Here is a 54,330-nt window from a genome sequence, read left to right as displayed (position 1 = left end):
TGAACCGCCCCGGGTTTGCCGGAGGCTCCAACTCCTGAGAGGATGGAGCCATGACAAGCAAGACGACGAACAAATTTTCGCCTGAGGTCCGGGACCGTGCGGTTCGGATGGTTCTGGATCACGCCGGCGAGCACCCTTCGCGCTGGGCGGCAGTGACATCGATTGCGGCCAAGATCGGCTGCACACCGCAGACGCTTCATGACTGGGTCAAGAAGGCCGAGATCGACAGCGGGCAGCGGACCGGCGTTCCGACTGAGATGGCCGAGAAGCTGAAGGCCCTGGAACGGGAAAACCGTGAGCTTCGGCAGGCCAACGAGATCCTGCGCAAGGCGAGCGCTTATTTTGCGATGGCGGAGCTCGACCGCCGGTCCAAGCCATGATCGCCTTCATTGACGATCATCGTGGGGCGCATGGGGTCGAGCCGATCTGCAAGGTCTTGCCGATCGCCCCCTCGACCTACCACGCCCACGTGGCCAAACGGCGCGATCCGGCCAAGCGGTCGGCGCGCGCCAGGCAGGACGCCGCGCTGAAGATCGAGGTTCGGCGCGTCTTCAATCAGAACTTCTCCGTCTACGGCGTGCGCAAGGTCTGGCGCCAGCTCAAGCGCGAAGGCTTCGATGTTGCCCGTTGCACGGTGTCGCGGCTGATGCGGGACATGGGTTTGCAAGGGGTCATCCGCGGCAAATCCGTCAAGACCACGATCAGCGACAAGGCGGCGCCATGCCCGCTGGATCACGTCAACCGCCAGTTCAAGGCGCCACGGCCGAACGTCCTTTGGCTCTCCGACTTCACCTATGTCGCAACCTGGACCGGCTTCGTCTACGTCGCCTTCGTCATCGATGCCTATGCTCGAAGGATCGTGGGCTGGCGGGCTTCGCGCACAGCGCATGCAGGCTTCGTGCTCGATGCGCTGGAGCAGGCCCTACATGATCGACGGCCGGTCCATCGTGGCGGGCTCGTGCACCACAGCGACAGGGGCAGCCAATACGTATCGATAAAATACACCGAACGCCTGGCTGAAGCCGGCGTCGAGCCTTCTGTCGGCAGTGTCGGAGATTCCTACGACAACGCTCTCGCCGAAACCATCAACGGTCTCTACAAGGCCGAGGTGATCCATCGGCGCGGACCATGGCGCAGCTTCGAGGCCGTCGAGTTCGCCACCCTCGAATGGGTCGATTGGTTCAACAACCGACGGCTCCTGGAGCCCATCGGAAACATCCCGCCGGCCGAAGCCGAGCAACGCTACTACGCCATGCTGGAACAATCGGCCATGGCGGCATAACTTAAACCAAATGGCCTCCGGCAAACCGGGGGCGGTTCACCCGCCCCGGATGGGGTACGGCCTACGACCCGCATCTAGCAAGATGGCGGCGCCTGCCCCGCGGACTCAAAAAAAACGATATGCGGCAAATTGCTCTAACCTGACGTCTCAATGTCATCAAAGCATTGGAACGCGCGTGCGACGCCTCCCGCACCTTCAACAGGAATGGGAGTTAACTTTTATGTTTCGTAAAGTAGTCGCACTTTCCATAGCAGGATTTTTGGCCCACGCGGCCCCTGCGGCAGCGGACGTGATCAGCAATCCGGCCAACACTTACAGCTTCGGCTCGTTGTCAGGATCATTGACAGGCGGCCAGCAAACGCAGTTTGTGGGAGAGACATTTGCCGCCCCTCTCACCGGCTCTCTGACGGACTTCAAATTCACGCTCAACAGTTCGAACCTCGCTTCGCTGTACGCGGCGGTCTACGCGTGGGATGGCTCCAAACCGACTGCGCTGCTTTGGCAAAGTCCCGTGGTGGCGGGGACTGCCGGCGTTCTCGTCTTCTCGCCGGTGGGCGCCAACGTCACGCAAGGCCAGACCTATGTTGCGTTTCTCAGCACTTACGGCATCGCAAACAATAGCGGCTCGGCTACTGTTGGATCGTGCTTGAACTTCGGGGGTTGCACCGCCAACTCCATTCCCCATCTCGGTACTTTGGTGTGGAGCAATATCTATCCCGACTCGGTGCCCCTTCCCGGGCTAGGTCAGACACAGACGCCTTGGAATACGGCCCTCAATGATTTTTCTGATCTGACTTTCTCGGCGACGTTCACCAGCGCGGTCCCCGAGCCCTCGACCTGGGCGATGTTCATCCTGGGCTTCGCTGGTGTTGGCCTCCTCGCCTATCGCACTAAGCAGCTGAGCGCGGTGAGCGCGTCTTAATTTTCCACCGAACGTCCCATGATGTGCAGGAGACCGCCTTCCAGGCGATCTCTCTGCATAGGGGCTGCGCTACATTTGAATATGCCAGGCAATATTTACTGATATTTAACAAATTCATTGACCCAACTTCGAATCCGGGTTTATTCGGAACTAAGGTAATAAGACCTGCTTTGCATTTTTGAGAGCTGGAGGTTTCATGAAGGTTTTTCGGATTTGGGGATTGGCAGCGACGCTTGCGCTTGGCCTGAGCGCGACGAGCGCCGACGCTGCAACCTTCACCGGCATGACGACGGGTTGCTTTGGATCCGGCTGCACGGCAAAGGATCACACGCTTTCGTTCAAAGGCACCAATTTTGATGTCGATGCGGATACCCCGACGGATCTCGGCACCTTCACCTTGAAGAATACCGGCCTCTTTAACCCTCACGCCTTTCTGGGGGACGCCTTCAACTTGACAGTCTCGCTGAGCTCCCCGATCACCACGGGTGTGGACTTTTCGGCGACCGTATCAGGCTTCATCACCGCGATCGGTGGCCTCGTTTACATTGATTTCCAGCCCCAGAGCCTGAGCTTCGGGGGAAATCAGTATACGCTGACCCTTCAGGACGTTCTGCTCGGGACGACCGTTTTTGACCCGAAAGACGTCGACCCCCTGCGGGGCACGTTTGCAATCAACTCCGCCGTCCCCGAGCCCTCGACTTGGGCTATGATGATGCTGGGTTTCGCTGGTCTCGGCTTTCTGGCCTACCGTCGCAAGCAGGCGCCTGCCGTCACCGCGCGCGCTTAGCACGACATCATCACGTTGCGTCAAGAGCTGCACCTCCGGTGCGGCCCTTCTCTATGCCAGATCGAACTTGGTCGTAGGTCGCTGGTGTATCGACCGAGGCACGTGTCTGACCGTGGACGTCACACCTGCAAGGAGGCGTTTGCGCTTGATGCCGCCTCGCTGCGGCGAAATCAAACGCGCGGCGCCGCTCCAAAGTCAGCGGGACGCGGCGCGCTAGTAATTGTGCAGCTACATGACAGGGTGGGCAAGCTTTGCCGCCTGTCCTGGCAGCCAAAACTATCGGGACGCGGCAGCGACCTTAGTTTCGCAACGCCGGCGAACGATTACTCGTTCTCCATCCCCTCGAAACAGCGAAGCACAAGGCGACAAGCCCAATCGCGGTGTTGAGCAGGAGACTTCCGGAAGCCGTATAGCAGTTGAGGCACGTGCCGACGATATCCATCGCAACCTCCGTGGCGCCGATCGCGGCGCAATACATCCAATGCCAAACGAGAAAGGCCGCCATGCTGGCGGCCTTCCATGCAATCTTGTTCTAGGCGGCAATCAAGCCAGACGGAACGAAGTGCCGCCAGCCTTGCTGCTCTTGCGATAGCCGAGGAAGCCGAGGCCGAGGAAGCCCAGGATCATCATGGCCCAAGTGGTCGGCTCGGGGACCGCAGTCACAGTGAAGTTCGCGACTTCGAAGGCATTGGTGTTGCCAGACGCGAAAATGGCGCTGGTGATGTATTCCCCACCGCTCGCCGCGAACTGAACATACTGAGCGAAGTTCTGATCACCGTTAACCGGGTTAACGTTCGCGGAAGCCGCTGTATAGTTGTAGGTACCCAGGTTGGTATTGATCGTCAGGGCATTGTAGCTATCGGGCGATCCCCACAGAAAGCTCAAATAGCTGAGCGGATTGATAAAGGTCAGCGTTGCATTGCCATTGTTGCTGGGGCCAGCAGCGAGAAAATTGCCTACAGTGCCCGGCGCCGGCATTGCCGCGAACCCGGGATGTGTCGTGTTATAGACAGCGCCTCCCGACTGGGTCGCAACGCCGGTAATACCGCTGTTATCAAGGTTGAGAGCCAAGATTGGCAAGCTTCCGTTGTTTCCGACCGACTGCACGAGGGCGGCGTTTGCAGCGGACGGAAGAGAAGCAAAGAGCGCTAGCGCGGCGACGCTAGCTCCTAGACTAGAGATTTTGTTCAATTTGACCTCCTCAAAATTACACGACGGCAATGGTCTTTTAACTCTGAATAAAAGGACGAGTCAATGAGAAAGGCATTTTAAATAAATTAAATTTGCAGTTGGCGGGCGTACACTTGCAGTATTCTATAGAGGTGCGGGCAGGGCAAACGACGAGCTGGTTCCGATCAGGAGCGGCTCAAGGTTAAGAACTCCCTTAGGCAGTCAGTCGCGAATTGCGAGCCCGACCGGCCAGAAAGCCGACGCCCAAGAAGCCCAGGATCATCATGGCCCAGGTCGAGGGCTCGGGCACGGCGGCGACCGATACATTGTCCAGCAAGTTGCCGACATTCGCGTTGCCGCCGGACAGATCCGTAAACATCAGCTTGCCGCCGCTGGTGGTAAACCAGAACGAATAAGTGTTCAGCGGATCAGCCGGATCGAGAGTGATCGATTGCGACGAACCACCCAAGGAGAATGAGATCGTCGTGGTGTGCTGGGCCGGATCGACGTCGCCGACACCGCCCTGACTACCCGCCAGCTGAAAGGTCAGGACGTAGGTACCGGCCGCGAAATCCATCTTGGTGGTCAGCTGTCCCGGCTGCCCGGTCGAACCGTTGAGATCGACATAGTTTCCGTTGCCGACAGGCAGCAAGGCATACGGTCCGCCATCACCGATAACGTCGACCGAGCCTGAGGTCACCGTCCAATTGGCGAACACCGTCTGGTTGAGAGACTGCGTTGTCGTGGCGTTGAAATTGTCTTCAAAAACCACTGTCGCCGCCTGAGACGCCTGCGAGCAAGCAAGCGCGGAAAAAACGAGGCAACCAAACAACATCCGGTTCACGAGACATCTCCATTATCGAATTGGCAACAATGACGGGGGAGGCACAACAAGGCGTATAAAGGTAGCCAGCATGGATCTAAGCACTGACCTAGCGATCAATCAACGATCTTGGTGCCGGCACTAGCGTCAAGCACCTCGTCCAACTTTAGCTGGAAGCTTCGGTAAGCTCGCAGCGGATCTCGGGAGACCGACGAAGCGTCCGTCCGAAAACCCCAAGGCCAAGGAAACCAAGGAGCATCATGGCCCAGGTTGAAGGCTCTGGTACCGCACCAACGGCTGCGAAATTGAGAGTCCCCGGTACCCCTGGGCAATAGAGATTGTCCGGGCATTCCAAGCCAGCCTCAGAAGCTGGAGTGTTTGGACCGTCAGGCAACCACAGGGTCAGGAATGGCCCAGGATTGTAGTAGAGACCGCCGTAATTGCCTGAGCCGAACGAGAACAATACGCCATTGAACGTGAATGCTCCCGAGAGGAACAAGTTATCGTAAGAGAAGTACCGATAATCATCGGTCGCATCCGGATAGAAGTTGTTCACGGCCAAACTGTAATCCGCCGGCACGAGACCGGTAATCGCTTGAGTTACGCCCCCCGAAGCAACATTGCCGGTGATCGCCTGCAACTGACCATTCGAGGAATCGTAAGTGAAGTTGCCCGTGACGCCATAGGTCGAGCCAGAGTGCGAGCCGCTAAAAGTGAAGCTTTGCGTCAGAAGCGCCGCGCGCGCTTGCGTCACCGAAAGAACGGCGCCAGCCATCGCAATTCCGAGAAGTATTCTGATTTTCACTGTTTCGCCCCTCGTCGAAGTTGATACGGAATCACTGCGCCCCCGGCACGACGCAACTATCGCGAAAGCAACCTCTCGCGAGTCAAACTTCACTGCTATCGGGGGCACGAAATCGAACGCAACTGATTCGTTGCCGAGCATCATATCAGAATCGAAGTGGTTGCGCGCTCCTCCGCAACCGCCAATCAGCTACCTCGCCAAGCGATCAGCCCGTCAAGATGCAGATCTAAGCCTGTTCATGCTCGCGCATACTGTCGCAGCGAACCGATTCTGGCTGTCGTCGGTGGTCTCCGAGACCTGCACCTTGACCAGCTCGGCCAAGGTTGTTGCAACGGACGCCGCCTCGGCACTCATCGCTCCCATCGGATCCGAGTTGCAGTTGGCGACATCGTCAGCGGCATTGAGAGCCGCAAGCAGCACGCACGTGATCGACTCAGGCGTTTGAATGGACATGTCCCTCTCCGGTGCCAGCGTATCCACCTAGCACCGAGTTCCCTGAGTCTTGAAGCAGAAGCAGCGCTTCTTTTCAAATTTCGGTCTTGAGTGACTTCTCTGCCGCAGAGAGAGATCTCAATTTGGCGGGCAACGCATGTCCGGCGAGGGCCTCACGCGGCGTGGGCGCCGCTCGCAGGGCGAACGACGCTTGCAGACATGAGAAGGAACAGGAATCGCGCGCCGAATCACCGTACTCGTCACGGGCGGACTATGATCGGTCGGACGCTACCGAGCTGCCGCGAAGTGCTGCCGGCGACGAAAAGCCAGCACTCCCATACCGAGGAAGCCAGCGATCATCATCAACCAAGTCGAAGGCTCAGGTACCGCCGCCAGAAACTCGACCTCGCTCAACATGATCCAAGGTTCGAGCTTCGGGTCCCATGCATTCTCCAGGAAACCACTCAGAGGATCATTGAACTCATTGGTGTTCGGATCCCGATATTGTTGCTCGTAGTCATAGCCATCCTGCAACAAAGGGCCACGGAACAGCTGAAGCGCAAAAAGCTCACTCGACGAGATCGCCTGGTTCAAGGTGATCGTGATCAATGCCGTGCTCGAGCTATACGGATTGTCTCCGGTGTATGGTGAGATGACTTGGGTGTATTGAGAGGGGTCGAGCAGCATCGAGCCGATGGTGAGCGCTACGTTTCCGGGAGCTCCGACCAGGCCTCCAGAGCCATCCGCAGCGACGTACAGATTGATCTGACTGACCATCGAGCCGCTCGCCAGATGGAAGACGATCGTCGGATCCTGGTACTTCCATCCTACGTATTGGCTGGCTTGGCCGTTGAGGGAGCCGTAGTATGGCGACGCGGCCGTGGTCCAGCCGTTCGAAATCGTCCCGTCCGATCCACTGACCAGCGAAAAATTGTCAGTCGCTTTGACGCCGTCCGTCAACTTTCCGGTGCCGCCGGTCAGGATGTTGGTTGCGTTGGAATTGTTCGGGACCGAGTTGGGAGAACCGTTCAGGCCGGCGTTGGCAGCGGGAGTGGACTGCCCGGTCTTGGTGTAAGTGAAGTCGAAATAGTTCTGGCCGCCTGTCGGGGTCGTGTACTGGGCAGCGCCATTTCCGTTTGGCATGTCATAGCTCGTCACGGTCACGAGACCGGCCGAAGCTGCCGATGAGGCAAAAGCCGAGACGAGAAAAGCGGCGATTGAAAACGGGCGGCGTAGCATTCAAAACTCTCCGGCATCCGGGCCCCTCGAACAGGGCTCTTAAATCCATCATTAGCCTGTTTCCAACGGGCTTGTCGTTAATTTACACGACCTCAAGCATAATTTTTCCTAAAAGTCCGCATGGTAAAGTTAAGGGCTCGCCGTCCGAGCTCGCGCATTTCCGCATGCCCTTAGTTCTTCCCAGCACGATTTTGGTTCAAAGGATTGGGGACGGGGTGGAATTCATTCGAGTAGCCATCCGCGGATACGCCTTTAAACATCAGAAAACCGCGTGGGGTCACGATGATATCCCCGGGACGGAGAAGACCGTCGCTCTTGGCGATTTCGACAGCCAGCGCCTGACTCTCTTCAACGCTCGGCGGCGGACGTGTGATTCGATTGGATGCCTGGGAAAAACCTTCGGTGCTGGGGAATAAGCAGCCGACCGACAGGCAAAAGGCCACCACCATTCGTGCCAGCCATCGGCAAGCAAACCCTCCCCGGATCTCCAACGGTGAGCAGCTCATACCGGCGAGCCTACGTCGCGCTCCTCAGAGAAGGCAAAAGAAAGGCCGCCATCCGGCGGCCTTTCCAATCAGTCTTCTGACAGAAAGCTATCAAGCGATGCGCAGCGATGAACCTGCGCGACGACGATAGGCCAGGAAACCGAGACCGAGGAAGCCGAGCGTCATCATCGCCCAGGTCGCGGGCTCTGGAACAGCAGTAATCACACCCGTGATATTCGAGGAGTAAGACGAACCGTCGCTAGCCAACACACCGCCGTAAGAGAAAGTGTAGTTATAAGAACCATTGGCGTAAGCGAAGGGCCCAAAGCTCAGGGTGGAGCCGTTGAAGAAACCCGAAACGGAATGAATGCCGTCGTTGAAGCTCCAGCCACCGAACGAGAAATCGAAGGGGAGCGATACGTCAAAGGAGGTCGGTGTACCAGCTTCGACAGTTACGCTTCCGCCACTGAGAACAACCGCTGCCTGCGCAGGTGCAGCCACCAAGAAAAGACCGAGTACTGCAGCCAAGACAAGCTTAAGGGAAGACATTCCAACCTCCAAGAATTTAATACTTATTCATCACTCGTGGAACCATGATTTGTCAACCATGATTTTGCGTTGCACACGCCCGATTGTGCACGACACAATGAAACCGGCCAGCCTCGAAGTGCGGACGGCGCCCCATTGGTTAATCCCTTGTCATACCCATGAGAATAATCACCGCCGCAGAATAGTTAAATCGCGACCGTGCCGTCGACCATCGCTGATCTAGTCTGGCCGACCTCGGTCCGTGCGCACCCATTCTGACCGATTGCGCCGCACAAGAAGGCGCAAACGATGGAAGACTTGGCCGATAGCGGAGGGAATCTGCACAGCTGGCAGGACGTCGCGACCGAACCTGAACCAAGCCAACGCAAGCGCCCCGATCAACAGAGAGAGATTTAGCAGGGCCAAACCCGCTGGAAGCAGCGGCCCCACCAAAAACCAGTAAGCACTTCCAAGAATCGCGCCACCTACAGCCACGGTGAGGAGTAGCGACAAAGGTGGTACCAGCAGATCGAGGGCAAGAATCAGAAGGTCAGGGTCGCGCTTGGTGATTGAGGCTGCTAACAGCCGTGGGACGTAGTCCAGGATCATAGCCAAATGTCCGTCGATCCAACGCTTCCGCTGACTTTCAAGGCCTCGCTCTGTCGCCGCGAACTCACTGGTCACTCGGGCCTCCGGGAGGAAGCGGGCGGGCATGCCGGTCAACGCGAGGTCCAATCCCAGCTTTAGATCCTCGACGATGTTACCGCTCGCCAAAGGTGCGGATTTGATCACCTCCCAGGGAAACATCATCCCCGAGCCCATCAATTGGACGGGTCTACCAAAGTAGCGGAGCCCAAGCGGCCGGACCCAATTTTTCAGGCGCCATGCAAACTCCGCAACGCGCCGGTCGACTTGAAATCCCGCGGCACTCGTCATGAGATAAAGCGCCTGAACGGGCCCTTTCCCTTCAACGCAACAGTTGAGTGCCTTTTCGAGGAAGTCCGCCTCCAGTCGACAATCGGCATCCAGGAATAGAACAAACGCGGGTGGATCATCCTCCAGATGCGCTATCGCCCAGGCCATGGCGTAGCCCTTGCCCCTTCGGCCAGGCTGGTCGCGCGGCAGCACTTGAGCACCGTGCTCGACAGAGACCTTCGCTGTGTCATCGGTGCAGTTGTCGGCCACGACGATCAGGCGATCGCACCCTCTCAGCTGGGGAATGACATCCTCAATCGTCGGAACAATGCCGCGGCTCTCATTGTGAGCCGGCACCACCACCGCGACCGGTCCCCCCCTGGCGCGGCGTTCTCGCTGAGCCTCGTCGCGAGTTCGCAGCGCCCCCAACACTTCGACGAGGAGGACCAGCGTGGGGATCAACGTCAAAACGGCTAAGGCAACAAGAAATACTGTCATCCATTGATTTCCACGGAGCCAAGGATACTGATGGCTCTGCCAATTCTGAGGTCAAGACATAACAAGCCCCGAACAACCGGCTGACGCCAGCCCAAAAGTACAAATCAGCCTGCGCGCCAGTCAAATTCCGATGCACAGCTCGAAGACAACCTAAGATCGATCAATGAAAATTGCCTATCTGGTCAATCGGTACCCGGCGGTCAGCCACAGCTTCATCCGCAGGGAGATTCTTGCACTCGAGCGTCAAGGACATGAAGTCTTGCGCATCTCAATTCGAGGCGGAAACGAAGAACAACTCAGCCCCGAAGATCAGATCGAGGCGCAGCATACACATTTCGTCCTCCAGCGCGGCAGCACGGCGCTCCTTACCGCATTTTGTCGTGTGTTCCTCACTCGCCCCGTTCACATGATGAAGGCCTTTGCCCTCGTGTGGAAGGTCGGACGACGGTCAGAACGTCCTCTTCCTGTCCATGTTGTTTATCTGGTCGAGGCGTGCCTGATCTATCTTTTACTGCGGGCTGAGGACGCCGAACACCTTCACGCCCATTTTGGAACCAACTCTGCCGAGGTCGCCATGTTGGCGCACGTGTTGGGAGGACCAGCATGGAGCTTCACGGCGCACGGTCCGGAAGAGTTCGACAAGGCCGGCTTCATTGGTCTTGCCGAGAAGATAAGGCGCGCGAGCTTCGTTGTTGCCATCAGCTCCTTCGGGCGAAGCCAACTCTTCCGTCAAGTCAGCTACGATCAATGGAAGAAGATCCGGGTTGTGCGATGCGGTCTGGAGCCCGCGTTTTACGAGCACGATACCACGAGGCGCCCTGCCGAAATCGCCCGGCTTGTTTGCGTTGGAAGGCTTTCCGAGCAGAAGGGACAATTGTTGCTGCTGCAGGCCGCGAAGCAATTGATCGACGACGGCATCAAGTTCGAACTCGTTCTCGCCGGCGACGGCGAGATGAGAGGTGAGATCGAGCGCGCCATCGCGCAATTTCGATTGCAGCCATGGGTCAGGATCACGGGTTGGATCACAAGCGACGAGGTGCGAGAACAGATCCTGGGCTCACGAGCGCTGATCCTGCCAAGCTTCGCGGAGGGGCTCCCCGTCGTCCTCATGGAGGCCATGGCATTGCGACGGCCGGTGATCAGCACCTTCGTCGCAGGCATTCCCGAACTGGTTGAGCCCGGCAGGCATGGCTGGCTCGTTCCCGCAGGAGAAGTGGACTGCCTCGCAGCCGCCATACGAGAGTGCCTTCAGTGCTCCGACGCACAAATCGAGAGTATGGGGGAAAACGCGCGCGCAAAGGTCACCCGACTCCACGCCATCGATCTTGAGGCGCAGCATCTGGCCAAGCTGTTCCTGGCCACCTCGAAGAAAGAAGTTTCAACCGAGGCTCGGTCCAAACCATCAGAGCGGTCGTCCTGACACCTCGAGAAACTCGACTGCTCCTCCGGGGCTCTCGTCGGCGAACACGCCCACGACAAGACGCCCTGTCTTCCAGGCCATGGTATCCAGGTTTGTCTTGTCTCTGGACGTGATGGGGCCGCTTTGATTCGCATGATGTCCGTGGACGACGTGGCGACCGCGATGCCTTGACTCGGAACCTTTCGGGTATCGCTTCCATAGAAGCGTACGCTCGTTCTGCTGATCGAGCGGAAGCCTTGGATCGACTCCTGCATGGACAAACACCCGCTTCTTATCGGCAAAGAAGGATGGACGACTTGCGATCCATTCAAGATGATGGGGCGGAATGACACCTTGAAGCGAGCCGGGGGAAGTACCTAGGCCATAGGATAACAGCGTTTCCTTGCCGCCATTCTCCAACCACCACTCTGCTTCGACGAGATTATTGCAGGCCTCCCACATCATTGCCTCGTGATTCCCCTTCAGGGCAACCAGTTGCAGATTTGGAAACCGCCATTGCATAAGGAACTCGATCACGCCGCGACTATCGGGTCCCCTGTCAACATAGTCTCCGAGCGTCACGACGCGCGCCCTTTGGCTACCCGCGTGCCCGGCAATTCGAGACGTTGCTAACTCGAGCAAATCGAGCCGGCCGTGGAGGTCCGGGATTGCGTAAGTCTGACTCATGGCCGGGTCGCAGGCCGCGAGCGGCGTGGACTGTGGGAGGCTGCGCCTGGCCAGACGCGGCTCCGAAGCTTCGGCGTTGGACTCAGGTGCCCCTCCGAACGCCGGGCCGAACCTCGCGCGAAGTCTGTTGCGTACGGGTCACGCTGCGGCCGATTTGCGTCGGAACCTCATAGCGATACTGCCAATGCCCCCGAGAAGACCATCAAAGGCAAACAACAGCAGAAGCGCCAAAACGAACAGGCTAATCCCGGTCAGATCGTGAACAATCCCCTCGATGAGATCAGGGCCGCCATAATACGCCATCAGGACCAGCGCAAAAACGCGGAAGAAATTGGCGAGAATGGTAATTGGAATGATCGCCAGAAGAAGAAGAAAGCTGCGCAGCTTATCCTTCCAGCGAAAGGCATAGACATAGAACACGCCGATGGCAGACAAGGCGAAGATCGAGTTCATGCCCGAGCAAGCATCCTTGACCAGGAGCTGATACGACCCGATCATGATCATGACTCCATTCTGCGCGATCGGGAAACCGACCGCGTAGAGAACTCGGGTGACCGTGTCGGAGATGAACACCTTCAGCGGAACGGTCATTGCATCGACCAACCAGTCGGGCATCGGCACGGCAAAGACCAAGAATGTCAGCGGGAACGCCAAGGCCCTCAACGTCGGCCAGCCGGCGCAAATCAGGATTGATCCGACGATAACGGGCAGGATCGAGCCCATCTCGACCGTGAGCAGACCCTGCTGCAGGCGCGACAAATACAACAACACCAATCCGACAGTCAGAATGGCCCACCCCATGACCGGTGCCGGGGCGATCTTCGCGCGCATCAGGCGCTCCCGAGCCTGCCAGACCAGCCACAACGTCGCAGCGATAATGAGAGGGCCGTGTCCCTCTTGCTCAGTCTGCCATGGGCCATTGATCAGGCCACGAATGGTGGGGATGTAGGCGCCAAGTATGGCGACTCCCATCAGGACCGGCCCCAAAACGGATGCAGACAAACCGGTTCCAAGCGTCCTGCGGATATGGATATCAGTCATGAATTGCGTGCTCTATGATTAAATATCAACTCCACTGGCCTTAAACTATCATCCCCTGCCGGGACCAACAATCAACTATCTCCTGATCACTAGTGCGGCAAATCCTATCCCCGCCAGGACCAAGATCCCGGCGAAGATATAGTGCCCGGCATTGCCGACCTGGTTTGCGACAGCAAGGACGATAGCCGACACCATGAAATACAGGAGCGTCCGGATCTCGCGGTCGGAGAACTGAAAGAACGCAATTGCCAACCCGACAAAGCTTGTCACAGTAACGACGTCGAATAATGTTGCCATGTTTCTTACGCTGAAAACGGAAAGCGCTGAGCGGCAAAGCGCCTTACTGTGACTTCGCATCACCCTGCTTCATGAGATCCGCGTAGTCGCCCTCGTACTTGGCCTCAAGTTTTGCCGAGTAGGTTGCCAGGCCCAACTCGGCTGCAAGCACATCAGCCCGCATGATCTGCCGCGCCAGATTGGCGGCCGCATCGCCCTGGATCGGACGAGCTTCCTCGGCCCTCACTTTGAAAAATCGTCCGTTCGAACCGACCCTGGTGAAGAAGATGTCCTCGTCCCTTCGTTTCCGGATCAGACTGACGAGCTCCTCGGAAAGATCGCTGCTCGACAACGCGCCCAGCTGACGGGCGTGCGGAATGCCGCTCGCGGTCAATTGCTGCTGCACTTCATCAAGAGACTTCGCGTCCTTGTTCGCATTCACGAAAGCCTGCGCCGCCGGTGAAAGCGGAATGATGATTTCGTCCACGTTGAAAAGCCTGCGATCGGCAAACTTCCATGGGTTCTTCGCAATGTATCGATCAATGTCGGCTTTGCTGGGTGCCTTCGCATTCGCTGCGCGAGTGAGCAGCGCATTGCCGAGGACCTGCTCCCTCACGCGCAACAGATCCAGCAAGACTCCGGGCTCGCGGTCCAACTTCGCGGTCATCGCTTGCTGCATCAGGTACTTGCGAACAACGACGTCGCCCAGAACTCGCTTCAAGACTTCTGGATCCTTTTGCTTCTCCGGGGCGACGCCGGCCAGCCGGAATTCATTGTCGAGTTCCTGGATGGTAACGACCTCGTTGCCGACGCGTGCAACCACCTGACCTTTTGCAGCAGCCTTTTCGCCGCTCTGCTGACCGCACGAAGCCAGCGCAAGCCCGGAAATAGTCAGGAAGAGAACGACACCCCAATTGCGCAGATAGGCAAGTCTTTTCACCCGACGCTCCGTGTTTCTAGTCAGCTAACATGATGGCAAGCCAAGCTGGACTTGCTTGATCGGAGATTGAAATGCATCAGTAATTGGCGATCGTCCGGCCGTCGAGACGGTCCGCCCCGACAAGTTGAAAATCTGATATTTAGATTAACTCAGAAATGCGCGGCAAAAAGCACTTCCGTGACGTTTTTGTGAGAAAATTCAGCGTCTTCGCCCTTTATTTGATGCCTTGAGACAGCTAACAATCTTCCAAACAGGGAGTTGTAGGATGAGATCGAACCGCGTTGGAGTTATTCTTGCGTCGATCGCAATTGCCGGGACCGCGATAGCTGCGGAGGTCTTCGCACCGCGCAAATTAATGGCTCGTACCGCGGCGTCCCAGAGCCTCGAAACCGTCATTCCCAAGCAGTTTGGCACGTGGAAACTTGTCCCCGAAATCAGTCCAGTGAAGCCGGTGGATCCCGAAGCCTACGTCCAGCCGCCGGATCCACTCGCCGCGAAAGTCTACAGCCAGGAAGTGGCGCGCGGTTACACGGATGGCGCTGGCAACATCGTCATGCTGTTGGTGGCCTACGGACCCGTACAAAATTACAAGCTAAAGGCTCACCGTCCAGAGATCTGTTACACTGCCAATGGATTTCGGGTGTCAAACAAGAACAGCTCGAACCTGAACTATTCCGGCGGCGCCTTGAAAGTCACAAGGTTGATTGCGGAGCGGGAGTCCCGTTATGAGCCGATCACCTACTGGATGAAGATCGGCAACGACATTTCCAACGGCGTCGTAGACAATCAACTCAGCCGGCTGAAATACGGGTTGCGCGGCATCATTCCGGATGGGGCCCTGTTCAGGATTTCGACAATTGGCCTCAGCAAGGAGGCTTCCTTCAAGCTGCAGGATCAGTTCATCACGGATTTGTTGACGGCGTTGCCTGCCCAGGAGAGAGGCTTTTTCCTGGAGCATTCCTGATTGTCTTCGACGAAGCGATCGGCAGGGAGCGCTAACGGAGCCAGACAGGTTCGCTCCGGAACGCACGGGGCGGAGAAGATATTCATTGCCCTCGCTGCATCCCTGATGATGCAGGGAGCAATTGTCAGCGCGACGGCGCAGACGGTCGATGAGACCCTTATCGCGTACGCGGTCAACATCCACCAGACGCCCATGCAGACATGGGGGCCGGGTCAAGGGATCTATCTGGGACACGGCAATTTCTTGACGGCGGCTCACGTCGCCGGAAGAACCTGGTTCACGCGACCGAAAGTCTCGATCGGTGATCGTGAGTATCCCACTCGGGTCGTCAAGGAAGGCCGGCTTGAGGCAACTGACCTGACTTTGCTGGCAGTCGAAGAAAACCTGCTGCCGCTGCGCTTGCGGCTCAGACGCATGCGCCTCTGCGACGCCCCTCCTCGGCCCGGCCAGGAAGTCGTCACCGTCACCACCGAGGCTGCCGTTCGCTCCCGTATCATCGCTCCCGAGCGCATTCCCCTCGGAGCACGACGCTTCAACACGGCGATCGTCGACGTCGCCAAAACAGGCAATTCGGGATCAGGGGTTTTCGAAGTAAAGCAGAGATGCCTGCTTGGCATCATGAGTCGCAAGATCAGTCAGAAGCGAACCAATCTGGTAACCCGTAAGGAAGAGACTCACGACGTCGCAAAGTACTTTGTGCCCGCGGCTGAGATTGCTGCTTTCGTACCCCCAGGAACGTTCGACCCGCGATAAGAAGTCGAATTGACTGTCAATCACGCGGCAGGACGGCTAATAGTATCCGTAGTAGGTATCGATTTTCTCCGACACCTTGTTGACGACGACCCGTACGACGGGAACGCGTTCGAGATGTTTCTGACATTCTTTGATGTCGGAGAGAGATGAGCTTCCGACGCCGGCCACGAGCAGCACCGCGTCCATGCGAGGCAGGATCGAAATCACGTCATCGCCGAGCAGCATTGGCGGCAAATCGAAGATCACGGTGTTGGAGCGGAACTCGCGCTTGATGGCCTGAAGCAAGGCCGTCATCGTTTGGGATGCCATCCACTCGGACGATCCGGAGGTTGGCCCCGAGCCCGGCAATACGAACAGGCTGTTCGGTCCGACCCCCGCTTTAATGACGGCCGATGAAATCGGCACTTGTCCGTCGAGAACACTGATAACACCGCCTGTGCGCGGCAATCCGAGATAGTTCGCGACCATCGGCTTGCGCAAATCGAGGTCCACGACGAGTGCGGATCGTTCGGGCAGCCTAGCGATGCTCATCGCCAGGTTGCACGCCGTCACGGTCTTGCCGCATCCAGCCGTGGGCGACGTAACGGCCAAGAACTGCCAGTTCTTCTTGTCCATCTCCTGCAGCACTTGGGTTCGCAGCATATCGTAGTAGCGGCCCGTTTCGCTGCCGGTCGCGAAAGCCACGATGCGATTGGCTTCGAGATGGTCCGCGTCAAGCCGGACGTCGCGCACGATCGTCGACTCATGCCGGCCCGCGATCGGTGTCGATCCGCCGATGAGCTCCTGCTGTGCCAGACTGTCGCCGGAACGCGCCAGCTCCACAGCCTGCTTGATCGAGTCCATGGGAACCTCTTGATTAGCGGAACAGTCCCGCCCGAGCCTTTGCGAGCATCAGGTCGATCGGCGGCATGAAGAAGTAAGCCCCCCCAAGGAGGCCCACCGTAACGACGACCACCAGGGCAACCGCAGCGATCCTGCGCCATTTCTGCCGGCGCAATTCGGACTTCGTAGCGATAAATGGAATTGGAACGAGGAGACGGCCGTCGACGATCGTGAAAAGATCACTGCTGCGCCTAATTGCCTTGTCCGTCAGCTCAAGCAGGAAGGTCAAACCCGCGCCGGCAGCGAACGCAAACGCGAGGGTGAGGGCCAGCAACTTCGGTCGCTTTGGCTTGATGGGATCCTGAGGCGCGGTCGGCTGCTCGATCACCTCGAGCTTTTCAGATTGCTGATCCTTTTCGAGGTTCTCGCCCATCCGCGCAGCCATCAACTTGGCCGTGGCTGCTTCGAGGTTCTTCTGCAGACCTTCCTGCTGGGCGACGAGCGCATCAAGGCTTGCCGCTGTAGCAGCGTCGTTTCCACCGCTTGCCGGCGCTTGAGCCACGCTTTCCATCGCTTGGATTTGGCGCTTCAGCGATTGAATCATGGGATGCTTGTCGGAATAGAGCGCATTTTTCTGAATGAGCTCTGCCTTCATCTGGGCAAGCGTGCTCGTCGGCTGATCCTGCCCCGACGCCGTCGCCGGCTTGCCTTGAGCGATGCGGAGCTGGGCGATCTTCGCATCGAGTGCCGCATTTTCGGTCTGCAGTCGCTGGACTTCGCGAGACAGAAAGCGCGACGTATCGGTCGCGCGGCTGGTTCGATCGCGAAGATCTTCATTCAAGATTCGCGTCATCAACTCGTTAGCAACACGAGCCGCAACGGCAGGATCGCCGTACTCGAATCCAACCGAGAAGACGATCGTCGGATTGTCGGTCCGCGACCGCTGCTTGAAGTCCAGGATCGGATCCACCGGCGCGATCTTGGTCGATTTCTTCATCAGGTCGACCAACTCGGTGACCGACATCAGCGGGCGCTTATCCGGAAAGAGCTGGAACTTGTCAGCGATCGCAATGAGGTTGTCGCGCGTCATCGTGCGCTGCTGAATGACCTGGATTCGCTCCTGCGCGGCACTCGTCACCGTCGGCCGCACGAGCTCGGTGGGTATCTGCTGCGACTGAACGAGGATCTTGCCCTCGGCAAGATAGGTCGGAGGCCAGATCAGTACGGCTGCGGTTCCCGCCCCCGCGATCAAGACCACCGGCAAGATGAAAGCGAGCCAACGTCGTCTAAGGATGTCCAGGTAGTATGAAGGCCGCAACAGATGAGACCTGTCCTGCTCGAGCGGACCGTCAAAACTGTCTTCAAAATCAATCTTTTGCAGCATACGTGTTGTGGAATCCAGTTGGTACGATCTGCAAAGCGTGAAAGCCGCTCGTTGAACTCGGTCGGTCTGCAATCAGTCTTTTGGACCTTAGCATCGAATTTGCATGGAGGCCCATTAAATAATAAGCCGCGAGAAGGTTTTGAATTGTCAGCCTTAATGCTGATCGTGAGTCGTGCTTTTCGGCAATTTCGTTCAATACTGAGAGCGCCTGGACAGTTGGCTCTCCCGGGTTGAGACATAAGGCGGCCAAGTCGGAACGGCGGGATGTACGAGTCATTTTACCAACTGCGCGAGAAGCCATTCACGATTTTGCCCGACCCAGACCTGATCTATTGGGGCAAGATGCATTCCATGGCGTTCACGATGCTGGAGTTCGGCATCATGAACAATGCCGGCTTTACCGTCATTACGGGCGAGATCGGTTCGGGCAAGACAACCCTCGTTCGACATCTGCTCAAGAAGCTGAGCCCAACGCTGACGCTGGGATTGATCTCCAGCTCGCCGCAGGGCCGCGAGGAGCTGCTGCAGTGGATTCTGATGGCTCTAGGGCAGCCGTTCGATGGCAATTATCCACATCTTTTCAAAAACTTACAAGACTTCCTGCACGGGCAATACGCCACTGGTCGACGTACGGTCCTCATTATTGACGAAGCGCAGAATCTCGAGCCTGAGGCGCTTGAGCACCTCCGGATGCTTTCCAACATCAATGCGGACAAGTTCCAGGTTCTGCAGCTTATTCTGATCGGCCAGCCGCAGTTGCGAGACTTGCTTCTTCTTCCCAAGCTGCACCAGTTCGCCCAGCGAATCTCGTCCGACTTCCACCTGCGGCCCCTCGATGCCCTCGAAGTTGCCAACTATATCGGCTTTCGCCTTCAGGCTGTGGGCGCGCCCCGCCCGCTCTTCACCCAGGAGGCCTGCGCGTTGATCGGATCGGCGAGCGGCGGAATTCCTCGAATGATCAACGTGCTATGCGATACGGCCCTCGTTTACGGGTTCGCCAATGACCAAAAGATCATTGGCGAGCAGCTGGTCCGGGATGTTATTGCAGACAAGCAACAGTATAGCATTTTTCCCGTAAAGCAGCTCTCTCGGGTTCCCTAAGTAGCTGAGAGCCATTAGTTTCCGAGCGTTACCCTGGTCCAAGGGGCGTCTTGGCTTGAATTGTTCAGCAAAGATTAGGATTAACCATTTACTTCGCGCATCTGCGCCCTTCGCGAAGAGGAAGCCAACAATGCGGACGGTTCTGCTGGCACTGATGATGGCGATCTTCGCCACCCCCGCCCCCTCACAGACGCTCAAACCCGGCGATACTCTCTCGATCACCGTGTTGCAGGACCCGAAACTGGACCGCAATGTGGTCGTCGACCCGCTTGGAGAGATCGCCTTTCCGCTAGCGGGGCGCATCCGGGCTCGTGGATTGACACCCCTCGCCGTCGAAAACATGCTCAAGGCAAAGCTGAAGCCGAACTACAAGGACGACGCGCTGGACGTGACGGTCGCCTTGGTCAGCGCCCCGAAGGACATTCCGGAAGAAGACCTGAAGCCCAAGATCTTCATTACTGGAGAGGTTCTGAGGCCGGGGCCGTATGTGGTCCGGCAACCGACTACGTTGATGCAAGCCATATCACTTGCCGGGGGACTTGGTCCCTATGCCGCGAAAAAGCGGATTCAGGTGCGTCGGCGCGCTCCCGGCGGCGACGAGACGATCTACGTCTTCAACTACAGGGCCTATGAGGCGGGCGCCGATCTCGAAGGCAACATCGCTTTGCGAGCCGGCGACGTGATCATGGTTCCGGAGCGAGGGTTCTTCGACTGAGACCCGATTAAGTGCACCCGGGGGCGGGATTTATTGTGAAGAGGATTGCGATTGCAGCCTCCATTTCGTTCGGCTTGGTTCCGGCGACCGCGTTCGCTTGGGATTGGTCGCTCAGGACCTCCGAAAGCCAGACCGTTGAGCTCAACAGCAATCAGTTCTTGAGGTCATCTCCGGCCGGTTCGCTCGGCTCGTACTCCACGATCACAGGGACAGCGGAGGCTCTGACTCCGACATCCAAGCTCATTCTCAATGGAGATGGCTCCTACCGGAAGTATTTTGGTCCGGGGGCCGAAGGAATCGCGACGGAAGCTCTTTCCTACGGGGCCCGGGCGAACTATCAGCAGTTCGGAAAGAACAACTACGATCGAGAGTTCGTCGAAGCAGTTTGGCGGCAACAAAGCACGTCGCTGGCGCTGCTGAATGACCTTGGCGTCGTCTCACCCGCCAGCGGCTTTCTCAATCGGATCACTGGGGCCGGCGGCCTAGATCGAGCGCTCAACGCGCGCGACAGCATCAGCTTATTTGCGACATCGACCCGCACATATTACGAACCTTCCAGCGGCGGCACTGCATTCACCGACACCTTGGGGCGGGGATCCTGGCGGCATGGCGTCAGTTCGACGACCGGGGTCAGCCTATCGTCCGAAGCCGAGTTGCTGGCATACGATAATGCGTTCAGCACGAAGGTGAGCATCTTTCGCAATCAGGTGGGCATAGACACCGCTCTGTCCCCGTTGCTGTCCTTTAGAGGCAATATCGGCGCCGCCTACCTGGTAACCGATCGCGGTGTGTCGACATCAGCAATCGGTGGGGTGAGCTCGACCGCGCCGATCGGAAGCACCTCGCTTGACTGGATCGCCGATGCGATCCTGACCTACAAGTTCATGAAGACCGCGACGCTGTCTGTCATTGCCAGCCAGTCAGTTGGGCCGAGCATTGTAGGCTCGCTGATCAAACGGGACACCGTTACGGCCAGTGTCAACTATCTGGTCAATAGCCGTGAGAGCCTGACCATTTCCGCCAGTGGAAACCGACAGATGGCCGGGGCCACCACCGATTTTGCATCGATCTCCGCCACTTACGGCTACACTCCGATCCGCGACGTCTCGCTGCAATTCACCTATCGCTATCAGCATCGCTTCGCGAGCACAGGAACGACGATCTTCGACCCATTGACCGGGACCCCGACGGTCTCCGGCACGGGCCCCGCCGACTCACACAGCGTCCTGTTTGTTGCCACGCACAGTTTCCTCGTGCTTCCGCACGGAAATTAGGGCGTTTTCTTCAGCGCATCCTGGATGCTTTTCTTGAGCTCGGTACCATCGGGCTCGAGCTTCGCAGCAATGTCCAGCTCCTCCTTGGCTTTCTGAGCCTGACCGTCCGCAGCGTAAGCGAGGCCGAGGTGATAGTGAACTGACGAGAGGTTCCGCAACTTCGCCGCCGCCGGCTCCAGGAGCGTGATCGCTGACTTGATGTCACCTTGCCTGAAACGCGCCCATCCCAGCGTATCCTGGAATTGCGGCACGTTGGATGCTTTCAGTGTTTCAGCCAATGCGGCGGCGCGGTCCCAGCTCCCTTTGTCAGACCGCGTATCGAGGAGCAGACTGGCAAGATTGTTGACCACGATCGGCGATTGGGCCTGAGGCTGATCCTTCAGGATCGACTCATACTGCGAAATCGCCGCCTCGTTGTCGTTCTTCAGAATCTGAAGGCCGGCGGATGATATCCGCAGAGCAATGTTCTGGGGATTCTCCTTCAAGCCGGCCTGCAGCACTCCGCTGGCAGCATCGTAATTCTTGGCCCGGACGTAATAGTCGGACAACGCGCTATAGCCGGATGGATCCTTCGGCTTCAGCTTGATCGCCTCGTGGAAACTCGCAATCGCATCCTGATCCTTTTTTTGTGCGAGTTGCGTCTGCCCGAGCATGACCAGGAGCTCGGCATTGTCGGGATAGCGCTTGTTCATCTCCTGCAAGACCGTCGCTGCATCCGCAGCTCGCTCCGCGCGAATATAGGCGGATGCCAGCGCGACGGCCGGCTGAATCGCCTCAGGTACGGCCTTGCGAGCGTCTTCAAGCGCGGCAATGCTCTCTCCGATGCGCTGTTGGCCGGCATAGGCTGCGGCCTTGACCTGATCGGCAACGACCCGGCCGTCCTTGTGGGCAGCGATGGTCGTCGCAATCGCAAGGGCGCCGTCCCAGTTCTGGCGGCTGAGCTTGACTTGCGCGAGCGACGAGAGGGCCTGCAGATTGCCCGGATAGCGCGCGACCACTTCGGTCAAGACGTCCTCGGCCCGAGCGGCATCGCTTCGGCGCTGAAGAAAGGCGACATATCGGAGGGCAACTTCGATGTTGAGGTTTGAATTCTTCAGAGCGTCAGCGTATTGGCGATCGGCCAGCTCGGGCTTTCCACTCTGCTCGTAGGCGAGCGCGAGCGCGATCAGCAATTCGGGCGATTTCGGCTGGTCAGCCAGAGCTTCGCGCAGATCAGCGATAGCGCTATCCGTTTGCCCCTTGTCAAGACTTAGCGCCGCACGAAGGCGGAGCGCGCCGGCGTTTCTGCGGTCCTTCGACAGAACTTCCGAAATCAACGGCTCCGCCGTTGCCTTGTCGCCCGTCGCGAGAAGCATTTCGGCAAGCCGGACCTGCACTTTGAGCTTACGTTCGGGGTTGTCGGCAACCTCCGGCAGGAGCTTTTGCAGCTGTGCGATCGCATCACCTTGACGGCTCTTGACGAAATCGAGTTCGGCGAGTGCGAACTTATAGTCAAACACCTCACCGCCGGACTTGATGCGAGATTCGAGTTCCGTGCGTGCTGCGTCGGCACTCTTGAACGTGTTCAGGAAGCGAACGAGGTCCAGCCCAAGCTTGCTGTCTGATGGACTTGCTGCGACACGCGCCCGCAGCTCCTTCTCGGCGTCATCGAACTTGCGTTGCGCCGTAAGAATTTGGATCAGCTGGGTGCGATATGACGCATCCTGCGGATAATCGACCATCAACTGGCGAACCAGCTTTTCGGCCTCCGCGAGTTCGCCCTTTCGTACCAGGATATCGATCCGCAACCGCGTGGCCCGCAACCGGTCCGCATCTTGAGCTTGTGGCGGAACAGCATCCAGCATCTTTATGGCGCCGCCGCTATCGCCCTCGGCAACCTTCTTCGAGGCAAGCAAAGTTACGGCATCGATGTTTGTCGGGTCTATGTCGTAGGCACGCTGCGCCTCACGGATTGCCGCTGCGGGATCGTTCATTTTGACATGAGCTAGCGCGCGAACCGCATGAAGCGCCGCATTCGGCTTGTCGCCTTCATTGGCGGCATCCAGAATCTTGATTGCAGGTTCGGCCGCGCCGCCGGCGACCATCATTCTGGCAAGCTTCACCCTTGCATCAATGTCATTGGGGTCGAGTTCGACGATCCTTCGCAAATCAAGGAACAGTGAGTTCGCCTTCGTGCGTTCGTCGATGCCGGCCAACGCCCTCCACACTTCAACCTTGTCGCTCTTGTACTTCACCGCCTTTAGCAGCTCCAACCTGGCGGCGAGATCATCGTTTTTCCCGATCAGGGCCATGCCGCTTTCGTAGTATTCCTGGGCACGCTGCTCGGGGGAGCCACAACCGGCAAGAAAGATCACCGCCAGAACAAGGCCGGACGATCTCCAGATCGCCCTGCGACCGAGGCTCGGTTTCAGATTAGGACCAGTTCTCATGTTGGTATCCAATTTTGTCGCTCGCGATCGCCGACGCCGTCGGTGCCGTGCAGGATTACCCATCGGACAGGAGAAACTCAAACCTGTTCAGCTGGAAAATTCGCCGCAGGCGCGGAGAAACTCCCGTGATGGTCAACGGCAGACCTTCCCGGGCAAGATGCGTTCTGATGCCCATCAACACACCGAAAAACCGGCTATCCAATTGGTGGAGGTCGGACAGATCGATGTTGACGGCCCTGCTCTCTTTCGCCGCTTGCCGAACGACGGGAAGCAAGGAATCGACCTGTTCCGAGGTGGCATTCCCCGACAGACTGAGTGTCACGCGCTTATCGTGATGGCCGACCTGAATTGCAAAGACCGCCCGTTGCAGCGGCAATCTTGTGGCGATCGCCAGCGGAAGGACGCAGGCGCAGAGGAGTTGAAGCAGCGCCTTGCCGTCGGCCCAGTATCGTCGCCAGAGATACGGCTCTTCTTTGATCCGCCAAAGCCACTCGAACCCCGTGCTTCGCAGCAGCGGTGGTGCCCGCCGAATTGTGCCCGCCTCGAAATTGATGGTTGCGCCAAACTGCGCCCGGACTGGAACCGTCAGACTGAAATGGTTGAGCAACAGCCAGGCTTGCGCCTTCTCTGCGTTCAAGAAGACGGCGAGCAAGTCGGCGCCACTGGCGTTGATCTGAGCAATGATGTCGGGCGAACTCAATTCCTCGACGGATCCAAAGCCCGGGTTCAGGGCGCCGACGCATTCGAGGCCGCATTGCTCCGCATTAAGCTTCTTGCCGACCGTTGCAACGAGGTCCCCTGTCCCGCCGAACAGGAAGACTCGCAGGCGCTTGTCGGTTCTGGACTTGAGCCGCCCGAAAAGATCTGCTCCGGCCACCCTTTCGCGAATTGGGATCCGCAGGAGCTTCGCGATCCAGATCAGGGGCATGCCGTCTGCGAGACATAGATCGCTCAGGAGCATGCTGGCGCGAAACGTCTCGTTCCGCTGGCTCTTGATGAGGAAATTGACGTTCGGGGTCGAGATCAGGAAGGGCTTTCGCTTCTCGACTGCGACATCCATGGCCCGGATGAGGCTTCGAAAATCGATGGCGTCGACGGGAAGCCCGAGCAATCCGTACAGGTCTCGCGCGACTTCCCGACGATCCTTGTTGTCGTCGGCGATTTGCGAGTCCGAGCGCTCGGGAGAAGCGCCTCGCGGACCGAGACGGACGGATTGCAGGGTGCTCAAAATCAAGATCTCGCAACTGACTTTGTCGACCGGCCGGACCAGCCGGCCAAAATTCGATTTCTTCAGAAAGTCTTGGTTGAACCAACTAACATACGATGTGTGACATCTGGAAGCTGATTTAATCGCGGTGATTAATGCTGAGCGGCCGCCGCTTTCTGGAACCGATTTACCTTGCCTCAGCTTAGCTGCCTGATCGGGGCCAGGTTCGGCGGTTAATGTTGCACGGAAACAGCTCGGCGGGCTAGGCTCCGAGGCTGGTATTGGAGCGGGCGACCGTTCCGGAGCGATTTATTTGCGGCTGGCTCGAGTAATGTTCGAAAATGTCAGGGCTGATTATGCGGCGCATGGCCGCGACTGCGGGGCTCAGGGGTTTTGGGTCATGCTGGTCTACCGGTTCGGGCGCTGGCGCTATGGCATCCGCTCGGGGCTGCTGCGGAAACCGGTCTCGCTGCTCTACAAGGTGCTCTACAAGCTGGTTCAGATCCTCACCGGGATCGAGCTGCCTTGCGAGGCGGTGGTCGGTCGCAACTTCGTGATCGACCATTTCGGCGGCATCATCGTCAGCGGATATGCCCGGTTCGGGGACAATTGCAGGATACGCAACGGCGTGGTGGTCGGCCTGCGGCGGGTCGACGAGCCGTCCGCGCCGGACATCGGAAACAACGTGGACATCGGTGCCGGGGCCAAATTGCTGGGCCCGATCAGGGTCGGCGACAACGTCGTGATCGGGGCGAACGCCGTGGTGCTTTCGGACGTGCCGGCGAACTCGATTGCGATCGGCGTGCCGGCCGTGATCAAGCCTCGCCGGCCGGAAGCGCTGCGGGACGTGGCGCTGTGACGGCGGGCAAAGGGTCCGGCCTGCTGCCGTGCGGCAATTTAGAATTTAACTTAGTTCCATGTTCTTCCGGCGAGTATTTGAGAGAAATAGCAATTCCGTATAGAGATATAGAAGATGGAAGAATTACCTTGCCACCTTGCGTACTTTCCACAGCCTTCGGATAAGGCGAGCCGCCCTTGAAGCTATTAGTTGTCATTGCCAACTATAAGGTAACTCACCTAACGATTGATTGCCTCAACTCTCTCTCGGCAGAGATCAAGCGGTTACCACCGACACATGTCGCTGTTTGCGAGAATGGATCTGGCGGCGATGCCGTCGAACAACTGCAGAAGGCAATTCGGGATAACGGTTGGGGGGGGTGGTGCTCGCTTACAGCCGTTAATCCGAACCTTGGTTTCACGGGCGGAAATAACGTCATACTTCAGCCTGCACTTCAGTCCGCCGACCCACCGGAATACATACTGCTGCTCAATGCGGATACAATCGTCAGACCTAACGCCCTGAAAGTACTCATTGACTTCATTGACCGCGACCCGCGCATCGGTATCGCCGCAAGTCGCCTGGAAGATCCTGACGGCAAACCGCAGCGATCCGCATTTCGCTTTCCATCTCCAATCAGTGAGTTTGAGGGTAATCTCAAACTGGGGATCGTGAGCCGATTGCTTAGAAGATGGGTCGTGGCTCCCCCCGTTGTAGATCATGCTATCGAAACGGACTGGGCAGCAGGCGCGAGCATGATTGTGCGTACCGACGTATTTCGAAGCATTGGTCTTCTAGACGAGGGCTATTACACATATTTTGAAGATGTCGACCTTTGCTTCAACGCGCGCAAGGCTGGATGGTCGATCTGGTACGTTCCAGAGAGCCGGGTGGTGCACTTGGTGGGACAATCGACCGGCGTCACGGTCAAAGTCCCCAAGCGTCAACCATCTTATTCCTTCGAGGCGCGCAGACGTTACTTCCTGAAGAATCACGGTCCGCTTTACGCAGCAATGGCCGACGCGGGATTAATCTTGGGCATGACGCTGTGGAAGCTCCGTGTGGCGCTTACCGGGCGATCAGACAATATGGCCCCGCACCTCCTCAGAGACTCCATCCGGCACAGTGTATTTTTGACCGGCTTCAAGCTCAAGAACGTGCCCAACCCAGCACTCACGCCGAATTTCGGCGACGTGCGGGTAGACGCTCTGCAATGATGCCGCAACGTCCGATACGCAATGAAGTGACGGTCGGCCTGCGCCGCGTCGAGGAGGCGATAGCCGGCGACAATGTGATCATCGGCGCCAAGGCGGTCGTGCTGCAGGACGTCTTTCCCAATTCGATCGCGGTTGGTGCGCGGGCGACCGTGAGCTCACGACCACCCGCCACACCAGAGACTGAGCAACGGTGAACGAGGCAAAGACTTCACCGCGCTACGGCGTGGTGGCGATTGGACGCAACGAAGGCGAACGCCTGAAAGGCTGCCTGCGCTCCGCCATCGGTGCAGCGCGCGTTGTTTATGTAGATTCCGGATCGAACGATGGCTCGATCGCATGGGCACGCAGCCAAGGCGCCGAGGTGGTCGAGCTTGACATGAGCCGCGGCTTTACCGCGGCACGCGCGCGCAACGCTGGATTTCGCAGGCTCATGGAGCTCGAGCCCAACCTGCCATTCGTCCAGTTCGTCGATGGCGATTGCGAGCTCGGGCCAGCTTGGCCGCAGCAGGCCCTCGAATTTCTCGAACAGCGACCTGATGCCTGCGCCGTCTTCGGCCGCCGACGCGAGCGCTATCCCGAGCGCTCGATCTACAATCGCGTCTGCGACGCCGAATGGAACGTGCCTTGCGGGCCGGCGCGCGCCTGCGGCGGCGACGTGATGATGCGGTCGATCGGCCTGCAGACCATCGGGGGTTATCGCGACGATTTCATTGCCGGCGAAGAACCTGAATTATGCGTCCGGCTGCGCCGAGCCGGATGGACGATCTGGCGGATCGAGGCGGAGATGACGCTGCATGACGCCGCCATGACGCGATTCGGCCAATGGTGGCGAAGGAACGTGCGCAGCGGCTATGCTTTCGCGCTCGGCAGTCAAGTGCATGGTGCGCCGCCCGAGCGGCTTTGGGTGTGGGAAGCCCGGCGGGCGTGGCTGTGGGGGGCCGGGATTCCCATGGCGGCGGCCGCGGGCGTCGCGATCGTCGGCCCGCCCGGGCTGGCCTTACTGCTGGTCTACCCGCTCCAGGTGCTGCGCCGGATCCCGCGTCAGACGGGTCCCGGGCCCGACCGGCTGAAGCTTGCTCTGCTGGAGCTGATGGGTCGATTTGCGGAGACGACCGGCATGGTCCGCTTTGGCCTGGATCGGCTGCTCGGACGAGGCCCCACCATCATCGAGTACAAGTGAGGATGCCGATCGTGGGAGACAGCAATGCAAAATTGCGGCCGATCCGGCTGTTCGCCGCATTCGCTCCGGGCGACCATGTCCGCGCGCATCGCGAGGTATTGGCCCGCGGCACCGCATCGACCACGAGCCTGGCGTTTTCGGAGCAGCTGTTCAACTATTGCAAGGCCGCCGGATACCCCATTCTGGCCATCTCGTCCCATCCGCGCGTCGACCGCATCGAGGACGGGGTCATCATTGCCGAGAACCGGCGGAAGCAGCCCGGTGAGGCCCAGCCCTCGGGGCTTGCCTTCCACCTGCTCCAGCTCAAATGGGCCTGCTATCTCGCCTACCGGGCCTGGCGCTTCGGCGCCGATGTTGCCTTCATCGATTCCGGAACCAGCCACTACTTCGCGCTGACGCTATTTCGCCTCGCCGGCATTCGCGTCGTTGCGAACCTGCACAACGTGCTTTGGCCCCAGGGCTTTCCTCCCGCCTCGCTCTCCGGCCGCATCGTTCGAAGGCTGAACCAGCAATTCTTCCGCCGGATCGCCGCCGGCGCGATCGGCGTTTCTCCCGAATGCGAGCGACAGGTGCTGTCCGAGGCCCGCAACGCGATCCCTTTCTTCCAGTATCGCTGCCAGTTTAGCCGTGACGGATTCCATCAGGCGCAAGGCTATCGTGACGGACCGTTCCATCTCATGTTTGCCGGACGGGTCGAGGCCGACAAGGGCGTGTTCGACCTCGTCGCGATATCGGACATCCTGAAGACCCGGTGTACCACCCCTGTCGTGATCCACGTCTGCGGCGACGGCGGCGCGCTGCCCGCCTTGCGGGACCTGGTGCGAGGGAAGCAACTGGACGCGGCGATCATTATCCACGGTCACCTCGCGCGGGAGCGCCTCCTTGAGCTCTACCATTCCTGCCACGCCGTCATCGTCCCGACCACCAGCACGTTCCCCGAAGGCATGCCTCAGGTCTGCGCCGAGGCGGTGATCGCGGGACTGCCCATCGTGGCCAGCAAGGTCACCAACGCGCTCGACGTGCTGGGGCCGTCGATCGCTGAAGCCGAAACCAACGACCCCACCAGCTATGCCGACCAGATCCGCCGCCTCGCTACCGAGCCCGCGTTCTACGACCGGCTCCGCTCGGCCACGAAGGGGCTCTCCGTGCAGTTCTTCGACAGGACGCAGAGCTATCCGGCCGCTGTCGACCGGATGCTGTCGAAGCTCTTTGCCGACCAGACCCGGACGAGCGATTGGGGCCGCATCTACGGCGACCCGCCCGACGGAGCCGCGGCGCGGAGCGAGCCGCCGGGAACCGCGAGGTGGACGGCTTCGTGACCATCTGGGCAAAATCGCGAAAACAACCCCATGCACAGTAGCCGTCAACCGCGGTGAACGACGTATGTCACAGCATCGCTTGACACGTCGGGCAAAACAGCCGCGCCACATCGGGGGAGACACACTGAACCCTAGAGCGACACAATATTTCGCTCGATTCACCGTAGGATACTCCGCACAATGGGGCCATCGTACGTCTATCCACCAAACGCACTTGACACTTCTAGTGCGATATTTGCCTTAGCGCGCTTGATTAACCCAAATCGTCCGCTCGCCTCATTATTGAAACTGGAGCATTGATCAATGAGCTTGATTAAGGACCTTGTAAGACCTCTGGTACCTGAACAGATCCGCCGCAAAGTGCGCGAAGGCCGAGTGAATCGCGAAATCGAGATATGGAAAGAACTTGACCTGCAAAGAGAGCTGGATGGCTTGCGTGTGAGGGTCGTCAGCAAAGCGGACTGGACCGTCTTCAACGAAATCTTCGTCGAAGGCATTTATGACTCCATTATTCTGAGCGCTCTAAACAGATGCCCCTCAGACAAGTGCGTCAACGTGCTCGACCTCGGAGCGAATGTTGGATTTTTTACCTTACGTTTTGTGCAGCAAGTTTTTCGAAGCCACGTCCCGGATCGGCCGTTCGCCATCAATTGCGTCGAAGGAAGTCCGAGGGTGTACGCCGACCTTTGCGCCCGCCTTGCGGAAAATGCCCGGCTCAAAGGCCACGTTAGAACTCACCACGGTCTGGTTGGCAGACGCTCCGGCGACGCAGAGATGTACGAGAGTTCGTTTGGTGCCGGCAATTCTACTGTGCCTCAACATTGGTCGAAGCCCACGAAGGTCTCGTTCATCGATCTAGACACGCTGATACCCGACAAGATTGAGATTGATCTTCTGAAGTGTGACATTGAAGGAAGCGAGCAGGACTTTCAGAACACCTATCCGGATCTCCTGGCAAGAACTAAGCTCGCGGTCGTAGAAGTTCATAATGCATATATTGACGACAGACGGTTCAACGACGGCATGCGTCAGCGCGGATTTCAATTTCATGAAGTTCTTTGGAGCAGTGAGAAAGAAAAAGCTTCGCTCGTTGCGTATAGCCGAGAGCGGCCTTTGAGCTAGCAGCGACAGCTTATGGAAACGACATCAAAAGCGACCTTCGTCCTCTGCGTCGAGTCGGGAGTTCTAGAGGGCCAGACACTGCTGGCGATCGAGAGTCTGCAGCGCTTTGGCGGCCTAATGGCCAGCACCCCTGTCCTGGTCGTAACCCCCCGTAAAGGGCCCGCGCTCGCCCGGTACACGCGTCGCAAGCTGGACGAGCTGGGTGCCCGCTATGTGCGGCGAGACCTGCAGAACAGGTGCGACTGGTTCACTTACATGAACAAGGGTCTGGCTGCGTTGCTTGGCGAGGAACTGGCGACAACCGAGCAGGTGATCTGGCTAGACTCGGACGTGCTGGTGGTATCGGCGCCGGAACAACTCGTGCTCCAGCCGAATGAAGACCTGGCCTGCGCGGCCATCAACAAGAATGTCGGCTCCTCCGGCCCGGGCGACCCTCATGAACCGTACTGGCAGGCTCTGGCGGACGCATATCATGTCCCGCTCGACAGTCTGCCGTGGGCCGTCGGCCAGAGAGACAACGAACGGGTTCGGCTCAGACTTCATTCCGGCGTCTACTCTTTTCGACGGGGCATGGGAATCGGCAGGCAGTTTGTCCGCGACCTCGAGACCATGCTGGATAGCAAAGTGGCCTTCACACGACGCCTGCCGCAGCCGGGCGACGACGTCGCGCTGGCGTTCTCGGTGGTCCAGCTCGGGCTGAGATGGCGCAATTTGTCGCATTTCTGCAATTACCAAATGACGCCGTCGTCAACGACGTACAGCCGCGCCGAAGCTCCCAAGGCGAGCGTGCTTCACTACCATCACACGCTCAATTCGCAGGAAGGCTCGTCGTGGTTTCTGACTGAACTCGAGCAATTCAGGCCTGATGTCGCCGAGTGGCTTGGACCCCGATTGCCGCTGGTTTCCCGCGCCGGTGGAGTGCACCGCCTGCTGCAAAGAAGGCTGCTGCGTTCGCTCCGCTCCGCCGAGAAGCGAAAACACGAAGTGCAATGTCGCTTTGCAGTCCATGAATAGACACGCGCAAATTGGGCTCTCCCGCAATCCCTCGCTGCGACGACGGGTGATCGGCGCGGGGATCTGGAGCATCGGGGGATTTGGCGTCAACCTCGTCATCCGGTTCGGCGGAAATCTTCTCCTGACGAGACTGCTTGCCCCCGAGATGTTCGGGATCATGGCGGTTGCGACTGTCGTCATGGCAACGCTGACGGTGTTGAGTGACCTCGGCCTCAAACAAAGCGTCATTCAGAACCATCGCGGCGCTGATCCAACGTTTCTCAATACGGTCTGGACCATTCAGATCGTGCGAGGCGCCCAGCTTGCCCTGCTCGCGCTCGGGGTGGCAGCGCTCATGGCGGTCGCCCAGCACTATGGAGCGATTTCCTCGACCAGCGTCTATGCCGACAGCCGTGTGCCGTCCGTCATTGCCGTCGTTTCGGTGACAGCCATCGTGTCCGGCTTCGCATCGACGAAGACGATCGAGGCAGCCCGCAACCTGCAGATCAGGCGAGCAACGCTGGTCGAAATCGCCGCGCAGGTAATCGGCCTTGGCGTCATGCTTGGCTGGATCGCCCACGACCGCTCGATCTGGGCGTTGGTCGCCGGCAGTATTGCTTCCGCCAGCATGAGCACCGTTCTCAGCCACGCCGTCCTCTTCGGGCACCGCAATCGCTTGGCGTGGGACAAATCGACGGTTCGCGAGGTGGTCAAGTTTGGCAAATGGATGCTGCTAGGCTCGATCATCGGAGCCATGATCTCAAACCTTGACCGCGTCCTGCTGGCGGGGATGACCGACGCCGCCGCCCTCGGCGTGTACGCGATTGCGTTCAATCTCTACCTCTCGGCCGAGCACGTGCTCATGCGAGCCGTGTCCAGCATTGGTTATCCGGCCATCAGCGAGGTGGTTCGAAGCCGGCCGGAAAATCTGCAAGCTGCCTATTACAGGATGCACCGGATCGTGGCGCTTGCCGCCTATGCCGGCTTCGGCCTGCTCGTCGTCGCTTCCCCCCGGCTGATCGGTCTGCTTTATGATCAGAGATATTCCAATGCCGGGTGGATGCTGCAAATCCTTTCCATCGGGCTGCTGTTCGTACCGGCTCAACTGGCCCTGCAAACGTTCCTTGCCATGAACCGGCCGAAACTCAATACAGCGCTTGCCTCGCTTCGTCTTGCAACGATGCTTTGCGCCATGCCGATCGGGTTCAAGCTTTTTGGTCTTCCGGGTGCCCTGGTGGGACTGGCGGGGAGCAGCGTCGTCTGCATCCCCGTGATTGCATTTTTCAGCATTCGCCTGGGATTTTTCAATTGGCGACGCGAACTTTTTCCGCTGCCCGCCATCGCGCTTGGCCTTGTGGCAGGGGAATTTCTCCTCATGCTCCCAAAATGATCCGATCCATCAGCAAGATTGCAACAGCAATGATCGTCAGCCTCGAGAAGTTTGCATCATGACAGATACCACCATCGTGACATGCGTCGAGGCCGGGCCAATCGAAGCCCAGGTGCTCATGCTCGCCGAGTCTCTCAGGACCTTCGGCGGTCCGGCCGCAAAGGTCCCCTTCATTGCGGTCAAGCCACGTCGAGGGCCGCGAATTGGCTCAGCGACGCTGAAGGAGTTCAAGCGCCTCGGGGTCGAATTCATCGACGAGCGGCTGAACGTCGAGCTGGACTGGTGGAACAATGCCAACAAGAGCTGCGTGATGTCGCAGCTCGAAACCCGGGTGTCGACGCCCAACATCACTTGGATGGACGGCGACATGGTGGTGCTTCAGCAGCTCGACAAATTATCTCCGACCGCGGGCACTCAATTCATAGCCCGTGCCGGCGAAGGATATTTGGGTTCGGACGGCACTGACAAGAATGCTCCCTACTGGCGCAAACTGTGTGAGCTGATCGGAAGCGACTTCGATCGCTTTCCCGAGATCAACTCGTTTCCCGAGGGGCGCCGCATTCGCGCATATTGGCAGACCGGAATCTATACTTATGCCACCTCTACGCGGCTCGGCGAGGCTCACTACGCCACGATCAAGAAATTGCTTTCAAGCAGCATCGGATCGCGCGAAGCTGGTATCTACCATCAGGATCAAGTCTCGATTTCGCTCGCGGTTCAGAAATTGGAGCTTAGACATTCCGAGTACGACGCGCGATTGAACTTCAACGTCAATACTCTCGCCAAGGAAAATGCTGATCTCATACCCATGTCGGAGGTGAAAATTCTGCATTATCACAACACATTCTATCGTGAAGGTCTCGACTGGGCTAAGCTTTATCTCCGCCAGCTTCCCCAGGACCGCCGAGAACTGATCGAAAAATACATACCCCTGACCGCCAACGCGTCGTACCCTGCAAGAGTTCATAGGGCTTTACTCAGGTGGGTCCGCAAGAAACGAGTCGATGAATTCAAGAAGCGAGCGGTGCTCCACTGACCCCAATAGGGCAGCGTTGGGAATTTTTCCATGTCATTCTTTCGACGATTGCAGATCAATCTTGACGACGTCCGCCGATATGGACCGCAATTCCTGAAGCGACATCTGCCACGAATTACGGGGGCGGATACAGCAGTCATTCGCGCCGGATCTCAAGCCATCCATGTCAGGGCCGGCGAATCCGACACGGCCGCCATCCGCGGCGTCTTTGGCGCCCGGCAGTATGAACTCGGATTGCCGGAACTCAAGAGACGAGTGAACGATCGGTATGATGCAATTATCCGCTCGGGCGAGGTCCCGGTCATCGTGGACGCCGGAGCCAATATCGGCGCCGCTTCCCTCTGGTTCAAAGCAAACTACCCCCGATCTGCCGTCGTAGCAGTGGAGCCGGAGCCGGGAAATTTTGGCGTTCTTTCAAGAAATGCGTCTTTAGCTCAATCGATTTTTCCTATCCAAGCCGCGATCGGCTCCGAGCCCGGTTTCGTTACGATCCAAGCAGGAGATCTGGGCTGGGCCACGCGCGTCGAACGCGCATCAACTGGCCTTCCAATTATCACCATGCAGCAGGCCTTTGCCAGCGTCCCCAGAGGGACACCGTTCATAGCGAAGATCGATATCGAGGGGTTTGAACAGGAATTATTCTCGAAGAACACCGAGTGGCTGGCGGATCTCGCTGTGGTTCACATCGAACCGCATGACTGGATGGTGCCTGGCAAAGGCACCAGCCTTTCGTTTCAAAAGGCCATCGCTAACTTCGATTTCGAACTGTTCCTTGCGGGCGAGGTCCTAACTTATGTGCGACACGGCAGCTTTGACTGACGGGGTCCCTCAACGTTGAATTCAACCATGCTTAGTGGATATCGCCATGAAGGTTGTTATCAACCTGCCGGAGCGAAACGACCGCCGGAGGGAAATTCAAAAGGAGCTTTCCAGGATCGGCTGGGAGGCGATCTTCTTGCCGGCGGTGAAACCGCCAGACGCAGGTACATTCCCGTCCATTGGCGCGCGCGGCTGCTTTCTGAGTCATCTCGAAGCGCTGGAACGTGCGCTAAGGTTGAACGCTCCCGAGCTCTATCTGCTCGAGGACGACCTGAATTTCGATATCAACTTCCTGGCGCAATGGGCATCGATCAAATCCGAGCTCGATCAGAAGGAATGGTCGATGTTCTATCCGGCTCCCGTGAAGCCGACTACAACCGGCCTCGTTGAGGCCGAGCCAACGACCCCAATTCCGTGTACTCATTTTTTGCTAGTCAATGGCAGCACCATACCAATCCTGGTCGCTCGGCTGCATGAGATTCTCGCCAATCGGCCAATGCATGTCGATGGGGCCTACAACACGATACGAGCCGAGCTTCCCTCGGTTCGCACATTTTGCCATTGGCCTCCCCTGGGTTACCAGCGGTCATCTCGCTCGGACATAACACCTGGGAGATTTGATCGTCATCGCTTTAGCTCCCAGGTCTTGAGCTTGGCTCGTCGTGTCAAGAATAGATTGCGTGGCCCCTGACGATCTAACGTAAGCGCTGTTCAGCGGCCACCTACCGGATGACGGGGTGATCTGCGAGTCTGCGGCTTGTTCGGACCGTTAGGCTTAGAATGAACACAGTACATACTGCTATCACGGAGCCGGTGCGGCGGCTTGAGGTCTTCACCGGAGCCGGTCGTCGGCGGAAGTGGAGCGACGAGGACAAGGCACGGATCGTCGCGGAGATCGTCGCGAGTGGTGACTCGGTGTGTTCCGTGGCTCGACGGCATGGATTGTCACCGCAGCAGCTGTTTGTCTGGCGACGTCAGTTGCGCGAAGCAGCAGGCGGTCATTCCGAAGCGGACGAAGTCCGGTTTGTGCCGGCAATGGTGGATGCCGTGGTGCCGGCGCCGACTGCTCACCGAGAGCGCAAAGCGGCGCGCTGCAAGGCCAAGGCGGATGACGGGGTCATCGAGATTGAAGTCGACGGCATCACGATCCGAGCCGGTCGTGGAGCGGACACGGCGATGATTGCGTCGATTGTCCAGGCGCTGAAGGCGAGCCGGTGATCGGCCCGTCGGGTGCGGTCCGGGTGATGGTGGCGACCAAGCCGGTAGACTTCCGCAAGGGCATGGAAGGTCTTGCGACCCTGGTGCGCGAGAGCATGGGGGCAGACCCATTCTCGGGAGCTGTCTATGTGTTCCGGGCCAAGCAGGCGGACCGGATCAAGCTGGTGTTCTGGGATGGAACGGGCCTGTGCCTGTTCGCCAAGAGGCTCGAGGATGGGACCTTCCGCTGGCCGAAGATCGAGGACGGCGTGATGCGCCTGTCGGCGGCGCAATTGTCGGCGCTGCTGGAAGGGCTCGACTGGCAACTTGTGCACGAGGCACGGGAGACGCCGGCGCCAGCTCAGCCCGGATAGCTGTTGGCAGTGCTGCGGCGAAGTGAATCAGGAGCGTCGGACGCGTCGCCAGATGGCGGCGAATATGCTCTGATTTGGGTGTGAAGGACGCCCTGCCTGACGATCCCGAGACGCTGAAGGCGATGCTGCTCGCCGAGCGATGCGAGAGCGAACGGCTGCGTCAGATCATCAAGGAAATGCAGCGACACCGGTTTGGCCGGCGGGCGGAGACGCTGCCCGAAGACGCCCGCCAGGGCATTGAGCTCGATCGTTCGACCTTGGCGGACTGGGTGGGACAGGCAGCCTTCCACATACGTCCGTTGCATGAGCGCCTCCTCGGCAAGCTCAAGCAACGGTCAAAGCTGTTCGCCGACGAGACGACGATGCCGGTGCTCGATCCCGGCCGCGGGCGCACCAAAACCGGTCAACTCTGGGCCTATGCTGCGGACGACCGGCCGTGGGGCGGCGCCGATCCGCCGGGCGTCGCCTATGTCTATGCCTCCGATCGCAAAGCCGAACGACCGATCGTCCATCTCGGTGGGTTCAAGGGGACTCTGCAGGTCGACGGCTATGCCGGCTACGCCAAACTCGCCGAGCGGGGCGACGTTGAACTTGCGTTCTGTTGGGCGCACATGCGCCGCAACTTCTATGAGCTCGCAACCCCTGGCCCGGCGCCCATCGCGAGCGAGGCGCTCAAGCACATCGCCGAGTTCTACGCGATCGAGAAGGACATCCGCGGTCGCAGCGCCGAGGAGCGTCGCCTCGTCCGGCAGCAGAAAAGCCGGCCGCTTGCCGATAGATTCCAAAAGTGGCTCCACACAAAGCTCGCCCTGATCAGCCAGAAGGGCAAGCTCGCCGAGGCCATCCGCTATGCGCTCTCGCGCTGGGAGGGCCTGACGCGCTTCATCGATGATGGCCGTATCGAGCTCGACAACAACGCTGTCGAGCGTTCGATCCGTCCGATCACGCTCAACCGAAAAAATGCGCTGTTCGCAGGCTCCGACGGCGGCGCCGAGCACTGGGCCATCATCGCCTCTCTGGTCGAGACCTGTAAGTCGAACGACGTCGATCCGCTCACTTACCTGACCGACGCACAGGTGCGATCAGCACGATAGCAGCGCGCTGGTCGCAATCGGGCCGGCATGTGAGCCAGTCGGCCTCTCAATAGACTTAGGATTTGTTAAAGGCTGCAATGGCTAACCACTGCGGCGCAGCCGAAGTTTGATGGATATCTTCCAGTACGGACCAGGAATTATTGGAGGGGGCCCCTCCCCCGAGTTGGAAACATGATGGAAACTCGCCACCCGCAGCCAAGAAGTTCTTGTAGTTTTTGGTCGTGTAGTCCTGCAAAGCGGCTACATTCTTTCCCGCCGCCCTCAAGGCATTGACCTGAGCATTGCTGCCATAATCGGCCGAGTATCCGCCCTCATACCCGCACATTCTCTTAACACCCAGACCGGCTGCCCATTTTGCAATATTGTTGTAGTAGTTCGCAACGCTGGAAAGGTTCGCCCAGCCGCTACCGCTCGCCAGCCCCGCGACGTATTTTCCTGGTGCCGTTTGATCTCCCGCAGCATAGGCAGCGGCGAGTGCAACTTCCTCCGCCCCTGGCTTCGAGCCACCGTAGAGCGTTGGCGCAATGTATTGAGCACAACAAACATGCGTGACCCAATTGCTTGCCGGGGAGCCGCCGCTAGCGACATACTTTGCTGACGTCAAGCGCGGATCCTGGCTGGTCTTGGGCAGCGCATTAAAAACCACCGTCTGTACACCGCATACGACATGGTATTTCGTGCGATCGTTGGAATAGACTTTGCTAACGGCTTGGCCCATGACCGACATGACCTTGCCCATCCAATTATGAACATCCGGTCCCCATCCATAGGCGCAAGCTTTGTTTATAGCGTAACCCGTCTGATAGAATCCGGGCGCGAAATTCCAAAGTTCATTGCATCCCTCGAATCGGGGAATCATCCATGATGGACCCTTGTCTCGAATGTATGTGGCAAGGCTGGCGGAAAAATCGGTCAGCGGATCCGCGGCGAGGTGCGGGAGCACGAAGTACGGGTGTGCCCCCATTTCCGCGCAGAGCTGCACGCAGACCTCTGGAGGCACTCCGGCTGAAAGGCCAGCCTCTCCTGTGCTAGGTCCTCCGCCGAATAGGAGCCAAGACCCCAAAGCTCCATCATACACGGCGGTCGCCCAAGCTCCTGAAAGTGGACTGTTGCTGGTCCCGAGCGTGCTGCCGCTCTGATCCTTCAGCGGCACCTTTGCCGTCGAATTCAGGCTGAGGGTGGGCTGACGGTTCGCAAAACAATCACCGGAAGCAGTTCCGCTCAGGGCCAGAGTCGTTCCCCGCGGTGTCGTCGCGATCTGGATGGTATCGGCATCGATAACATTGCTGACGAAGTAGTTGCCGCTAGGCGTGAGCGGCGATGGCAGCGTGGTCCCGCCGAAGCCAACCGGATCGTTCAAACTGAGGCCGTGAGCCTTCCAGACAATCACCGAACCCGCGCCGAACGTCACGCTCGTCTTGGGATACTTCTTGCTGGCGTTGAACTTGAAAGTAACCGTCTGCTTATCGGTGGGGGCGCCAGAACCAAGGGAAACGGCGAAATCGTCGCCGGAGTTGGTCGTAACGCCAGCGCAAATACTCGCGCGGAGTTCCTGACCTCCATAGGAAACATATCCGACTGGCTTGCGCGTGGCCCACGTCGTGAGGTTGCTGCTATTACCATATTGCCAGTTCAAAAAGCGGTAGACGGCGATATTCGACTCTCGCAAGCGCGCCTTGAACTGCGCGCCGAACACCTTGCCGGCCTGAACGTCGGCCTCGTCCGCAATATGGTAGAGCTTCATGTTAGTGATGCGGGGGCTACCAATGGACTGGATACCGATGGCAACTTGTGAGTCAGTCGTCGAGAAGACATAGCGGCCACTTCCCCCCGTGCTCGTCTTGCTGCCGCTAACCGGCACATTCTTAGTCAATATGTAGATCGTTCCATTGCCCTCCCATGTAACAACATAGTTCCCCGGACGCGCAGCTTGGGACGGTATATAGGTTACCAAATACTGGCCGCCATTACGGATGACAGTCGGGTACCCGTTCGCATCATGGTCCCGCGGGTCGACCATTCCGTTGCCTGCCGCGTATCGCCAAGTACCGGCTGACTTCAGGAGATTCAGGAACGGATATTCACCGGAGTTGCCGCTTGGGAAATTGAAGTTGATTTGCGTTTTCCCACCGTTAAACGCTGCGGCAGCAGGCAATTTTGAACCGCTTGCATCATTCCTGGCCGCGACCAGCGGCGCAGGCGCCGAGAACGCCTGCTTGAGCGAGATCGCTGACGTCGCTGTCACGCCGCCCAACAACTTCATGAGGTCGCGTCGGTTCATGTTCGAGAAGTGATCCATCGTCTAGCCCATGGTTCGCGGTTGGCTGGCCCATGCCATCGCAATAGAGCCTAGCGGCTGCGAATTTAAATCGAGTTGACGCGCCTGTCGCGAGTTCCCCCCTAATCTTGGCGCCTGGTTTACCAATCCGAGCTCATTCGACGTTAACCAAGGAGCCGCGCGTCGGACGCGGCTCCAATCGATCCGCCTGCGAACGCCGGGTCCGGCTCTTTTCCGGTTGCCTGTTTTGTGCAGCCCGAAGCGCCTCAGCGCGGCCCAGCAGCGCACCGGCGAACAGCCAGCTCGTCGGATTGATCGTGGCATTGGGAAGCAGGTCGATGAGGCCGACAGCAACGATGAGCGAAAGGACCGCGATAAACACTTGATCGCGCATGGAGCTTGCTTGCCGGACCGCGGGAATGGCCCGAAATACCGTCAGCGCCAGCAGTCCGAATTCGGCGAGAAAGCCGAACAGGCCGAAGCTTCCCATCGTGATGACCCAGTGGCCGTCCGAGAGGGTGACGTCCTTCCCGGTCTCGTCATAGATTCTCCCTCGACCAAACCGGCCCCAACCGAACCAGGGCCGCTCCGAGGCGCGATCCAGCAGCGCCTTCTCCTGGTCAAATCGGGTTTGGAGCGAGGCCTCGCGCTCGGCGCTGACGGCGCCTGCGGCATCGAGCAGGAACTGGGTGGGGAGCAGATCGGTCGCGCGCAACATCGGGTAGATCAGGGCTAGCGAGACCAGGACGCTGGCGATCCTCACCTGCGTGCGCGGCTTCAGGAACAGGATGGCGGGGGTGAGTACCATCGCATACACCAAGGAGCCGAGCGACTTGCACAGCAGCAACGTCAGGCCGAGCCATCCCGTGACCAGCGCGTGCGCGGCCGGCACCACCCGCTCGCGACACCGCCATAGCGCTGCAGAGGCGAGGATCGCGATCATGGCGAAGAACGCGATCTTCAGGCCATGGCCGAGAAAGACGACGGGACGAAACCCGCCGTCGCGCATCTGCTGCTCAAAGGAATGCGGGAAGTAGCCGTAGATCCAGACATGAAGCTGCGGGCTGAGCCGAACCTCGAGCAGCATGGGCAGCGTGTAGACCAGGCCGCCCAGCGTCAGCGCGCCAAGAATGATCCGATGGTCTTCCAGACCGGCGAGATAGCGGCGGCCGAGGAAGAACGGCAGCAGCATGATCAGCTGGGCCACGCTGGCCGAAAGGGCCTCGTAATGGCCGACGCCTGGAATGATGAAGAACCCGTAGCGGCCTCCGACCTGCAGGGCATCCCCATTGAACTCGGAGGTGATGAAGGGACCAACAAGAAGCGCCGCCAGCAAAAGCTCGGGAAGGCCGATCTTCGCCGCGGTCCGGCGGGCCGGCCGGCCTGCAATGAACAGACACCCGACCACCGCAATCATCGCCGGAATCGAGTTCTTGTCGAATGCCGGCACGCCCGGAAACTTGATCTCGGTGCCGACCGGCAGCAGTAGGTATCCGCCAAGGATGGTCCAGACCAGCGCCTGGTTGAGCGGCCGCGTCGCGAACAGGAAGATCGCGACCAGCGGCCACAGCGCCAGCGCGGCATAGGCAAAATAGTTTGGCGTGATCGGCAAGGCGGCGACATGCTCCTGGACGGCTGTAGTCTAGCCGGCTGCGGCCGCTCACGATAGGCGAGACCGGCCCTCCGGAAAGCCTACGGGGGCGCCCCTAACGCGACAACCTTAACGCGCCGCGGGACGGGCGGGCAGAGCAAAATTGCAGCGACAGGCCGGCCATGGCCGGAGGACCGCGTCGCAGCGCTCCGCGAGGCTGTCTCACCGTACCTCCCATGATAAACAGGGACAGCCTTCCGGACGGCCCCGCCGTCCCCCCGGCGCGATCAGCAGCCACGCCATGCGAGCGAATCCCGGGTGCGGGCCAAGTTGGCAAAATAAACCATCGTGTCATGATATCGGGTCATAGCTCTCGCTAGAAACCTGCGGCTGGTGTACTCGAAAGCGTCCAATTTGACCAATTGCAGCAATGCGATATTGCCCAATCATTGAGCGGTGACATACGATGAAAGCAGTCTTGTTGGCCGGCGGCCTGGGAACCCGCTTTGCGGAAGAAACCGACGTGCGGCCCAAGCCGATGATCGAGATCGGCGGCAAGCCGATCCTGTGGCACATCATGAAGATCTACTCGAGCCACGGCATCAACGAGTTCATCATCTGCCTCGGCTACAAGGGCTACGTCATCAAGGAGTACTTCGCAAATTACTTCCTGCATATGTCGGACGTGACGTTCGACATGGCGGCTAATACCATGACGGTGCACGAGGCCAAGGCCGAACCCTGGCGGGTCACGCTGGTCAATACCGGCGAGGACACCAAGACCGGCGGACGCCTGAAGCGGGTTCGGGACTTCGTCGGCGACGACGATTTCTGCTTCACCTATGGCGACGGCGTTTCCAACGTCGACATCACCCGGCTGCTCGCATTCCACCGTGACGAAAAGCGCCTCGCCACGATGACCGCCACACAGCCGCCGGGCCGCTTCGGCGCGGTGGACATCACCGGCACCGGCGTCAACCGTTTCATTGAGAAGCCGCGTGGCGACGGCAACTGGATCAACGGCGGCTTCTTCGTGCTGTCCCCCAAGGCGATCGACTACGTCGCGGGCGACGCGACGGTCTGGGAAAGCGAGCCGCTGGAGCGGCTCGCCGCGGAAGACCAGCTTTCTGCTTATCTGCATGCCGGCTTCTGGCACCCGATGGATACGCTGCGCGACAAGCTTTATCTGGAAGATCTGTGGAATCGCGGCGACGCGCCGTGGAAGGTCTGGTGATGACCAACGGTTTCTGGAACGGCAAGCGCGTCCTGCTAACCGGGCATACCGGCTTCAAGGGCGCCTGGTTGTCGCTCTACCTGGAGTCGCTCGGTGCGGACGTCACCGGCCTCGCGCTGGCGCCCGAGCAGCAGCCCAGCCTGTTCGAGGCCGCCGCAATCGAGAACGGCATCCGCTCGGCCATCGGCGACATTCGCGATCTTGCCACGGTCGAACGCGTCGTCGCGGATGCAAGCCCGGAGATCGTGATCCACATGGCCGCCCAGGCGCTGGTCCGCCGCGGCTATCGTGAACCGGTCGGGACCTACGCGACCAACGTGCTCGGCACGGTGCACGTGCTCGACGCGGTCCGACGCCTGTCGAAGGCGCGCGCGTGCCTCGTCGTCACCAGCGACAAATGCTACGAGAACCGCGAATGGCTGTGGCCCTATCGCGAGAACGAGCCGATGGGCGGACGCGATCCCTACTCGAACAGCAAGGGCTGCGCGGAGCTCGTCGTCGGCGCCTATCGCGCGTCCTATTTCGAAGAGGCAGGCATGGGGCTGGCCAGCGCGCGCGCCGGCAACGTCATCGGCGGCGGCGACTGGTCGCAGGATCGGCTGGTCCCGGATTTGATCCGCAGCTTCATCGAGGGCAAGCCCACCATGATCCGGCAGCCGGATGCAATCCGTCCCTGGCAGCACGTGCTCGAGGCCATTCACGGCTACCGTGCCCTGCTCGAGCGGCTCTGGAACGATCCGGCGGCTTACGCCGAGGGCTGGAACTTCGGCCCCGGCGACGCCGGCGCCGTTCCGGTAGGAATCATCGCAGACACGCTGGCGGCAAAATGGGGCGATGGCGCGGGATGGATCCGCGACAAGGACGCCGGCGTCCACGAGGCTCATCTGCTGAAGCTGGACTCGACCAAGGCCCGAACCCGGCTGGCGTGGCGGCCCAAGCTCGACATCGCGGACGCGCTGGACTGGATCGTGAAATGGCATCGCGCCCACCTCGCGCAGGCCGACATGCGCGATTTCACGCTCCGCCAGATCGAAAACTATCAGTCTCTTTGAACAGGCGACCGATGCATTTCACCTGCAACTTCTGCAAATCACCGCTGACGCAAACGTTCTGCGATCTCGGCACATCGCCGGTCTCGAACTCCTTCATCAGGGCGGAGAATGCCCAGGCCGCCGAGCCGTTTTATCCGCTCCACGTCTACGCATGCAGCGAGTGCTTCCTCGTCCAGCTGCCCGAGCACAAATCGGCCGGAGAAATCTTCACCGACGATTACGTCTACTTTTCCTCGATGTCCGACAGCTGGCTGGCGCACAGCAAGGCCTATTGCGAAAAAATGCGAGAGCGCCTCGCGCTGACCTCGAGCAGCCTCGCCGTGGAGATCGCCAGCAACGACGGTTATCTCCTGCAGTACTTCCACGGCATGGGCATTCCGGTGCTCGGCGTCGAGCCCTCCGGAAACGTGGCCGAAACCGCACGCAAGAAGGGCGTCGAGACGCTGGTGCGCTTCTTCGGCGTCGCGCTCGCCAACGAATTAAAGCAATCCGGCAGACAGGCGGACCTGCTGCTGGGAAACAACGTTCTGGCGCATGTCCCCGACATCAACGACTTCGTCGCCGGTCTCTCCATCGCACTGAAGCCCGAGGGCGTCATCACGATGGAATTTCCGCATCTGTTGCGTCTCGTCGAAGGCGTACAGTTCGACACCATCTACCACGAGCACTTCTCGTATTTGTCGTTGACGGCCGTGCAGCGCATCTTTGCCGCACACGACCTCGTCGTCTTCGACGTCGAGGAATTGCCTACACATGGCGGCTCGCTGCGCATCTTCGCTGCGCATCGAGGGTCGGCGCGCTCGACCGTCAGTTCGAGCGTGCCGCAACTTCTCGCGCGCGAGAAAGCTGCGGGACTGAACGACGTGAGCCGTTTCGCCGCATTTTCCGAGAGCGTGAAGGAAAGCAAGCGCCGATTGCTCGAATTCCTGATTCGCGCCAAACGGGACGGAAAACGCATCGCGGCCTACGGCGCCGCCGCAAAAGGCAATACGCTTCTCAACTACTGTGGCGTCCGCACCGACTTCATCGATTTCGTGGTCGATCGAGCAGCGTCGAAACAAGGCCGACTTTTGCCGGGGACACGAATTCCGGTGCTGGCACCGGAAGCGATCGACCGGGCCAAGCCCGACTATCTCCTCATCTTGCCCTGGAACATCCGCGACGAGATCATCTCCAGCATGTCGCACATTCGGGAATGGGGCGGAGCATTCGTGATTCCAATCCCTACAGTCGAGATCATACCGTGAGAATCACAGAAACTCCGGTTTCCGGCGCCTTCGTCATAGAACCGGAGCCGGCGTATGACGAACGCGGCGCATTTGCTCGCATCTTTTGCGAGCGCGAATTTGGTGCGCTCGGGCTGCATACGAATTTTCCGCAATGGAGCGTGTCACGCAATACTCTGAGAAACACGTTGCGAGGCATGCATTATTCGGTCGGGCAACACGCCGAAACGAAACTCGTGCGCGCAACGCGCGGCAAGGTCTACGACGTCCTCATTGATCTGCGCAAAGAGTCGCCAACTTATTGCCGATGGTTTGCAGTGACGCTGGATGCCCTGATCGGTCATTCCGTCTACATACCCGTCGGCGTCGCCCACGGCTTTCAAACGCTTACCGACGATAGTGAGGTTACCTATCATATCCATCCAGCTTTCGTGGCCGAGGCGGGTCGTGGGGTCAGGTGGAACGACCCGGCGTTCGGCGTCACCTGGCCAGATGCCCCAAAGCGGATTATCTCGCCGCGCGACGCGAACTATCCAGATTTCCAGTCATGGCAGTAGTCCTGTTGACCGGCGCGCGCGGTTTCGTCGGGCGCCAAATTGCGAAAGGGCTCGTTGCGCTGGGGATGGAGACGCACGCGCTTTCCTCGACGGAAGCCGATTTGTCCATCCCTGCTCATGCCTGGCATCGGGTCGACTTGATGGATACATCATCGACGCGAGCGCTCGTGGAAGCCTTGAGACCTACCCATCTCGTGCATGCCGCCTGGGATACGACGCACGGAGCCTTCTGGACCTCTGATGCGAATTACGCATGGGTTCGAGCAACTCTAGCACTGATGGAGGCATTTCAGGCTGCGGGAGGACGGCGATGGATCGTGGTGGGCTCTTGCGCTGAATATGACTGGCGCTTCGGATTTTGCTCGGAAGACACTACACCGCTAAATCCCGCCCAGCCCTACGGCGTCTGTAAGGCGTCGCTATTTCGTCTCTCTGAGGCGTTTGCCAAGAGTCATGACATCTCGATGGCATGGGCGCGCCTGTTCCTCCTATATGGCCCTCATGAGCGACCGCAGCGTTTGGTGCCATCGATTGCAAACGCGCTTCTGGCAGGTCGCGCGGCCGGCTGTAGCCGAGGCGATCAACTTCGCGATCTAATGCATGTAGAGGATGCGGGCCGTGCCATAGCCCGCCTTTCCGCCAGCGACGTTTCTGGTGCCATCAACATTGGGAGCGGTCACCCTATCCCCTTGTCGAGCGTGGGTCTTGAGATCGGAAAACAACTTGGCCGGCCTGAGTTGGTACAGTTAGGAGCCTTGCCGACGCGGCCGGATGATCCTCCGGTCTTGATTCCCGATACGAGAAGACTTCACACTGAACTTGGATTTAAACCACGTTTTGATCTCGCTAGCGGAATTGCTGATTCTATTGAGTTCTGGAGAAAGCAACCGATAGATCGGACCTCGTGATTATGAGCAATGAGACCAAGTTGTAATCACGTTTTTCCGTCGATCTCCTGACAGCAATGCCACGAGTTTTGTCGAACCATGCTGAAGAGGGAATCTATTTCCCTGAACCCACATCGGCCCGACAAGCATTGCTATTTGATTTACGATCATAGATCGCCATTGCCGATTCGCGCCGGTTGTCTTGGTCAGTCAATATATACTCTCCGGCAATCCAGGACTATCCTGTGCACTTCTTCTTTTCGGAAGACACGGCGATTGGCGCAAATCGCACACTTGTCTCGTCATGATAGTCAACGACGCTAATGCTCCATGATGGAATGGTTGAAAAGCCGAAGTCTCTATGTTCTCGATCTCACAGCCCTTCATTCGGCGTCCTGTCGGCACTACGCTGCTCTCGATCGGGCTGCTCCTCCTTGGCATCGTAGCTTACCGATTCCTACCGGTTGCATCCGTTCCGAACGTCGACTTCCCCACGATCTTCGTCTACGCGTTTCGTCCGGGTGCAGATCCGTCGATCATGGCCAGCACCGTGGCTGCACCGCTGGAGCGGCGGCTTGGCGAAATTGCCGGCGTCAAGCAGATCACATCGACGAGCACGCTCGGATTGACCAGCGTGCTGCTGCAATTCGACATCGGCCGCAGCCTCGATCGCGCCGCCCGGGACGTGCAAGCCGCGATCAACGCTTCGCTACCAAACCTGCCCAGCGATCTTCCGTCGCTTCCACGGTTCGGCAAGGCCAACACCTCCGGCGCCCCTGTCTACGTGCTCGCGCTTACATCCAAAACACTCTCGACGACGGCGCTCTATGACGTTGCAGACACGGTACTGTTGCAGCGCATCGCGCAGGTGCCGGGTGTCGGTAGTGTCACGGTCAGCGGAGCTGACCAACCGGCGGTACGAGTTCAACTCAATCCCGTTGCGCTTTCAAATGCGGGTATCGCCACCGATGACGTCAGGACCGCGATCATCAATGCCAATCCACTCGGGCCGGTCGGGGCCTTTGAGGGCGAGTTCCAGAGCGAGACGCTGGCACTCAATCGGCAGATGCGCACCGCAAAGGAGTTCCGTGACATCGTCATCAAAAGCTCCAGCGGCAATTTTTTGCGGCTCGCGGACGTCGCGGACATCGAAGATTCCGTGAAGAACGTGCGTTCCGTCGCGTGGTTCAACAAGCAAACCGCAGTCCTGATCGAGATCAGAAAGCAAGGCGACGCCAACGTCATTGACACCGTTGACGGCGTCAAGGCGCTCATTCCCGAACTGAAGCAATGGATCCCCGCCGGCGTCGAGATCTCCACCCTGGTCGACCGCACAGGAACGATCCGCGCCAGCGTCAGGGATATGCAATGGACCTTATTGGCCACGGGTTCCTGGTCATGGCCGTGGTATTTCTGTTTCTCCGCCGGCTTACTCCGACCATCGCGGCCGGCATATCGGTGCCGCTGGCCCTCGCCGGCACGTGCGCCGGGATGTGGGTTGCAGGCTTCTCGATCGACAATCTGTCGCTGATGGCGCTCGCGATTTCCATCGGCTTCGTGGTCGATGATGCGATCGTCATGATCGAAAATATGTATCGCAACCTCGAACGCGGAATGCTGCCGTTCCAGGCAGCCGAGGAAGGCGCCCGCCACATCGGGTTCACCGTGGTCGCCATTAGCCTATCGCTAATCGCGGCATTCACACCTCTGATCTTCATGGACGGCATCGTCGGCCGCCTGCTGCGCGAATTCTCGCTAACGCTGACCTTCGCGGTCCTGATATCGACGCTGGTATCGCTGACGGTGACGCCGATGATCTGCGCCCATTACATCCGGCATGCCACATCGGCCACAGTCACGCGGTTCGATCGCATCGTCGAGGACTGGCTGTCGGGCGTCCTCGCCTTCTACGCCCGAACCCTGCGAACCGCGCTTGAATTTCCGTCGGTGACGCTTGTCGTGTTCCTCGCTACCATCGGCCTCACCGTGACGCTCTACATCAAGGTGCCCAAAGGCTATTTTCCGACTGACGACTCCGGCTTCATCATCGGGGCAACGCGTGCCTCGGCCGACACTTCGTTTCAATCCATGCTGGAATTGCAACAAAAACTCGCGGATATCGTTCTTGCCGATCCGGCCGTTGCCGGTCTCGGCTCGGTGGTGGGAAGCGGCGGAGGCCCCGGAGGTCAGGGCGCAAACCGCGGCACCATGTTCATCAATTTGAAGCCGTCGGAGCAGCGTGGCCACGTCTCGACCGAAGTGGTGATCGACCGGTTGCGGCGCGCTCTCTATCCCGTGCCCGGCATTCGCCTGTTCATGTTCGCAGCACAAGATGTGCGCGCTGGCGGGCGGCCGAGCGATTCCAGCTACCAATATACGTTGACGAGCGCCGAGCTCGGCCTGCTTCAGAAATGGGCTCCGATCGTGGCCAAACGCCTGGAGAGCGTCGAAGGCATCACGGATATCTCTAGCGACCGCGATCCGGGGGGGCTACAGCTCACGCTCTCGATCGATCGCCAGAAGGCGTCGGCGCTCGGCGTCCGGGTCCAGGACATCGACAACGCGCTCAATAATGCGTTCGCGCAGCGGCAGATATCGATCATCTATACCCAGCGCAACCAGTACATGATCGTGCTGGAGATCGACCCGAAGTTCCAGGTCGATCCCTCCAACCTCGACCGCATCTATGTCGCCGGTGCGGGCGACGCCCAGGTGCCGCTCTCCGCCGTGGTGCATGCGTCGCGCGGGGTCGCGCCGCTGGCCGTCTATCACTCGCAGTCGTTCCCCTCGACCACGGTGTCGTTCAACCTGCTGCCCAACGTGCCACTGCAGGCGGCGACGCAGAACGTTCAGCGTGCGGCCGAGGAATTACACATGCCCGAGGGCATCCGCGGCAGCTTCGACGGCAATGCCGGCGACTTCGCCAGGACCACCGGCCGTCAACCGCTTCTGATCCTCGGTGCGCTGGTCGCGATGTATATCGTGCTGGGAGTACTCTATGAGAGCCTCGCTCATCCGCTCACGATCATCTCGACGCTGCCCTCGGCCGGGCTCGGCGCGCTGCTCGCGCTTCAGCTCACCAGCACGCCGCTGACGGTGATCGCCTTCGTCGGCATCATCCTCTTGATCGGCATCGTCAAGAAGAACGGCATCATGATGGTGGATTTCGCGCTCGATGCCGAGCGCCAGCGAGGTCTTTCGTCGGCCGAGGCGATCTTTGAAGCCTGCCAGGCGCGCTTCCGCCCCATTCTGATGACGACCATGGCGGCGCTATTCGCCGGCATTCCGCTCGTGGTCGCGACCGGCCCCGGCACGGAGCTGCGCCGCCCGCTCGGCATCACCATCATCGGCGGCCTGTTCGTCTCCCAGATCCTGACGCTCTACACCACGCCGGTGATCTACCTCCTGATCGACCGCCTGCGGCAGCGGCGAGCGCGTGATCGTCCGAAATTATCTGCGTCGGGTTAACTTGAGCACAAAATGTCGGTGACCGGATGACCACCTTGTCTATCACCGTTTTTTTTGCGGCAATGGCCGGGTGCGCCTTGGCTGTTCCCAGACCGAAGATCGAATCTAGGTCAACAAAATTGCGACTTGCCGCCCTCAGTTTGAGAGGAGGGGCACTTTTGTTAAATAGCGCACACAAGAGCGAGCAAATTTTGTGCATTTAAGTTCATTGACTTATTTGTCAAGCCGCGGGAGATTAATGAACTAATTTTAATCAACTTTTATTTTGAGGTGAGAAATGAAATTCCCAAGATTCCCACTTCTCTCTGCATCGATAGGCATCGCGTTAGGGGCAGCATCTGCAACTGGCGCATCTGCTGACACCTGCGTCGGAAACTGCGGCACCTTGGGTGCTAATGGCGTGGTGACCACTTCGCCGCTGGGTGGCTCATACCAGTACATCTCGACAAATGGCGGCGTTTTTGGCGAAGGCCAGTTGGCGAGCGTTGGAGGCACCAACGGATCCCAATTCACGACGTCGCAGTTTTCCGCAAATGCCGGCTCAGTTCTGAACTTCTACTTCAACTACGTCACCTCAGACGGTGCAGGGTTCGCGGATTACACATTCGCACAACTCCAGCCCTTGGCGGGCTCCGCCATCACGCTCTTTACGGCACGCACGACAACGGTTGGTAACACCAGCCCGGGCTTTGGCTTGCCGAATAACGATCCTGGCGTAACGCTCACGCCTGCTTCAACAGCCATCATTTCCGGCCCGCCGGCGTGGTCAGCCTTGGGAGGCTCGTCCGGTACCTGCTACGACACCGGCTGTGGCTATACGGGTTGGATCCAATCAACATATACAATCCAAGACGCCGGGCTCTACTCTCTCACATTCGGGGTAACCAACTGGGACGATCAACTTTACGATTCGGGTTTGGCATTTGCTGGAGTGACTGTCGATGGAACGCCGGTTAGCGGAGTGCCAGAACCCTCAACCTGGGCGATGATGATTCTTGGCTTCGCCGGGGTCGGGTTGGTGACCTATCGCCGTCGCAATCAGAGGTCTACACTCACCGTGGCCTGATAAACCAACCGCCTCGGGACACCTGAAGACTTAGCGGCCGTGGCATGATGAATGTCCATGGCCGCTTTGTATGCTTTTTATGCTTAGCACCGTTCCCGGCGATCGGCAGCTTGATGATCGGCTTCGCCTGCCGCTGTTTTGCGCACACACCGGGCCAAGGATTGAACATTGCCCCAAAATGTTAGGAAGATCCGCGACCGAGCCGGTCGCAATCTCAGAAGCCCCGGCCGGTTTCCTCGGCGGGATCTTTTTGTTTCTTCTGACGGAAGCGAACAGTCCGCCGTCTGACATACACGCCGGGCCTACTAGCATCGGCTTGCGCGACCCAAGGTCCCGCCCGAAGACCGCTGGCCCTACCATTCCCCAAGAGCGGCCCCAAAGGCTGGCGACCCACCGCGAGCCCCGCGCGCGCTGACGCTTCCCCGATGCCGATCCGCTGGGCCCTGAGGCGGCGGCTTCGGCGCGGCCAATTCCATCGCCTGCGCACGCTGGCGAAGCGCCCTGCTCTTGCCTCGGTGCCGCCTGATGTCGTTTGGAGCGCGTGTGCAAGTCGGTCTCCAGAACTCACTCGAAGTCTTCCGTCGAGATCGCCTTATCATTCGTAACCCTCCGGTGAGGGCCGCGGTCAGCAAAGTTTCGGGCGATGGCGTTTCAGTGGGTACCGAACTCAGGCCGAAGCTGGACTAGTAGTTGGGCAACCTGATCGCTCTTCTCAGCTAGGCGCCCGTGGTCGGTTAATCCCATATGCTCGGTGGCGACAATATAGAGATAGCCGGAGATTTCGCTCGCGGTCGCACCTTCGTCCATCAGCATGACGTAGGCCCTATTTGCGTAGGTGTCATACTCGTCGGTGGCCTGTGGTATGCCGTAGACCCCGATAGGGTCCCAGTCGCGAAGCAATATCTCACGGACACGAGCACGGTTCTCTCGTGATTGATACTTGTTTCGTCCGTGAGCCATTGTCTTGCCCTATGCTGCAACTGCTTCTGCTGATCCCGGTGTCCAATTCCAGGGCAGCAGCTCGTCGAGCCGATGAGCTGGGTGGGCGGCGATGCAGGCAAGGATATCCGTGAGCCATGCTTGCGGATCAATGCCGTTCATTTTGGCCGTGACGATCAAGCTATACATGGAAGCCGCACGCCGACCACCGCGGTCAGAGCCGCAGAACAGCCAGGCCTTTCGCCCGAGAGCTATACCTCTTAGTCCTCGCTCGGCGGCATTGTTGGAGAGGCAAACCCGCCCGTCCTCGAGGAAGAGAGTGAAGCTCGCCCATCGCTTCAGGATGTAGTTGAACGCCTTGGCCAGGTCGTGCCCACGGGACAGCTTGGCAAGCTGCTCCCGCATATAGACCTGAAGGTCCTCGACCAGAGGCCGGCTCAGCGTCTGTCGCGTCTCCAGACGCCCCTCGGGGCTCCTGCCATTGATGGAGCGTTCGATCTCGAACAGCGCATCGATCCGCCGCACGACCTCGACCGCGATGGGCGAGAGTGGGATCTCCTTTTTACCGGCGGCCTTGCGACGCGCATTCTCTTCGATGTCGGCCATGGCGAAGAATGGACGCCGCGCATGGACCCAACATGCGGCCTCCCGGATCAGTCCGGGCTGGCGCCCCGCCAGATAGAGCTGGTTATACCCATCATAGGCGTCGGCCTGCAGGATGCCGGCATACCGGGCCAGATGCGCCTGGGGATGCTCGCCCCTGCGGTCGCGGGAGTAGTAGAACATCGCCGCCGGCGGGCCGGTGCCGCCAAACGGCCGGTCGTCCCGGACGTAGATCCAGCACCGCCCCGTATCGGTCTTGCCCTTGGCCAGCACCGGCACGGTCGTATCATCGGCATGCAGGCGCTCGGCCGCCATGACATGAGCTTCGACCAGGCGCATCAGGGGATCCAGCGACGCGCAGACCGATCCCACGGCGTCCGCCATGGTCGACAGCGCGATCGGCACGCCTTCGAGGGCGTAGCGCTCAGCCTGGCGGTTCAAGGGCTGATGTTGGCCGAACTTCTCGAACATGATCATGGCCAACAGGCTCGGGCCGGCCCATCCCCGGGCGACAGCATGGAATGGCGCCGGCGCCTGGCTGATCTTCTCGCAGTCGCGGCAGGAGAACTTCTCCCGCACCGTTTCGATCACCTTCCACTGGCGCGGCACCACTTCCAGTGTCCTCGTCACGTCCTCGCCGAGCTTGCGCAGACGATTGCCGCCACAGCACTGGCAAGCCGTCGGCGGCTCGATGACCACTCGTTCGCGCGGTAAATGCTCAGGGAAGGTCTGTCGTTCGCCTCGCTTGCGCGTAAATCCGCGCACCGTCGTCGCCTTGGCCACAGCGTGCTCTGCCGCCAGCTCGTCTTCAGTGGCATCACTTTCCAGCTCTTCGAACGTCAAAGCCAACTGCTCGATCAGGCGCGACGAACGCTCCGACCGCTGGCCGTAGATCTGATGCTTTAGCTTGGCGATCTGCAGCTTCTGCTGGGCGATCAGCGCTTCGTCCTCAGACGACTTCGCGCGGGCGACCGCGAGTTCAGCTGCGATCTCCAAAGCCTTCGCGCGCTCGGCTGCCAGCGCCGCTTTCAGGGCGGCAATGTCATCCGGAACAGTGTCGCGCCCAGCATCCATGCGACACAGTGAATCACAGATTGGAAGCGTTGGGACTCCCCAAAAATGCAAAATCTGCTGGATTTTGTGCTCAACCCGCGCTTCTCGGTCGCCAGCTCAGTTGTGGATTCCGCCAGTCGATCCCTTCCAGCATATAGGCCATCTGCGCCGCTGAGATCGATACCGCGCCGTCTGACGCCGAAGGCCAGATGAACTTGCCTCGGTCCAGGCGCTTGGCATAGAGCGACATGCCCAACCCATCATGCCAAAGAATCTTGACCAGATCGCCGCTGCGGCCTCGGAAGATGTAGAGATCGCCGGCATGGGGATCGCGCTTCAGGCTCTCCTGCACCGTAAGAGCCAGGCTCCGCATGCCGCGGCGCATATCGGTGTGGCCGGTCGCGATCCAGACCCTGACGCCGCTCGGAATCGGAATCATCGTCGTCGCAAGAGCTCAAGAACCTGCTGCAGCGCCTCAACGTCCACGTCACGGTCAACGCGAACACGACAGCCGCCCCCGAGCTCAATCTCGATGATTCCAGCCCTTGCACGCTGCGCAGGCGGTGAAGACGCCAGTTGTGGTGTGCCGCTCGAGATCGGAGCCGCTACAGGTGTGATCTCGACGGGAACAAGAGCAGGCGCAGCATCTCCGCCCAGTCGCCCCTGGCGCGCTTGTCGACGCCAGGTGAACAGCAGGCTATGAGCCACCCCGTGCCGGCGTGCCACCCCGCAGACCGTCTCGCCGGGCTGCAAGGTCTCTTCGACAAGACGGACCTTCTCGTCGTAACTCCATCGCCGCCGACGCTCGGCGCCCAACACATTGACCTGCATTCCCGACGTGACCTTAAAGCTAGACTTAAGGTCAAATCCTCAGGCCGTCTCGCAAATTACGCAAGGCGGCCTTCGCCGGAGAGATACT

Annotated in this window: 48 protein-coding genes, 4 pseudogenes and 1 other annotated feature; of the genes and pseudogenes, 30 read left to right on the top strand and 22 right to left on the bottom strand. The window is 59.2% G+C overall.

Going from position 1 to position 54,330, the window contains the following annotated elements:
• The first annotated feature begins 50 nt into the window (after positions 1 to 50).
• From K408_RS0134490 to K408_RS44465, 3 genes and pseudogenes are all read left to right on the top strand, one after another.
• Positions 51 to 1,282, top strand: a protein-coding gene (locus K408_RS0134490) for an IS3 family transposase (protein ID WP_155251402.1) whose coding sequence is annotated in 2 segments (ribosomal slippage) — positions 51 to 342 and positions 342 to 1,282 — 1,233 coding nt in all. Because the reading frame shifts where the segments join, the coding sequence is not laid out codon by codon here.
• Positions 335 to 451, top strand: a sequence feature (AL1L pseudoknot). (Overlaps the previous gene by 117 nt.)
• 220 nt (positions 1,283 to 1,502) lie before the next feature.
• On the top strand, positions 1,503 to 2,204 hold the full coding sequence (locus K408_RS0134485) for a PEP-CTERM sorting domain-containing protein (protein WP_024343152.1): 702 nt from the start codon (positions 1,503 to 1,505) through the stop codon (positions 2,202 to 2,204).
• 679 nt (positions 2,205 to 2,883) lie between these two features.
• Positions 2,884 to 2,991 (top strand): annotated as a pseudogene (locus K408_RS44465) (PEPxxWA-CTERM sorting domain-containing protein); the annotation flags it as partial.
• A 543-nt stretch (positions 2,992 to 3,534) separates the two neighbouring features.
• Here K408_RS44465 and K408_RS0134470 read toward each other — a convergent pair.
• The 8 genes and pseudogenes from K408_RS0134470 to K408_RS0134435 form a co-directional block, all read right to left on the bottom strand.
• On the bottom strand, positions 3,535 to 4,182 hold the full coding sequence (locus K408_RS0134470; RefSeq protein ID WP_245265983.1) for an Npun_F0296 family exosortase-dependent surface protein: 648 nt from the start codon (positions 4,180 to 4,182) through the stop codon (positions 3,535 to 3,537).
• A 193-nt stretch (positions 4,183 to 4,375) separates the two neighbouring features.
• Positions 4,376 to 5,005 (bottom strand): PEP-CTERM sorting domain-containing protein, encoded by a 630-nt coding sequence (locus K408_RS0134465; RefSeq protein ID WP_028146125.1) that lies wholly within the window; start codon positions 5,003 to 5,005, stop codon positions 4,376 to 4,378.
• A gap of 145 nt (positions 5,006 to 5,150) precedes the next feature.
• A complete protein-coding gene (locus K408_RS39540; protein ID WP_035698822.1) occupies positions 5,151 to 5,759 on the bottom strand; it encodes a PEP-CTERM sorting domain-containing protein in 609 nt (202 codons plus the stop codon).
• A 243-nt stretch (positions 5,760 to 6,002) separates the two neighbouring features.
• The gene (locus K408_RS0134455) at positions 6,003 to 6,242 is read right to left on the bottom strand and encodes a hypothetical protein (RefSeq protein ID WP_155248786.1); all 240 of its coding nucleotides are present in this window, start codon (positions 6,240 to 6,242) and stop codon (positions 6,003 to 6,005) included.
• 267 nt (positions 6,243 to 6,509) lie between these two features.
• Complete coding sequence (locus K408_RS0134450) at positions 6,510 to 7,460, bottom strand: PEP-CTERM sorting domain-containing protein (RefSeq protein ID WP_024343146.1); 951 nt, start codon at positions 7,458 to 7,460, stop codon at positions 6,510 to 6,512.
• A gap of 170 nt (positions 7,461 to 7,630) precedes the next feature.
• Complete coding sequence (locus K408_RS42430) at positions 7,631 to 7,909, bottom strand: hypothetical protein (protein ID WP_155248785.1); 279 nt, start codon at positions 7,907 to 7,909, stop codon at positions 7,631 to 7,633.
• A gap of 147 nt (positions 7,910 to 8,056) precedes the next feature.
• Positions 8,057 to 8,164, bottom strand: a pseudogene (locus K408_RS44460) (PEP-CTERM sorting domain-containing protein); the annotation flags it as partial.
• A gap of 549 nt (positions 8,165 to 8,713) precedes the next feature.
• A complete protein-coding gene (locus K408_RS0134435; RefSeq protein WP_024343143.1) occupies positions 8,714 to 9,886 on the bottom strand; it encodes a glycosyltransferase family 2 protein in 1,173 nt (390 codons plus the stop codon).
• A 163-nt stretch (positions 9,887 to 10,049) separates the two neighbouring features.
• Here K408_RS0134435 and K408_RS39535 point away from each other — a divergent pair, with 163 nt between their 5' ends.
• Positions 10,050 to 11,306, top strand: a complete 1,257-nt coding sequence (locus K408_RS39535) for a glycosyltransferase (RefSeq protein WP_024343142.1) — start codon at positions 10,050 to 10,052, stop codon at positions 11,304 to 11,306.
• Here K408_RS39535 and K408_RS0134425 read toward each other — a convergent pair.
• From K408_RS0134425 to K408_RS0134410, 4 genes are all read right to left on the bottom strand, one after another.
• Entirely contained in the window at positions 11,289 to 11,972 is a 684-nt protein-coding gene (locus K408_RS0134425; protein ID WP_024343141.1) for a metallophosphoesterase, read from the bottom strand. The two genes, K408_RS39535 and K408_RS0134425, sit on opposite strands and share 18 nt — an antisense overlap.
• Positions 11,973 to 12,110: 138 nt before the next feature.
• Positions 12,111 to 13,013: an exosortase gene (gene xrt, locus K408_RS39530; protein ID WP_080655000.1), complete on the bottom strand. Its 903-nt coding sequence runs from the start codon at positions 13,011 to 13,013 to the stop codon at positions 12,111 to 12,113.
• A gap of 75 nt (positions 13,014 to 13,088) precedes the next feature.
• Complete coding sequence (locus K408_RS0134415; RefSeq protein WP_024343139.1) at positions 13,089 to 13,310, bottom strand: XrtV sorting system accessory protein; 222 nt, start codon at positions 13,308 to 13,310, stop codon at positions 13,089 to 13,091.
• A 43-nt stretch (positions 13,311 to 13,353) separates the two neighbouring features.
• Positions 13,354 to 14,229 (bottom strand): hypothetical protein, encoded by an 876-nt coding sequence (locus K408_RS0134410; RefSeq protein WP_024343138.1) that lies wholly within the window; start codon positions 14,227 to 14,229, stop codon positions 13,354 to 13,356.
• Positions 14,230 to 14,494: 265 nt separating this feature from the next.
• Here K408_RS0134410 and epsI point away from each other — a divergent pair, with 265 nt between their 5' ends.
• Together epsI and K408_RS39525 are read left to right on the top strand one after the other, a co-directional pair.
• Positions 14,495 to 15,193: an exosortase-associated protein EpsI, V-type gene (gene epsI, locus K408_RS0134405; protein WP_024343137.1), complete on the top strand. Its 699-nt coding sequence runs from the start codon at positions 14,495 to 14,497 to the stop codon at positions 15,191 to 15,193.
• Complete coding sequence (locus K408_RS39525) at positions 15,194 to 15,946, top strand: trypsin-like peptidase domain-containing protein (protein WP_245265982.1); 753 nt, start codon at positions 15,194 to 15,196, stop codon at positions 15,944 to 15,946.
• Positions 15,947 to 15,982: 36 nt separating this feature from the next.
• On the opposite strand, the gene K408_RS0134395 is transcribed toward K408_RS39525, so the two are convergent.
• Together K408_RS0134395 and K408_RS0134390 are read right to left on the bottom strand one after the other, a co-directional pair.
• Positions 15,983 to 16,789: a CpsD/CapB family tyrosine-protein kinase gene (locus K408_RS0134395; RefSeq protein ID WP_024343135.1), complete on the bottom strand. Its 807-nt coding sequence runs from the start codon at positions 16,787 to 16,789 to the stop codon at positions 15,983 to 15,985.
• Between the two features lie 13 nt (positions 16,790 to 16,802).
• A complete protein-coding gene (locus K408_RS0134390; RefSeq protein WP_024343134.1) occupies positions 16,803 to 18,152 on the bottom strand; it encodes a GumC family protein in 1,350 nt (449 codons plus the stop codon).
• A 264-nt stretch (positions 18,153 to 18,416) separates the two neighbouring features.
• Here K408_RS0134390 and K408_RS0134385 point away from each other — a divergent pair, with 264 nt between their 5' ends.
• From K408_RS0134385 to K408_RS39520, 3 genes are all read left to right on the top strand, one after another.
• Entirely contained in the window at positions 18,417 to 19,253 is an 837-nt protein-coding gene (locus K408_RS0134385; RefSeq protein WP_024343133.1) for an ExeA family protein, read from the top strand.
• A 130-nt stretch (positions 19,254 to 19,383) separates the two neighbouring features.
• Entirely contained in the window at positions 19,384 to 19,968 is a 585-nt protein-coding gene (locus K408_RS0134380; RefSeq protein ID WP_024343132.1) for a polysaccharide biosynthesis/export family protein, read from the top strand.
• A 35-nt stretch (positions 19,969 to 20,003) separates the two neighbouring features.
• Entirely contained in the window at positions 20,004 to 21,242 is a 1,239-nt protein-coding gene (locus K408_RS39520) for a hypothetical protein (protein WP_024343131.1), read from the top strand.
• Here K408_RS39520 and K408_RS0134370 read toward each other — a convergent pair.
• On the bottom strand, positions 21,239 to 23,671 hold the full coding sequence (locus tag K408_RS0134370; RefSeq protein WP_024343130.1) for a tetratricopeptide repeat protein: 2,433 nt from the start codon (positions 23,669 to 23,671) through the stop codon (positions 21,239 to 21,241). The two genes, K408_RS39520 and K408_RS0134370, sit on opposite strands and share 4 nt — an antisense overlap.
• Positions 23,672 to 23,726: 55 nt before the next feature.
• Positions 23,727 to 24,782, bottom strand: a complete 1,056-nt coding sequence (locus K408_RS39515; RefSeq protein ID WP_155248784.1) for a WecB/TagA/CpsF family glycosyltransferase — start codon at positions 24,780 to 24,782, stop codon at positions 23,727 to 23,729.
• 496 nt (positions 24,783 to 25,278) lie between these two features.
• Here K408_RS39515 and K408_RS0134360 point away from each other — a divergent pair, with 496 nt between their 5' ends.
• From K408_RS0134360 to tnpC (K408_RS41560), 14 genes and pseudogenes are all read left to right on the top strand, one after another.
• A complete protein-coding gene (locus K408_RS0134360) occupies positions 25,279 to 25,737 on the top strand; it encodes a serine O-acetyltransferase (protein WP_245265981.1) in 459 nt (152 codons plus the stop codon).
• Positions 25,738 to 25,913: 176 nt separating this feature from the next.
• Positions 25,914 to 26,933 carry a glycosyltransferase family 2 protein gene (locus K408_RS39510; RefSeq protein WP_024343127.1) on the top strand — a complete coding sequence of 340 codons (1,020 nt, stop codon included), beginning with the start codon at positions 25,914 to 25,916 and terminating at the stop codon, positions 26,931 to 26,933.
• Positions 26,930 to 27,127 carry a hypothetical protein gene (locus K408_RS0134350; RefSeq protein WP_024343126.1) on the top strand — a complete coding sequence of 66 codons (198 nt, stop codon included), beginning with the start codon at positions 26,930 to 26,932 and terminating at the stop codon, positions 27,125 to 27,127. Before K408_RS39510 ends, K408_RS0134350 begins: the two co-directional genes overlap by 4 nt.
• Positions 27,124 to 28,113: a glycosyltransferase family 2 protein gene (locus K408_RS0134345; RefSeq protein ID WP_024343125.1), complete on the top strand. Its 990-nt coding sequence runs from the start codon at positions 27,124 to 27,126 to the stop codon at positions 28,111 to 28,113. The genes K408_RS0134350 and K408_RS0134345 overlap by 4 nt, the downstream gene beginning before the upstream one ends.
• Before the next feature lie 11 nt (positions 28,114 to 28,124).
• Positions 28,125 to 29,432 carry a glycosyltransferase family 4 protein gene (locus K408_RS0134340; protein ID WP_196232442.1) on the top strand — a complete coding sequence of 436 codons (1,308 nt, stop codon included), beginning with the start codon at positions 28,125 to 28,127 and terminating at the stop codon, positions 29,430 to 29,432.
• 303 nt (positions 29,433 to 29,735) lie between these two features.
• A complete protein-coding gene (locus K408_RS0134335; protein ID WP_024343123.1) occupies positions 29,736 to 30,554 on the top strand; it encodes an FkbM family methyltransferase in 819 nt (272 codons plus the stop codon).
• A 12-nt stretch (positions 30,555 to 30,566) separates the two neighbouring features.
• Positions 30,567 to 31,568: a GT-B fold glycosyltransferase domain-containing protein gene (locus tag K408_RS43010; RefSeq protein WP_024343122.1), complete on the top strand. Its 1,002-nt coding sequence runs from the start codon at positions 30,567 to 30,569 to the stop codon at positions 31,566 to 31,568.
• On the top strand, positions 31,561 to 32,937 hold the full coding sequence (locus K408_RS0134325) for an oligosaccharide flippase family protein (protein ID WP_029674709.1): 1,377 nt from the start codon (positions 31,561 to 31,563) through the stop codon (positions 32,935 to 32,937). Before K408_RS43010 ends, K408_RS0134325 begins: the two co-directional genes overlap by 8 nt.
• A 58-nt stretch (positions 32,938 to 32,995) precedes the next feature.
• Positions 32,996 to 33,973 carry a GT-B fold glycosyltransferase domain-containing protein gene (locus K408_RS0134320; protein ID WP_024343120.1) on the top strand — a complete coding sequence of 326 codons (978 nt, stop codon included), beginning with the start codon at positions 32,996 to 32,998 and terminating at the stop codon, positions 33,971 to 33,973.
• A 30-nt stretch (positions 33,974 to 34,003) separates the two neighbouring features.
• On the top strand, positions 34,004 to 34,792 hold the full coding sequence (locus K408_RS40535; protein ID WP_024343119.1) for an FkbM family methyltransferase: 789 nt from the start codon (positions 34,004 to 34,006) through the stop codon (positions 34,790 to 34,792).
• A 46-nt stretch (positions 34,793 to 34,838) separates the two neighbouring features.
• Positions 34,839 to 35,483, top strand: coding sequence for a glycosyltransferase family 25 protein (locus K408_RS0134310; RefSeq protein ID WP_029674707.1), 645 nt, complete (start codon positions 34,839 to 34,841; stop codon positions 35,481 to 35,483).
• 89 nt (positions 35,484 to 35,572) lie between these two features.
• Complete coding sequence (tnpA, locus tag K408_RS0134305) at positions 35,573 to 36,010, top strand: IS66-like element accessory protein TnpA (protein ID WP_024343117.1); 438 nt, start codon at positions 35,573 to 35,575, stop codon at positions 36,008 to 36,010.
• Entirely contained in the window at positions 36,007 to 36,363 is a 357-nt protein-coding gene (gene tnpB / locus K408_RS0134300) for an IS66 family insertion sequence element accessory protein TnpB (RefSeq protein ID WP_024343116.1), read from the top strand. Before tnpA (K408_RS0134305) ends, tnpB (K408_RS0134300) begins: the two co-directional genes overlap by 4 nt.
• A 122-nt stretch (positions 36,364 to 36,485) precedes the next feature.
• Positions 36,486 to 37,445 (top strand): annotated as a pseudogene (gene tnpC, locus K408_RS41560) (IS66 family transposase); the annotation flags it as partial.
• A gap of 67 nt (positions 37,446 to 37,512) precedes the next feature.
• Here the strand turns inward: tnpC (K408_RS41560) and K408_RS0134290 are convergent.
• Both K408_RS0134290 and K408_RS39490 read right to left on the bottom strand, forming a co-directional pair.
• Positions 37,513 to 39,756 (bottom strand): hypothetical protein, encoded by a 2,244-nt coding sequence (locus K408_RS0134290; protein ID WP_024343114.1) that lies wholly within the window; start codon positions 39,754 to 39,756, stop codon positions 37,513 to 37,515.
• A gap of 133 nt (positions 39,757 to 39,889) precedes the next feature.
• Complete coding sequence (locus K408_RS39490) at positions 39,890 to 41,347, bottom strand: hypothetical protein (RefSeq protein WP_024343113.1); 1,458 nt, start codon at positions 41,345 to 41,347, stop codon at positions 39,890 to 39,892.
• 445 nt (positions 41,348 to 41,792) lie between these two features.
• On the opposite strand from K408_RS39490, the gene rfbF reads away from it, so the two are divergent.
• From rfbF to K408_RS41550, 7 genes and pseudogenes are all read left to right on the top strand, one after another.
• The gene (rfbF, locus tag K408_RS0134280) at positions 41,793 to 42,560 is read left to right on the top strand and encodes a glucose-1-phosphate cytidylyltransferase (protein ID WP_024343112.1); all 768 of its coding nucleotides are present in this window, start codon (positions 41,793 to 41,795) and stop codon (positions 42,558 to 42,560) included.
• Complete coding sequence (gene rfbG / locus K408_RS0134275; protein WP_024343111.1) at positions 42,560 to 43,612, top strand: CDP-glucose 4,6-dehydratase; 1,053 nt, start codon at positions 42,560 to 42,562, stop codon at positions 43,610 to 43,612. The genes rfbF and rfbG overlap by 1 nt, the downstream gene beginning before the upstream one ends.
• Before the next feature lie 11 nt (positions 43,613 to 43,623).
• Positions 43,624 to 44,859 carry a class I SAM-dependent methyltransferase gene (locus K408_RS0134270; RefSeq protein ID WP_024343110.1) on the top strand — a complete coding sequence of 412 codons (1,236 nt, stop codon included), beginning with the start codon at positions 43,624 to 43,626 and terminating at the stop codon, positions 44,857 to 44,859.
• Positions 44,856 to 45,395 carry a dTDP-4-dehydrorhamnose 3,5-epimerase family protein gene (locus K408_RS0134265; protein WP_024343109.1) on the top strand — a complete coding sequence of 180 codons (540 nt, stop codon included), beginning with the start codon at positions 44,856 to 44,858 and terminating at the stop codon, positions 45,393 to 45,395. Before K408_RS0134270 ends, K408_RS0134265 begins: the two co-directional genes overlap by 4 nt.
• The gene (locus K408_RS41555; RefSeq protein WP_080654995.1) at positions 45,386 to 46,303 is read left to right on the top strand and encodes an NAD-dependent epimerase/dehydratase family protein; all 918 of its coding nucleotides are present in this window, start codon (positions 45,386 to 45,388) and stop codon (positions 46,301 to 46,303) included. Before K408_RS0134265 ends, K408_RS41555 begins: the two co-directional genes overlap by 10 nt.
• A 340-nt stretch (positions 46,304 to 46,643) precedes the next feature.
• Positions 46,644 to 49,750, top strand: a pseudogene (locus K408_RS39485) (efflux RND transporter permease subunit).
• A 277-nt stretch (positions 49,751 to 50,027) separates the two neighbouring features.
• The gene (locus K408_RS41550; RefSeq protein ID WP_080654926.1) at positions 50,028 to 50,816 is read left to right on the top strand and encodes an NF038132 family protein; all 789 of its coding nucleotides are present in this window, start codon (positions 50,028 to 50,030) and stop codon (positions 50,814 to 50,816) included.
• 651 nt (positions 50,817 to 51,467) lie between these two features.
• Here K408_RS41550 and K408_RS0134250 read toward each other — a convergent pair.
• The 4 genes from K408_RS0134250 to tnpA (K408_RS44455) all read right to left on the bottom strand — a co-directional run bounded on the left by K408_RS0134250 (position 51,468) and on the right by tnpA (K408_RS44455) (position 54,242).
• Positions 51,468 to 51,629, bottom strand: coding sequence for a hypothetical protein (locus K408_RS0134250; RefSeq protein WP_245269062.1), 162 nt, complete (start codon positions 51,627 to 51,629; stop codon positions 51,468 to 51,470).
• Positions 51,630 to 51,785: 156 nt separating this feature from the next.
• Complete coding sequence (tnpC, locus tag K408_RS0134245; RefSeq protein ID WP_024336871.1) at positions 51,786 to 53,432, bottom strand: IS66 family transposase; 1,647 nt, start codon at positions 53,430 to 53,432, stop codon at positions 51,786 to 51,788.
• A 70-nt stretch (positions 53,433 to 53,502) separates the two neighbouring features.
• On the bottom strand, positions 53,503 to 53,850 hold the full coding sequence (gene tnpB / locus K408_RS0134240) for an IS66 family insertion sequence element accessory protein TnpB (protein WP_018272609.1): 348 nt from the start codon (positions 53,848 to 53,850) through the stop codon (positions 53,503 to 53,505).
• Entirely contained in the window at positions 53,847 to 54,242 is a 396-nt protein-coding gene (gene tnpA, locus K408_RS44455) for an IS66-like element accessory protein TnpA (protein ID WP_024336872.1), read from the bottom strand. Before tnpA (K408_RS44455) ends, tnpB (K408_RS0134240) begins: the two co-directional genes overlap by 4 nt.
• Positions 54,243 to 54,330 lie beyond the last annotated feature (88 nt).

This window comes from Bradyrhizobium sp. in8p8, from assembly GCF_000426845.1.
Taxonomy (GTDB): domain Bacteria; phylum Pseudomonadota; class Alphaproteobacteria; order Rhizobiales; family Xanthobacteraceae; genus Bradyrhizobium; species Bradyrhizobium japonicum_C.
This window is presented reverse-complemented; position numbering and strand designations above follow the sequence as displayed.

What these genes read in the sequence shown, in the direction of transcription:
- K408_RS42430 (WP_155248785.1), bottom strand. Translation starts at nt 7,909, where the DNA reads ATGGTGGTGGCCTTTTGCCTGTCGGTCGGCTGCTTATTCCCCAGCACC.
- K408_RS41550 (WP_080654926.1), top strand. Translation starts at nt 50,028, where the DNA reads ATGAAATTCCCAAGATTCCCACTTCTCTCTGCATCGATAGGCATCGCG.
- K408_RS0134370 (WP_024343130.1), bottom strand. Translation starts at nt 23,671, where the DNA reads ATGAGAACTGGTCCTAATCTGAAACCGAGCCTCGGTCGCAGGGCGATC.
- K408_RS0134415 (WP_024343139.1), bottom strand. Translation starts at nt 13,310, where the DNA reads ATGGCAACATTATTCGACGTCGTTACTGTGACAAGCTTTGTCGGGTTG.
- rfbF (WP_024343112.1), top strand. Translation starts at nt 41,793, where the DNA reads ATGAAAGCAGTCTTGTTGGCCGGCGGCCTGGGAACCCGCTTTGCGGAA.
- K408_RS0134325 (WP_029674709.1), top strand. Translation starts at nt 31,561, where the DNA reads ATGAATAGACACGCGCAAATTGGGCTCTCCCGCAATCCCTCGCTGCGA.
- tnpB (WP_018272609.1), bottom strand. Translation starts at nt 53,850, where the DNA reads ATGATTCCGATTCCGAGCGGCGTCAGGGTCTGGATCGCGACCGGCCAC.
- K408_RS0134320 (WP_024343120.1), top strand. Translation starts at nt 32,996, where the DNA reads ATGACAGATACCACCATCGTGACATGCGTCGAGGCCGGGCCAATCGAA.
- K408_RS0134350 (WP_024343126.1), top strand. Translation starts at nt 26,930, where the DNA reads ATGATGCCGCAACGTCCGATACGCAATGAAGTGACGGTCGGCCTGCGC.
- K408_RS0134380 (WP_024343132.1), top strand. Translation starts at nt 19,384, where the DNA reads ATGCGGACGGTTCTGCTGGCACTGATGATGGCGATCTTCGCCACCCCC.
- K408_RS39535 (WP_024343142.1), top strand. Translation starts at nt 10,050, where the DNA reads ATGAAAATTGCCTATCTGGTCAATCGGTACCCGGCGGTCAGCCACAGC.
- tnpC (WP_024336871.1), bottom strand. Translation starts at nt 53,432, where the DNA reads ATGGATGCTGGGCGCGACACTGTTCCGGATGACATTGCCGCCCTGAAA.
- K408_RS0134450 (WP_024343146.1), bottom strand. Translation starts at nt 7,460, where the DNA reads ATGCTACGCCGCCCGTTTTCAATCGCCGCTTTTCTCGTCTCGGCTTTT.
- epsI (WP_024343137.1), top strand. Translation starts at nt 14,495, where the DNA reads ATGAGATCGAACCGCGTTGGAGTTATTCTTGCGTCGATCGCAATTGCC.
- xrt (WP_080655000.1), bottom strand. Translation starts at nt 13,013, where the DNA reads ATGACTGATATCCATATCCGCAGGACGCTTGGAACCGGTTTGTCTGCA.
- K408_RS41555 (WP_080654995.1), top strand. Translation starts at nt 45,386, where the DNA reads ATGGCAGTAGTCCTGTTGACCGGCGCGCGCGGTTTCGTCGGGCGCCAA.
- K408_RS0134455 (WP_155248786.1), bottom strand. Translation starts at nt 6,242, where the DNA reads ATGTCCATTCAAACGCCTGAGTCGATCACGTGCGTGCTGCTTGCGGCT.
- K408_RS0134395 (WP_024343135.1), bottom strand. Translation starts at nt 16,789, where the DNA reads ATGGACTCGATCAAGCAGGCTGTGGAGCTGGCGCGTTCCGGCGACAGT.
- K408_RS0134270 (WP_024343110.1), top strand. Translation starts at nt 43,624, where the DNA reads ATGCATTTCACCTGCAACTTCTGCAAATCACCGCTGACGCAAACGTTC.
- tnpA (WP_024336872.1), bottom strand. Translation starts at nt 54,242, where the DNA reads ATGCAGGTCAATGTGTTGGGCGCCGAGCGTCGGCGGCGATGGAGTTAC.
- K408_RS0134425 (WP_024343141.1), bottom strand. Translation starts at nt 11,972, where the DNA reads ATGAGTCAGACTTACGCAATCCCGGACCTCCACGGCCGGCTCGATTTG.
- rfbG (WP_024343111.1), top strand. Translation starts at nt 42,560, where the DNA reads ATGACCAACGGTTTCTGGAACGGCAAGCGCGTCCTGCTAACCGGGCAT.
- K408_RS0134385 (WP_024343133.1), top strand. Translation starts at nt 18,417, where the DNA reads ATGTACGAGTCATTTTACCAACTGCGCGAGAAGCCATTCACGATTTTG.
- K408_RS0134250 (WP_245269062.1), bottom strand. Translation starts at nt 51,629, where the DNA reads ATGCTGATGGACGAAGGTGCGACCGCGAGCGAAATCTCCGGCTATCTC.
- K408_RS40535 (WP_024343119.1), top strand. Translation starts at nt 34,004, where the DNA reads ATGTCATTCTTTCGACGATTGCAGATCAATCTTGACGACGTCCGCCGA.
- K408_RS0134290 (WP_024343114.1), bottom strand. Translation starts at nt 39,756, where the DNA reads ATGGATCACTTCTCGAACATGAACCGACGCGACCTCATGAAGTTGTTG.
- K408_RS0134485 (WP_024343152.1), top strand. Translation starts at nt 1,503, where the DNA reads ATGTTTCGTAAAGTAGTCGCACTTTCCATAGCAGGATTTTTGGCCCAC.
- K408_RS0134390 (WP_024343134.1), bottom strand. Translation starts at nt 18,152, where the DNA reads ATGCTGCAAAAGATTGATTTTGAAGACAGTTTTGACGGTCCGCTCGAG.
- K408_RS0134435 (WP_024343143.1), bottom strand. Translation starts at nt 9,886, where the DNA reads ATGACAGTATTTCTTGTTGCCTTAGCCGTTTTGACGTTGATCCCCACG.
- K408_RS0134360 (WP_245265981.1), top strand. Translation starts at nt 25,279, where the DNA reads ATGCTGGTCTACCGGTTCGGGCGCTGGCGCTATGGCATCCGCTCGGGG.
- tnpA (WP_024343117.1), top strand. Translation starts at nt 35,573, where the DNA reads ATGAACACAGTACATACTGCTATCACGGAGCCGGTGCGGCGGCTTGAG.
- K408_RS43010 (WP_024343122.1), top strand. Translation starts at nt 30,567, where the DNA reads ATGGAAACGACATCAAAAGCGACCTTCGTCCTCTGCGTCGAGTCGGGA.
- K408_RS39540 (WP_035698822.1), bottom strand. Translation starts at nt 5,759, where the DNA reads ATGGCTGGCGCCGTTCTTTCGGTGACGCAAGCGCGCGCGGCGCTTCTG.
- K408_RS0134335 (WP_024343123.1), top strand. Translation starts at nt 29,736, where the DNA reads ATGAGCTTGATTAAGGACCTTGTAAGACCTCTGGTACCTGAACAGATC.
- K408_RS0134310 (WP_029674707.1), top strand. Translation starts at nt 34,839, where the DNA reads ATGAAGGTTGTTATCAACCTGCCGGAGCGAAACGACCGCCGGAGGGAA.